Raw genomic sequence first — 57,671 nt, 5'->3', positions numbered from 1 at the left:
GCGAAGGCGTGTTCGACCCGGTTGGCCGCGAACAGGACGCCGAGCACCTCGTCCTCGGCCAGCAGGGGAACCCCGAGCAGCGACACGAGCCCCTCGGCCTCGACAGCGGCGTCGATGCCCGAATCGTGCGGCGCCTCGGTCATGACCGTGTACCGGGAGGTCCAGCTGGGCCGCCGTCCTTCCACGACCTGGCTCGCCAGCCCCATTCCCGGCGGCACCCGCAGCCCGAGGAAGGACGGCGCGGTGGTGCCCAGGGTCGTGCGGACGCGCAGCTCCTGGGTCCGGACGTCGAATTCGGACAGGTAGGTCACGTCGGTGCCCATGAGGTCGTGCGCCCGTTCCACCAGCCGCCCGAGCAGCTCGTCCACATCCCGCAGCTGCGCGAGTTCCCGCGCCGAGGAGAACAGCGCCGCCAGCTCCTGCCCGCGCCGGCGCCACCGGCCGGACGTGGCGTGCAGGCGCCGGATCTCGTAGCCGATCCGGGCGGCGTCCTCTTCGGACAACGCGGAGTCCGCCAGCACCGCGGCCGGATCGGCGTCGGGGCCCGCGGGCACCGCGCGCAGGAGCTGGACGACGACGTCGACCGGAATCGTCTCGGACACAGCGGACTCCTCGTGATCGATGTGCCGATCGTCCAGATTGCACAGTGAATGATGGATCGACGATACATAGTCTGCCGGGGGCTCGCGCTCGTAGCGTCCAGGCCACGGCGAGACGGAACCCGCGAGCGGGACCCCGCCGGCCGACCGGCACCGACGCAGTCAAGGGAGACAGCGAGCATGACGCTTCACGTGGGCATCGACGTCGGCGGCACGTTCACCGACGCCGTGGCGATCGCGGATGGGCGCGCCATCCGCGGGAAGGCGTTCTCCACCAGGGACGTGACCACCGGGATCCTCGGCGCGCTCGGGGTGCTGCGGGAGCGCGCGGGCCTGACCGAGGCCGAGTTCTTCGCCGGGGTGGACCGGTTCGTCCTGGGCAACACCATCGTCACGAACGCCGTGGACGAGCAGAAGTACGCCGCCGTGGGCCTGCTGACCACCCAGGGGTTCCGCGACACTCTGCGCATCGCGCGGTCCGCGCGCACCGACGAACGCGATCCCCACCGGATGTCGCCGCCCCCGGACATCGTGGACCGCGGGCGCATCGTCGAGGTCGCCGAGCGGGTCGACGCGCACGGCGAGGTCCTGGTGCCGCTCACCGAGGACGCGATCGCCGCCGCGGTGAACGCGGCGGTGGACGCCGGCGCGGAGACCCTCGCGGTCTGCCTGCTCTGGTCCTTCCGCAATCCCGCGCACGAGAACGCCATCGGCGACTACCTCGGCAAGCACCATCCGGACCTGCCCTACACGCTCTCCAGCGCGCTCACCCCGGTCTACCGCGAGTACGAGCGCATGGTGACCACGGCACTGGACGCCGCGGTCAAGCCGATCGTCGCCTCCCACTTCGAGCAGCTCGCCGAGGAACTGCGGGCGCGGGGCCTGCGGACCAGGGTGCAGATCATGCAGGTGCACGGCGGGTTCCTGTCGGTGGAGGAAACCGGCAAAGCCCCGATCTCGATGTTCAACTCCGGTCCGGTCGGCGGCGTCACCGGCGCCCGGCTGCTCGGGCGGCAGCTGGGCCGCGACCGCGTGCTGACCGCGGACATGGGCGGCACGAGCCTCGACGCGGCGGCGATCATCGACGACGAGTTCCGGTTGCTGCCCCGCGCCGAGATCGGCGGCCTGCCGACCAGCCTCACCGCGGTGGACATCGAGACCATCGGCGCGGGCGGCGGCAGCCTCGCCTGGGTCGACGGGCGCAACCTGCTGCGCGTCGGCCCGCACAGCGCGGGTTCCGTCCCGGGACCGGCCTGCTATGGCAAGGGCGGCACCCGGCCCGCGGTCACCGACGCGGCGCTGGTGCTCGGCCTGATCAACCCGGACTACTACCTCGGCGGCACCGTCCCGCTCTACGAGGACCAGGCGCGGGCGGCACTGCGCACGTGCGTGGCCGAGCCGCTGGGCATCACCGAGGACGCCGCGGCGCAGGGCGTCTACCGGCTCGCGGCCTCGCAGATGTCCAACGCCCTGCGCAAGATCACCGTCAATCGCGGCCATGACCCGCGCGAGTTCACCCTCGTCGGCTTCGGCGGCGCGTGCGGGCTGTTCGCCGCCGCGATCGCCGCCGAGGCAGGCGTGCGGGAGGTCGTGATCCCGAACAACGCGGCCGTGTTCTCCGCGCACGGGCTGATGCACGCCGACTCGGTGTTCTCGGCCGTGCAGACCAGCCCGTGGACGATGGACCAGCCCGCGGCCGCGCTGGACAAGGAATTCGCCGCGCTCGAACGGCGCGCCCGCGCGTGGTTCGAGTCCGAGGGCATCCCCGAGGACCGCCGGGAACTGCACCGCGAGGCGGACATGAAGTTCGTCGGCCAGATCTTCGAGGTCACCACGCATCTGCCCGCCGGGACCTTCGGGGAGGCGGACAAGGAGGCGCTGCGCGCCCGGTTCGTCGCCGACTACGAGGAGGAGTTCGGCGCGGGCACCGCCTGGACCGAGGCCGGCATCCTGCTCGTCAACTCCCGGGTGCGCGCCGTCGGGCGCAGCGACGTCCAGAAGGTCCGCCACCTCGGCGGCGCGGCGGGGGAGCGGCACGAACGCACCGTCCGCGGGGTGCTCGAACCGCTGACCGGCGAACGCACCGAGGTCGAGGTGCACCGCGGTTTCGCCGCGCTCGGCAAGGCGAGCGGGCCGTGCCTGCTGGAGGAGCCGGACACGACCGTGTACGTCCCGACCGGAGCCACCGTCGAGCTGACCGGCGCCGGCGACTTCCTGATGCGCCTCGCCTGAATTCCCGTCCGTCAAAGGAGACGCCCATGACCCCGCAGCCCGCACAACCCCTGCCGCCCGGCTTCGACCCCGTCACGCTCGAAGTGATCCGGATGCGCCTGGACTCCATCGTGGAGGAGATGGGCATCGCGATGATCCGCTCGTCCGGCTCGCCGGTGATCACCGAGGCCGGCGACTTCAACACCGCGCTGTTCGACCCGGCCGGCCGCATCTACGCCTACTCCGACTACGTCCAGTTCCACATCGGCTCCGGCAGCGTGGCCGTGCAGAACCTGGTGAAGGCGATCGAGGGCGAGCCGCTGGCCCCGGGCGACGCGTTCATCTGCAACGACCCGCACACCGCGGGCGCGAGCCACCCGCCGGACACCAACGTGATCTCCCCGATCTTCCACGGCGACGAGCTGATCGGCTGGGCGCAGTCGCAGGCGCACCTCGTCGACGTGGGCGGCATGACGCCCGGCGGGTTCGCTCCCGGCGCGCTCGACTGCTATGCCGAGGCGCTGCGGCTGCCGCCGGGGGTCAAGATCTTCGAGCGCGGCGAACCCGTGGAGTGGGTCCGGCGGATCCTGCTCAACAACGTCCGGGTCCCCGCGTTGTTCTGGAACGACGTCCGCAGCCTGGTGGCCAGCAACAACACCGGCATCCGCAGGCTGCTCGGCACGATCGGGGAGTTCGGGCTCGACCGGTTCCGCGACTACACGAGGCTGTCGTTCGAACTCGCCGAACAAGTGGTGCGCGAGCGCATCGCGCAGATCCCCGACGGGACCTACACCGCCGAGGAATGGACCGAGCACAACGGGCACGTCGACGGGCTGTACCGCGTCGCGTGCACCATGACCAAGCGCGAAAACCAGATCACCTTCGATTTCAGCGGTTCCAGTGAGCAGACCGGCGGTTTCGTCAACTGCAGCTACGGTGCGCTCGTCGGCAGCGTCGCGACCGCCGTGGTGCCGATCCTCGCGTGGGACGTGCCGTTCAACGAGGGCGTGATGACCGCGTTCGACATCGTCGCCGAACCGGGCTCCATCGTGAACCCGCGGCCGCCGGCACCGATCAGCAACGGGCATCTCACCACCGGAGCCCGGGTCAGCCGCCTGGTCACCAAGCTGATGAACGACGCCTGCCGCGCCAGCGCGGACGAGGTCGTCCGCGCCCGCACCCAGGGCGGCTGGGGCGATTCGTGGACCGGCGGGATCTCGGCGGGGACCGCCGAGGACGGCGAATACTTCGTGCTGTTCAACATGGACGGCGGCGGGATGGGCGCCGGCGCGCAGCCGGACAGCGACGGCCTCGACTGCGCCGGGATGATGACCCAGGTCAACAACATGCTCCCGGACGTCGAGATGAACGAGATGCTCTACCCGGTGCTGTACCTGTGGAAGCAGCTCAACATCGAGAGCGCGGGCCATGGCGCGCACCGCGGCGGCCTCGGGCTGCGGTTCGCCTGGACGCTGCACGGCGCCCGCGAAGTCACGCAGACGGTCTTCGCCCCGAGCGCGCAGGTCACCGCCGACGGGTTCGGCGGCGGGCTGCCCGGCGGCGGCAGCGGCCACGAAGTGTGGCGCGGCACCGACGTCGCCCAGTTGCTCCGGGACGGCCGGGTGCCCACTCGCGAGGCGCTGAGCGCCGCGGAACGCGAGCTGCTGGCGATCAACCAGCAGTCGGTGACCATCCGGTCCGGAGACGTGTTCGTCGAATGGATCGCGGGCGGAGGCGGTTACGGCGACCCGCTCCTGCGGGACCCGCAGCTCGTGGCGGCCGACGTCCGCAACGGGTACGTCACCGCCGAGGTCGCGGCCGGAACCTACGGTGTGCTCGTACAGGACGGCGTCGCGGACGAAACCGCGACGGAACGCGCCAGGGCCGCGCTCCGCGAGCAACGGCTCGGCGAGGCGCCTGGCGAACAGGTGTCGTCGGCCGCGGCCGCGGGTTCCTCGGCACCGCGCCGCGACCCCGACGGCTGGTATGTGCCCGCTTCGGGCGCGCGGCTGGGCTCCGGGGACGATTGGCGGGACAGCGCAAGGAAAGTCACCCACGTCGCAGCGGAACGGCTCGCCGCGCACGGGGTGCGGGTGCGGCCCCGCGAGCACGGCCACCGCGTGCTGATCGACGAGTTCTACAGTCCCTCGTGCGGGACGCTCCTGGACGCGCGAATCCGGGTCGAGGCCGTCGCGCGATGACGAGGTTTCCGATGATCAGGAGTTTCAATGAGCACGAGTGACCGCAGGTCCGGCAGCCCGCTGGACGAGGCCCTCGCGGGGATGCTGCCGGGCGGGCAGTCACACGGCGCGCTGCGCGGGGTCGTGGTGCTGGACATCACGCGGGTCGTCGCCGGGCCGTTCTGCTCGATGCTGCTCGCCGACCTCGGCGCGACCGTGATCAAGATCGAGAACCCGAAGGACCCGGACTACGCCCGCGACTTCCCGCCCGTGCTGGAGTCCGCGGCCGGGGAGAAGTTCAGCGGGTTCTTCGCGCAGTTCAACCGGAACAAGTTCGGCCTCACCCTCGATCTGTCCACCGAGGAGGGAAAAGCGACCCTGCGGAAGCTGGCGCGCAGCGCCGACGTCCTCGTCGAGAACTTCCGGCCCGGCACGATGGACAAGCTCGGCGTCGGCTATCCCGTGCTGCGGAAGGAAAACCCGCGGCTGGTGTACACGGCGATCTCCGGCTACGGGCAGACCGGCCCCTACCGCCGCCGTCCCGCCTACGACAACAGCGCGCAGGCGACCGGCGGGCTGTGGTCGATGAACGGCTTCGCCGACCGGCCTCCGGTGCGCGTCGGCACCATCATCGGCGACCTGTCGGCGACGATGTACGCCGTCATCGGAACCCTCGCCGCGCTGCGGCACGCGGAGCGGACCGGCCACGGCCAGCTCGTCGACGTGTCGCAGCAGGATTCGGTGCTCAGCCTGACCGAGAACGCCGTCGTCTCCTACACAGTGGACGGGAAGGTGCCGTCGCCGCTGGGCAACGAGCATCCGTTCGTCAAACCCTACGAGCTCTACCCGTGCAAGGACGGGTTCGTGTTCTTCGGCGGCTACACCGACAAGTTCTGGCGGCTTTCCTGCCATCTGTTCGGCAGGTCCGAACTCGTCGAGGACCCGGAGATCGACACCATGGCCAAGCGGTTCGACCCCGCGGTCTACGAGCGGCGCATCCGGCCGTTGCTGCACGAGTGGTTCGCGGACAAGACGAAAACCGAACTGGAGGAGATCGTCGGCGACGCCGTTCCGCTCAGCGCGGTCAAGGACATCGGCGAGGTGGTGGAGGACCCGCAGATCGCCGCGCGCGACATGGTCGTCGACGTCGAGTACCCGGAGTTCGGCGAGCTGCGCATGTTCGGCTCGCCCATCAAACTCGGCGGAACGCCCGCCCAGCCTCGCGGCCTGGCCCCGAAAACCGGCGAGCACTCCGACACCGTGCTCCGCGCGCTCGCCGGCCTCGACGAAGCGGAGATCGCGGACCTGCGCGAGAAGGGCGCGATCTGATGGGCGGCATCACCCTGGACCGCGACGGGGCCGTCGCGGTCATCCGGTTCGACCGGCCGGACAAGCTCAACGCGCTGACCCTGGCGATGTACGAGGAGCTGGGCGCGGCGTTCGACGAGGTGCGCGACGACGACGCGATCGCGGTCGCCGTGCTCACCGGCAGCGGCGACCGGGCGTTCTGCGTCGGCGCCGACCTCGCCGAGTCGATCCCGGCGCTCGCCGAAGGACGCTTCGACATCTCGGAGTGGGACGGCGCGCACCAGAAGCACACCACGCTGTTCAAGCCGGTGATCGCCGCGGTCAACGGGCTCTGCCTCGGCGGCGGGTTCGAGATCATGCTCTCGACCGAGATCCGGATCGCGGCGGAGACCGCCGAGTTCGGCCTGCCCGAGACCGGCGTCGGGGTCGTGCCCGCAGGCGGCACCCTCACCCGGCTCGCTCGCCAGATCCCGTACGTGTGGGCGATGGAACTCATGCTGGAAGGCGACCGGATCACGGCTGAGCGCGCGTTGCGGTACGGATTGCTCAACGAGGTCGTTCCGGCCGCGCAGCTGATGGACACAGCGCTCCGCCGGGCACACCGGCTGACCGAGAAGAGCGGCACCGCGCTGGCGACGGTGAAGGAGGCCGTGCTCCGTCTCGGCGACCTCCCGCAGGATCAGGCCTTCCACAGTGAAGCTCTCTACGGTCAGAAGGCCTTCACCTCGGCCGATGCTCGTGCGGGGCTGGACGCTTTCGCCGCCCGTCGACGCCCGGACTTTCCGTCCCGGCGCGGCTCCACGCCTTCGGGCTGAACGGGACGCCGGTTCAGCGCGGCGGTGGGAAGGGAGAGTTTCGATCCGGCGACCCTGGCGGGTCGTCGAAGCCCAATAGTTCCCACTGGGCGAGGACGACGCGGCGCCGGGTCGAGGCTCGGACCCGCAGCCGGTAGTGCCGGCACGCGGCGGGATCGGCGAGCACGAACGGCCGGGTCTGGCGCCGCCACCGGAACACCTCACCGGAGCGTTCGTCCAGGATCCGCCACTGCTGGCCGTCTTCGGAGCCTTCGAGCACCCAGTCCTTCGGATCGCCCGCGCGGCTGCCGGAGGTGAGCGTGTAGAGCACAACCTCGCGCGGCTCGCCTTCGGCGGTGAAGGCGATGGTCGGCCTTGGCGTGCGGAAGACGGCTTGGGTGCGGCTGGTGTCGTCCGACAGAACGCCGTGCATGGTGAGGTCGCGCAGCGGCGCGGGGGAGACCGGGGCGACCGGTTCCGTGCCCCAGTCGCCGGGCTCGGCGCGGACGTCGAACTCCAGCACCGCGCCGCGGGCGAGGACCGCGTGCGCGAGGGTGGCCGAAGGGTGCGGTTCGCCGTCGACCGTCAGGCCGTGCACGTAAGGCGTGTCGGTCGCGGCCCGGGGCGCTCGGATCACCAGGTCCTTTCCGTTGTCGAGGTGCACGGTGGCGGAGCGGAACAGCGGCGCGCACACCACGTACCGCGGGCTGCCGACCGCCAGCGGGTAGAGACCGAGGGCGGTGAAGACATACCAGGCCGACATTTCCCCGTTGTCCTCGTCCCCGGGATAGCCCTGGCCGAGTTCGCTGCCGAGGTACAGCCGCCGCAGCACCTCGCGGACGGTCCGCTGCAGCTTCGCCTGCGCCCCGGTGAAGGCGTAGACGAACGGGATGTGGTGCGAGGGCTGGTTGGAATGCGCGTATTGGCCCATCCGCACGTCCCGGGCCTCGGTCATCTCGTGGATCCGGCCGCCATGGCCGGTCTCCGGGAGCCGGAAGAACTCGTCGAGTTTCGCTTCCAGCGCTTCGGGTCCGCCGTGGAGCGCGGCGAGACCGGGACCGTCGTGCGGCACGGAGAACGCGGTGTTCCAGGCGTTGGTCTCCACATAATCCGGACCCCACACCGTCGGATCGAACCCGTCAGCCGGGTGCCGCCAGCCGCCGTCGAGGCCGCGGCCCTGGAAGAAGCCGATCCGTGTGTCGAAGTGGTTGGCGTAATGCTGGGCGCGCTGGCGGAAGTAGACGGCGTTGTCGGCGAACCGGCGGGCTCGCGCGCCGCTGCTTTCCCGGGCGAGCGCGTCGGACAGGTTGGCGAGGCCGAAGTCGTTGAGACAGCCTTCGAGCGCCCAGGACAGGCCACCGCGCGTCGAGGTCGGCGTGTAGCCGAGGAACACGGAGCGGTCGAGCCCCTTGCGGCCGACACCTTTGCGTGGCGGGCTGACAGTGGCGTTCTTGAGCGCGGCGTCGTAGGCGGCTTCGACGTCGAAGTTCGTGACGCCCTTCAAGTAGGCGTCGGCGAACGCGACATCGGAGCTGGTGCCGGTCATCAAGTCGGCGTAGCCAGGGGAGGACCAACGGGCGATCCAGCCGCCTTCGCGGTACTGCTGCACGAAACCGTCGATCATCCGGCCGCACTGGCGCGGCGCGAGCAGCGCGTACGCGGGCCAGGCGGTGCGGTAGGTGTCCCAGAAGCCGTTGTTGACGTACAACTCGCCGTCCACGACCTTCGCGCCGGTGCGCCGCCGCGTGCTCGGCCGGAAACTCCGCACGACCGGGCTCGCGTGCCGGATGCCGCGCGGCGTGTTCTCGTGCGCGACGTTCGGGTACAGGAACAGCCGGTAGAGGCAGGAGTAGAAAGTGGTCAGCTCGTCCTCGGACGCGCCTTCCACTTCGACGCGGCCGAGCACCTCCTGCCAGCGTTCCCGTGCCTGGTCCCGGACCCGGTCGAACGTCGTGCCCGCCGGGATTTCCAGCGCCAGGTTGCGTTTCGCCTGCGCGAGACTGATCAGCGACGTCGCGATCCGCAGCGTCATCTCGGACGCGGCGAACTCCAAGCTCCCGGTCACCGTTCGCCAGAACGGCCGCCGGATCCGCCCGCCGCCGGAGGGCCGCTGATCAGCTTCGGCGTAGACGAACATCCGCCGCGCGCCGGTCGACAGCCCGCTTCGCACCCACGTGTGCCCGGTGACGATCCCGCGCTCGGCGTCGATGCGAAGACCGCCGCGGTTGCGGGCGTTGTCGAACAGCACCCAGCCGCGTCCGGACGGGAACGCGAACCGGAACATCGCCGCGTGCTCGGCCGGTGCGACCTCGGCGGTGATGCCGCCGCGGAACCGCACGCGGTAATGGTGCGGCCGGTCGGTCTCGGCGTCGTGGCCGAACGCCAGCGAACGCCGCACGCGGTCCGGCTCGACCGGGCCGGTGCCGGGCATGAGGTGAAAGGTGTGCCGGTCGCCCATCCACGGACTCGGCTGATGGCTGAGCCCGAACGCCTGCAGCCGCGGCTCGTTCCGCGCGTCGTTGTGCCGGTGGTAGGAGTAGAACCAGTTCAGCGCCCGCGCGTCGGTGACCGGGGTCCAGAAGTTGAACCCGTGCGGGACAGCGGTGGCCGGGAAGGTGTTGCCGCGGGAGAACTCGCCGCTGGAATGCGTGCCGCGGGTCGTGCGGACCCAGTCGACCGGGTCCTTGCGCTCCGGCGGACGCCCGGCGATCCGGACGTCGTCCAGCCAGCCCGTCCCGTCTCCGTCGAACGCGGTCGTCAGCAGGATCCGCCGCACCCGCCGTCCCGCGAACGCTTTGAGCGGACGACGCACCAGGTTCCACTGATCGACGCAGAGCGTTTTCGCGTCCGGCGCGAACCCGGCGCGGCTGCCGTCGTCGAACTCGACATCGAGCGCGACGTGCGTGCTGCGGTAGCTCGGCACCGGACCGTCGGAGGCCGGGAAGACCACATACGACAGTGCACTGTGGTCAGTGACCGGAATGTCCACCTCGAACAGTGTCACGGTGGGCCCGGCCTGATAGCGCAAGGCTTTCAACCCGGTGAACCCGACGCCGGTCTTCGCGGTCGGCGACCGGCGCGGCCCGCTGTCCACCCGCGCCCCCGCGAGCGGCTGCGGATCGCCCGCTTCGAACGAGGAGAAGAACGCAGCCGTGGTCACGGTCCCCACGGTAATCGCTCCCGCACCGGATCAGCTCGCGGTGAACCGGATCAACCCCGCATCGGTGGAAGCGAAGCCGCAAGCGTCGAAGTAGAACGGGCGCAAATGCGGTTCGAAGTCCACGTGCAGCCACTCGCAGCCCGCGTCTCTCGCGGCGTCCCTCGCCCGGCGGACGAGTTCGGTGCCGATGCCGCGGTGCTGCCAGTCTCCGTGGACCTTCGGGTCGAGCAGGAACGCGTGATCCGCGCCGTCCCACGCCACGTTCGCGAAGCCGACCAACGTGTCGCCGTCGTGCGCGCTGACCCAGCCGAGACTGTGCCGCTTCGCCCGGTCCCACCAGCCGGGTTCCGCACGGCCGCCGTGCGCTTCGGTGAGAGTGACGAGTTGGGCGTCGGTGAGGGTGGCGCGCACGGCGCTGGATGCACCAGCCACCCAATAAGCTGCAGCTCGGCGGATCCCGCACCGTCGTCAGCCGCGACCCGGACCGAAGCCGGCTGCCCGGACAAGGAGCCGATCTGCCGCGGGCCAGGAACCCGGAACGGATCCGAGCCCCTGGCCAGCGGCGATCTTCCTGGAATCAGCCGGTCAGAACTTCGCGCACTGCCCGGCGGACGGACCGCGGACGGTGTTGGCGAGGTCGTGATCCGTCGGCGCGGGGGAGTTGCCCGTGCAGGCCAGCGGCCCGCCCACGGTGCTGCTCGCGATCAACGGCCCCTGGTTCCCGGTCAGGTTCACCGGGCCGGAGACGTCGGTCAGCTCGATCGACACCGGACCGGTGCTGCCAGTGATCGACACCGGACCGGCCACCTTCGTCCGGTTCAGCACCACCTGCGCCGCACCGGCCGCCGCGATCGGGCCCTTGATCTGCCCGCCGCGCACGATCAGCGAAGCGCCGCGCGCCACACTCACCGGACCCGACACCGTCGCGCCGTTCAGGCACACCACGCCGCTCGACACGGTCAGCGGGCCGTTCTGCACGCCGGTCAGCGTCTTGCCGCACGACGCGTCCGGACGGCCCAGCAGCTCGAACTCCGCCAGTGTCGCCGGACCGCCGGTGGCCGCGGTGACCTCCAGCCGGTAGTAGGCGTAATGCGCCGGGTTCTTCACCGCGAACGCCCGGGTCTGCTGCCGCCACTGGAACGACTGGTCGGTCTGCTGATCGGCGACCGTCCAGGTCTTCCCGTCATAAGACCCCTTCAGCGTCCAGCTCTTCGCGTCGCCCGCTCCGGTGCCGGAGGTGAGCGTGTAGTGGGTGACCGCCTCGTCGGTCGACTTCAGCTGGTACTGCACCGCACCGGTCACCTTCGCCTGCGTGCGCGAGGTGTTGTCCAGCAACGCCGACGCGTCCGAACCGTCCGAAGTGGACAGCGTGCCCAGCCCCGGTCCGGTTTCGTCGTGCAGCGGCGTCGGAACCGCGTCGCCCGTGGTGATCGACTTCGGCGCGTCGCCCGCGCCGGTGCCCCACGTCGACGGGTTCGGGCCCATGTCGAAGTCGAGCGTGGCGCCGTGGGCGAGCACGTCGTGCGGCAGCGACGTCGACGTCCAGTTCTTCCCGTTGACCTTCAGGCCCTGGACATAGACGTTCTTCGCCGAGTTCTTCGGCGCGTTGATCACCAGGTCCCCGCCGGGCAGGTGCACAGTCGCCTTGGTGAACAGCGGCGACCCGATCGCGTAGTCCGGGCTGCCCATCTGCAGCGGGTAGAAGCCCAGCGCGCTGAACACGTACCACGCGGACATCTCGCCGTTGTCCTCGTCGCCCGCGTAGCCCTGGCCCAACTCACTGCCGGTGTACAGCCGCGACACCGCTTCGCGCACCTTCGCCTGCGTCTTCGCCGGCTGGCCCGCGTAGTCGTACATGTAAAGGATGTGGTGCGAGGGCTGGTTGGAGTGGCCGTACTGGCCCATCCGCACGTCCCGCGCCTCCCGCATCTCGTGGATCACGCCGCCGTAGCTGCCCGGGAAGTTCGCGGTCTCCTGGTCGGCGAAGAACTGGTCGAGCTTGGCACCCAGCTTGTCCTTGCCGCCGTAGAGATTCGCCAGCCCCTGCCCGTCCTGCGGCACGGTGAAGGCCATGTTCCAGCCGTCGGTCTCGGTGTAGTCCCCGCCCCACTGGCGAGGGTCGTAGCCGGCCTTGGCCTTCGTGAACTTCCCGCTCGCGTCCTTGCCCTGGAAGAACCCGGTGCTCGGGTCGAACAGGTTCACGTACTGCTGCGCCCGGCTGGTGAAGTACTGGTAGTTCTCCAGGTACTCCGCCTTGCGCGGATCGTCCGCCTTGGCCTGGTCGTACAGCTTCTTCGACAGGTTCGCGATGCCGAAGTCGTTGACGTAGCCCTCGATCGCCCACGAGAAGCCCTCGCCGGTCGAATTCGGCGTGTAGCCCAGGAACTCCGACTGGTCCAGACCCTTGCGGCCGACCGCCGAGTTCGGCGGCGTCACCGTCGCGTTCTTCAACGCCGCGTCGTAGGCCGACTCGACATCGAAGTTCGTCACGCCCTTCTGGTAGGCGTCGGCGAACGCGACATCCGAGCTGGTACCGGTCATCAGGTCCGCGTAACCGGGGGAGGACCAGCGCGCGATCCAGCCGCCGTCGCGGTACTGCTGCACGAAACCGTCCACCATCTTGCCCGCCATGTCCGGCGTGAGCAGCGAGTAGGCGGGCCAGGTGGTCCGGTAGGTGTCCCAGAAGCCGTTGTTCACATACGTCTGCCCGTCGACGACCTTCGACCCGGTCTGCGTCGCGGTGTCCGTGCCGGTCTTCGGCGACACCGGGCTCGCGTACCGGTACTTCGGCGCCTCCTTCGTGCCGGCGTTCTCGAAGCCCTCGTTCGGGTACAGGAACAGCCGGTACAGGTTGGAGTACAGCGTCTCCAGCTGGTCCTTCGACGCGCCCTCGACCTCGATCACGCCGAGCTGCTTGTCCCACGCCTGCTGCGCCGCGTCCCGCACCGAGTCGAACCCGGCGTTCGGGGCGATCTCCTGCTCCAGGTTCTTCTTCGCCTGGTCCACGCTGATCAGCGACGTCGCGATCCGCATCGTCACCGTCTTGTCCGCGCCCGCGTCGAACCGCAGATAGCCGGTCACGTTGTCGCGGTTCTGCCCGGTCAGCTTGCCGCCGGTCGTGACGGGCTTGTCGAACGTCGCGTAGACGAACATCCGCCCGGCGCCCGCGGACAGCCCGCTCTTCGCGTCGGAGTACCCGCTGAGCGTGCCGTGCGCCGGGTCGAGCGTGAGCCCGCCGGAGTTGTTGACGTTGTCGAAGACCAGGCTGGAATCAGCGCCCGGGAAGGAGAACCGGAGCAGCGCCGCGTGATCCGCCGGCGCGATCTCGGTCTTGATCCCGTTCTGGAACGTGACGCCGTAGTAATGCGCCCGCGCCACCTCGTTGTCGTGCGTGAACGGCAGCGCCCGCTTGTCGCGGTTCGCCTCCGGCACCCCGCTCGCGGCCGACGGCATCACCTGGAAGCTCTGCCGGTCGCCCATCCACGGGCTCGGCTCGTGGCTCACGCTGAACGCCTGCAACTGCGGGAGATTGTCCGCGTTGTTCTGCGAATGGTAGTTGTACAGCCAGCTCGCCGAACCCGCGTCGGTCACCGGAGTCCAGAAGTTGAAGCCGTGCGGCACCGCGGTCGCCGGGAAGTTGTTGCCGCGCGAGAACGTGCCGTTCGCGAGCGTGCCGCGCGTGGTGAGCACGTTGTCGCTGGGCCGGGTGCTGGCAGGCGGCGTCGGCGTCGCGGAGATCTTCAGATCGTCCAGCCAGCCCGCGAACTGCGCCGGCCCGTTCGGGTTGTCGTAGCCGATCGCGATCCGGTCGATCGTCTTGCCCGCGGCGACCCGCCCGATCGCCGACCGCACCAGGTTCCACTGGTTCGCGTAGAGGACCTTGCTCGCGCCCTGGCCCTCCGGCGTCAGCGGGAACCCGTACTGGTCGGTCGCGCCGAGGTCGCGCAGCCGCGTGCCGTCGGTGAAGTCCAGGTCGACCGCGACGTTCGTGCTCGGGTACTTCAGATCGCCCTCGACGAACTGCGGCTGCACCTTGTACGACAGCTCGGTCGTCGCGGTCACCGGGAGGTCGACGTCGTAGACCTTGTTGTAGGAGTAGCCGTGCCCGGCCTTGGGCTGGCTGCCGGAGTACCGGAACGCCTTCTTGCCGGTGAACCCGACCCGGTTCTTGTTGGTGTAGCCCTGGCTCGGGCCGGAATCCACGACGCTGCGCATGTTCGGCAACGGCGGCGGGGCCGGATCGTCGTTGGCCAGCAGCAGCTCCGAGAACTGCATGATGTCGTCGCCGTGGTTGCGCGTGACTTCCAGCTGGTAGTACCGGTACGGCGCGCTCGGGGCGGACAGCTTGTAGTCGTTCTGCTGGAACCGCTTGCCGAACGACTGGCCCGACTGCTTGTCCAGATCGGTCCACGTCTTGCCGTCGTCCGAACCGCGCAGCGTCCAGTCCTGCGGGTCGCGGCCGGGCGAGTCGTTGGCCGAGGAGACCGCGTAGTGCGTGATCTTCGTCGGCTCCGACAGCGTGAACGTCACCGACGCGGCCGGCTCCCACGACAGCCACTTCGTGCCGGTGCTGCCGTCGATCAGATTCGCCGCGGCCTCGCCGCCGCCGGTGTTCTCGCTGGTCGCGCTGACGTCGGTGACTTTGCCCCGGATGTCGCCGGGGATCGCGGTCCCGTTCGCGCCGTCCACCCCCGAAGCCCGCGGCTTCCCGGCGGCATCGGTGTCGACAGCATCCTGGATCGGTTGCGGGTCGTTCGGTTCGAACGAAGAAACGAAGTCCGGCGGGGCGGCCTCGCCCGGCGCGGCACCGGCCGCGGCGGGCAGGACGACCAGGCCCGCAGCCGCCACCGCCGCGGCGAGCACGGCGTGCAACGGTCTGGCGCTTCGGGGCATCATTGCTCCCAGTTCGTCAGGGGATCGGGGCCCGGGACTCGGTCATCCCGGGGCCCCGGAAGCTCAACGCGCGGGTGACATCGATGTCAAGGCCGCCCCGCAAACCTGACCGGAAACGGACAACCCTGCCCGGTCCCCGCTACGGCAACCGGGTGCCCGCCCGGCGGATGGCCCCCATGCGGCATCGGGTGCATCTCGCGTGCGGTGCGGGACTCTCCTCAGCGGGTCGCCCCGGCAGGCACTGCGCACAGCTCGCGTGCAGTCGGTGGGCGGGCGCAGCGTCGACGGCGCGCGGGCAGATGGGGTGCGGTCGGCGAGGCGGCCCAGCCCGGTGCTGGGCATCGCCGCGCGAGGGCGCCGGGAAACTGCACGGGGGAGGCTCGGGCCGGTCGGGGAAGCAGTCGACGCTCGGCCAGTCGAGCGCACCCGCGCCCAGACCCGGCGGGTATAACAGAGTCCATGCCAGACGACGCCATCGATCCCGACGAGGACGCCCGCCGCCGGGCCGGACTCGCCCTCGCCAACGGCGACCCCACCGGGTGGTTCGAGCCCCTCTACGCCGCGGCGGAAGCGGGCGAGGCCGTCCTGCCGTGGTACCGCGGCGAGCCCTCGCCGGAACTCGCCGCCTGGATCGCCGGGCGGCCCGGCCACGGGCGTCGCGCGCTCGTCGTCGGCTGCGGGATGGCCGACGACGCCGAACTTCTCGCCGCCGCCGGATACGAGACGTCCGCCTTCGACGTGTCGCCCAGCGCGATCAAAGCCGTGCTCAACCGCTTCCCGGACACCGTCGTCTCCTACCGCACCGCGGACCTGCTCACCCCGCCCGCGGAATTCCACTACGCCTTCGACCTGGTCGTGGAGATCATGACCGTCCAGTCGATGCCCAAGGACGTCCACGACCCGGCCATCGCCTCGGTGTCCGGTTTCGTCGCGCCGGGCGGAACGCTCGTCGTCGGCGCGGTCGCCGAGGAAAGCATCGACCTCGACACCTGGTCCGGGCCGCCGTGGCCGCTCAGCAAAGCCGAAGTCGAGTCCTTCGCCCGAGACGGCGTCACCGCGACCTCGCTGCGGCGCGTCCGCGACGACAGCCGCTGGTGGGCGGAGTTCACCCGCTGATGCCCGAGGACCGTCCCGCGACCAGCCACGAACGCCGCGCCGGGCGTCCGTGGGACGCGTCCTATCAGGACGGTCCGGCGCCGTGGGACCTCGCCCGCCCGCAGCCGGCGATCGTCGAGCTCGCCGCCGAAGGGGCATTCCGCGGCACGGTCCTCGACGTCGGCTGCGGCACCGGCGAGAACGCGCTGCACCTGGCCGCCGCCGGACTGTCCATTGTGGGCGTCGACATAGCGGAAACCGCAGTGGCGCAAGCGAAAGAGAAAGCGCGTGACCGGGGGATCCCGGCCGAATTCGCCGTCGGCGACGCGTTCTGGCTGTCCGCTTTGGACCGGACCTTCGGCACCGTCCTCGACTGCGGCCTGTTCCACACCTTCGACACCGAGGAACGGCTGGCCTACGTCGACAGTCTCGCGTCCGTCACCGAACCGGGCGCGAGGCTGCACGTCCTGTGCTTTCGGGAAACGGACGGGGACGCCGGACCGCATCCGGTCGCCCGAGCTGAACTCGAAGCGGCGTTCCGGAGCGAGGCCGGGTGGCGGATCGAAACTTTGCGGGACAGCCGGATCGTCGCCAGGTTCGCGCTGGACGGGCTTCCCGCGTGGCTGGCGACGGTCGAGCGGGGCGGGGCGTCGTGAGTGTTGAGCACGGTCGGAACCGTGATCAACACTCACGAGCGGCTCAGCAGTCCTGGAGGAAGCGCGTCAGCACCCGCGTCCCGAACCGCAGCCCGTCCACCGGCACCCGCTCGTCCACGCCGTGCGCCATCGCCCGGTACGGGAAGCCTTCCGGCAGCGCCAGGGGAGCGAAGCCGTAGCACGCCATCCCCAGCTGGGTGAAGGCTTTCGCGTCGGTCCCGCCGCCCATGCAGTACGGCACCACCACCGCCTCCGGGTCCTCCGCCCGCAGCGCTTGCGTCATCGAGTCGAACCACGGCGAATCGACCGGAGCCTGCACCGGCGGCTGATGCGCCACGAATTCCCGCGTGACGCCCTCGCCCAGCAACGAATCCACCACCGCGAACAGGTCGTCCTCGGTCCCCGGCAAGACCCGGACGTCGACCTGCGCGGTCGCCGTCGACGGGATCACGTTCACCTTGTACCCGGCGTCGAGCATCGTCGGCGTGGTGCTGTTGCGCACCGTCGGCACCACTAGCGACCCGGCCGTCCCCAGCCGCGCCACGGTTTCGTCGACCGCGTCGCCCGAAGAAAGATCCACCGGCACGCCCAAAGCGGCGCCAGTCCGTTCCAGGAACGCGCGCACGGTCGGCGTCAACTGCACCGGCCAGCGATGGTCCGCGATCCGCTGCAACGCCCCGACCAGCCGCACGACCGCGTTCTCCGCATTCGGCCGCGACCCGTGCCCGGCCCGCCCGCGCGCGGTCAGCCGCAGGTGCGCGGTGCCGCGCTCGGCCGTGCCGACCGGGTACAGCCGCACTTTCCGGCCGTCCGCGGCGGGCACGTGATAGCTGTACCCGCCGGACTCGCTGATCGCCGCCGCGCAGCCCTCGAACAGGTCCGCGTGCTCCTTGACCAGCCAGTGCGCTCCGTAGTCGCCGCGGTCCTCCTCGTCGGCCACGAACGCCAGCACGAGATCCCGCCGCGGCCGCAGCCCGGAAGCGACAGCGGCCAGCACCATCGCGCAGAAATCCTTCATGTCGACCGCGCCCCGGCCCCACAGGAACCCGTCCCGCACCTCGCCGGAAAACGGCGGTACAGACCAATCGGCGGCGCGAGCGGGCACCACGTCCAGATGCCCCTGCACGAGCAGCGCGGGCAGCGTCGGATCGGTGCCCGGAATCCGCGCGACGACGTTCGACCGCTGGAGCTCGGGCTCCAGGATCCGCGCCGGAACCCCGTGCCGGTCAAGGAATTCGGCGACGTACTCGGCAGCGAGCCGTTCGCCCGCCGCCTCCCCGCCGCCGTAGTTGGTGGTGTCGAACCGGATCAGGTCCGCGCACAGCGAAACAACGTCGAGCTCAGCCATAAATGCCCTGCACCGCCCCTGCCGCGATGGCCGTGACCACCTTGAACGCCTTCATCGCCTCGGTCATGCTCGGCGCCTCGAACGCGACCCGGCGCGTCCCGGTCTGCTCCACGGTCGGGATCACCGCGGTCGCCTGCGCCAGATGGCTCGCGTCGAACTCGACCTCGATCCGGTGCCGTCCCGGCGTCCGCTCGGTCCGCCCGGCCAGCGCCATCGACTCCCGCGCGCCCGTCTCCAGCAGCTTCGCCGTGCGCGCCGGCGGCAGGCAGATCGCCGCGTACCGGCTCACGCATTCCTTGACCTGCACCAGTTCCGCGTCCGGCGCGTAGTCGCGCGCGTCCTCGCAGGTCTGGTCGTCGCCGCTGACCAGCAGCACCGGCACGCCGTACTCGCCCGCCATCGCCGCGTTCAGCCTGCCCTCGCTCGCGGGCACGTCGTCCAGCCACACGCCGGTGATCTGGTTTTCCAGGTACGTGTGCGACAGGACGCCGTCGAACCCGGCCCCGGCGTGGTAGCCGAGGAACACCACACCGTCCACACCGGAATCGATGCCTTGCATCATCGACAGCGGCTTGTGCCGCCCGGTCAGCATCCGCGCGCGTTCGTCGAGGTCTTCCAGCAGCAGGTTGCGCTGCGACGAGTGCGCTTCGTTGACGAGCACGTCCGTCGCCCCCGCCGCGTACAGGCCGGCCAGGACCGCGTTGACGTCGCCGGTGAACATGCCCCGGAACCGCTGCCACTGCGGGCTCCCGGGCACGACGTCGTCGGTCCAGGTGACCCCCGTGGCGCCTTCCATGTCGGCCGAGATCAGGATCCGCATGCCGGGCACTCTAGTGATCCGCGTCGCGCGCATAACGATCGGACACGCAGCGGCACCGTCACATATTGCGCGCTTCCCGCCGTATGTGGTTACTTTTCGTCTCTGGGGTCGGGGATTGACGATGGGGTGGTTCTGAAGTGCGAAATAAGCACAGGCGGCACGGGTTGCGCCGCGTTTTCGGTGTCGTGATGGCGGGAACGCTGGCGATTCTGCCGCTGGCGGGCACTGCGACAGCGCAGCAGCAGGCGCAGCCGAAGGTGCTGCGGGTCGCGTTGACCACTGGTATCGACCACTTGAACCCGTTCACCGCCGGGCTCGCCGCGTCGACCCAGGTCGGCCGGTTCATCTACGAGTTCCTGACGATCCCGTCGCAGGACAAGGCCGAGGCCGCCCCGGCGCTCGCCGAATCGTGGACCACGTCGCCGGACAAGCTGACCTGGACGTTCAAGATCCGCCAGGGCGCGAAGTGGTCCGACGGGCAGCCGGTCACCGCGAAGGACGCCGCGTTCACGTTCAACCGGATGCTCACCGACGCCACCGCGCGCACCGCGAACGGCAACTACGTCGCGAGCTTCGAGTCGGTGAAGGCACCCGACGACACCACGCTGGTGATCAAGACCAAGACCGTCCAGTCGTCGATGACCCTGCTCGACGTCCCGATCGTGCCCGAGCACGTGTGGTCGCAGATCAAGGACCTGAGCGACCCGAAGACCGACACCATCCCGGTCGTCGGCGTCGACGACGGGCCGTACCAGATCACCGAGTACAAGCAGAACGAATACGTCAAGTTCAAGGCCAACAAGAACTACTGGCGCGGCGCGCCCAAGGTCGACGAGCTGCAGCTGCTGGTGTTCAAGGACGTCGAGGCCGCGGTGAACGCCCTCAAGCAGGGCGAGGTCGACGTGATCAACCGGCTCACCCCGACCCAGTTCGACGCGCTCAAGGGCCAGCCGAACATCGAGCTGAACAAGGCGCCGGGCCGCCGCTACAACGCGCTCAACATCAACTTCGGCGTCGAGAACGCGGAGAACAAGCCGATCGGCAACGGCAACCCGGTGCTCAAGGACCTCCGGGTGCGCCAGGCGATCGCGCAGTCGATCGACATCAAGACGATCGTGGACAAGGTCGCCGGCGGCTACGCCCAGCCCGGCGGCGGCGTGATCCCGCCGATCTACTCGGCCTACCACTGGGATCCCGCGCCGGGGGAGGCGCGCAAGTTCGACCTCGCCGCCGCGAACGCCGCGCTCGACGCGGCCGGCTACCCGAAGGGCCAGGACGGCATCCGCACCGCGCCCGGCGGCGCGCGCCTCGAACTGCGCCTCACCGGACACGCGAACCGCGCGCCCGACCAGCGTCTCGCCCAGTACATCACCGGGTGGCTGCACGACATCGGCATCTCGGTGAAGCAGGAACTCGTCTCCGACGACGAGCTGAACGACCGCACCAACGCGGGCAATTACGACCTCGCGATCTCCGGCTACGCGAACAACCCGGACCCGGACTACTCGCTGGCCCTGCACACCTGCGCCGCGCGGCCGAACGCCGAAGGCAAGGGCGGCACCACCGACACGTTCTTCTGCGACCCGCAGTACGACGCGCTCTACGCCAAGCAGCTCGCCGAAACCGACCCGGGCGTCCGCGCAGGCTACGTCAAGCAGGCCCAGGCGCGGCTCTACAGCCAGGCGGTGAACGTCGTCTACGACTACGACGACGCGCTTGAGGCCTACCGATCCGACAAGTTCTCCTCCTTCGGCAAGCAGCCGCAGCCCGAGGGCTCGATCCTCGAGCAGACCGCCTACTGGGGCGTGTACGGCGCGGTCCCCGCCGACGCGTCGGCCGCTTCCTCGGACAGCGGTTCCGGAACGACGGTGTGGATCGTCGTCGGCGCAGTCGTGCTCGTCGTGCTCGTGGGCGGCGGCATCGCGCTGTCCCGCCGCGGCAAGTCCGCCGAAGACCGGGAGTGAACCCGATGCCACGCCCAGCTCAGCAGTCCGTGAGGGGAACCCTGAGGGACTCTGAGTCCCTCAGGGTTCCCCTCACGGGCCGGACTGCCGTGAAGGTGGCCCTCACGGACAGCCGGACCGTCCAGCGGAGGGGGAACCGCGGGTGAGCCAAGCGCTAGCGCCGGACCAGGCCTCGGTGCTCGCCGATCCCGACGAGCGCCGAGGCGGGACCGGGACCCTCCGGTTCGTCCTCACGAAGATCGCCGAAGCGGTCGCCAGCGTGTTTCTCGTGATCGTCCTCGGGTTCTTCCTGTTCCGGCTGCTCCCCGGCGACCCGGTCGCGTTCATGGCCCGCGAGCGGCCCACCGATCCCGGCCAGATCGCCGAGCTGCGCGAACGGCTCGGCATCGACAAGCCCGTCCTCGCGCAGTTCGGGAACTACTTCGCCGGCCTGTTCCAAGGCGACTTCGGCGAGTCCTACATCGAACGCCGCCCGGTGCTGGACATGATCGGCGAACGGCTGTGGCCGACCGTGCTGCTCGTCGGCAGCGCGACCGTCCTGGCTGTCGCGCTCGGGATGTGGCTCGGCATCCGCGCGGCGTGGAAGCGCGACAGCTTCTTCGACCGCGCGCAGACCGGGATCGCGTTGACGTTGTGGTCGGTGCCGCAGTTCTGGCTCGGCCTGCTGCTGCTCGTCGCCACCAACGGCGTGTTCCCCAGCCGCGGCATGCACTCGCCCGACGCGGGGCCCGGCTTCTTCGCCCAGAGCGTCGACGTGCTGCACCACCTGATCCTGCCGTGCCTGACGCTGCTCGCGGTCTTCTACGCGCAGTACATGCTGGTGATGCGCTCGTCGCTGCTCGGCGAGATGAACGCCGACTACCTGACCACCGCCCGCGCGAAAGGCCTGCGCGACGACCTCGTCCGGCGACGGCACGCGGTCCCGAACGCGCTGCTGCCCACCGTGACGCTGATCTTCATGCAGTTCGGCATGGTGGTCGCCGGCGCGGTCACCGTGGAAGCGGTGTTCAGCTGGCCCGGACTCGGCCAGCTCACCTACGACGCGCTGCACGGCCCGGACCTTCCGGTGCTGCAAGGGGTCTTCATCGTCCTCGCCAGCGCNCCAGCGCCGTCGTCCTGATGAACCTGTTCGCGGAGCTGCTCTACCGCGTGCTCGACCCGAGGGTGCGTACCGCATGACCGCCGGAACGACCGCCGAGAGCGCCCGTGCGATCGCGTGGCGCCGCCGACGCGCCGGAATCGCGCGCACCTGGCACGAGTTCGCGACGCAGAAAGCCGCGCTCGCCGGGCTTCTCCTGCTCGTGCTCACCGTGCTGCTCGCTCTGGCGCTGCCGCTGATCAGCGACCAGAGCGGCCTCGACGTCACCCGCGTCACCGGAAAACCGCTCAGCCCGCCGGATGGCCGATTCTGGCTCGGCACCGACATCGACGGCCGCTCGGTGCTGCTGATGACCTTGTGGGGCACCAGGATCTCGCTGCTCGTCGGGTTCTGCGCGACCGTGCTCAGCGTGTTCATCGGCACCCTGATCGGCATCACCGCCGCGCACTTCGGCGGCTGGGCGTCGGCGATCCTGTTGCGGTTCACCGACTTCTTCCTCGTCCTGCCGTCGCTGGTGCTGGCGATCGCGCTCGCGGCCGTGCTGCCGCAAGGGATCTGGACGATCGTGCTCGCGATCGGCGTCACCGCCTGGCCGAGCACCGCGCGGCTGGTCCGGGCGCAGACGCTCACCATCGAAAGCCGCCCCTACATCGAACGCGCCCGCGCGCTCGGCGGCGGCCACCTGCACGTGATCACCAAACACGTGCTGCCCGGCGTCGCCCCGCTCGTGCTCGCCAACACCACCCTCGTGGTCGGCAACGCGGTCATCGCCGACGCCACCCTCTCGTTCCTCGGCGTCGGCGACCCCACCTCGATCTCCTGGGGCGCGATGCTGGAAACCGCCCTCAACAACGGCGCGGTCACCCGCGGCGCCTGGTGGAACCTGCTCCCGCCGGGCATCGCGATCGTGCTCGTCGTGCTGATGTTCACCCTCGTCGGCCGCGGGCTGGAAACCGTGCTGANGCTGAACCCGCGGCTCAAAGGACGGCACTCGTGACCGCGCTGCTCGAACTGAAAAACCTCGGCGTCACCTACCGCACCGGCGGCGGCGACGTCCCCGCGGTCCGCGGCGTCGACCTGCGCCTCGACGCGGGCGGCACGCTCGGCGTCGCGGGGGAGTCCGGATCCGGCAAATCCACCGTCGCGATGAGCGTGCTCCGGCTCCTGCCGCGCAGCGCGAAGATCACCGGCGAGATCCTGCTCGACGGCGAGGACGTCAACGACATGCGCTGGGGACGGCTGCGCGCGGTCCGCTGGGCCGAGGCGTCGGTCGTGTTCCAGGGCGCGATGCACGCGCTCAACCCGGTCCGCCGCGTCGGCGAGCAGATCGCCGAACCGATCCGGCTGCACGCGCCCGAGGGCAGAGCGCAGTCCGAAGCACAGGTGCAGGCACGCGTCACCGAACTGCTCGAACAGGTCGACCTGCCGCGCTCGCGGGCGGGCGCCTACCCGCACGAACTGTCCGGCGGGCAGAAACAGCGCGTGATGATCGCGATGGCGCTGGCGTGCGAACCGCGGCTGGTCATCGCCGACGAACCCACCACCGCGCTCGACGTCATCGTGCAGGCCCAGGTGCTGTCGGTGCTGTCGAAACTCGTCGCCGAACGCGGCATCGGGCTGATCATGATCAGCCACGACCTGTCCGTGCTCGCCGCCACCTGCGAACGCATCGCGGTGATGTACGACGGCGAACTCGTCGAGGAGCGGCCCAGCGCCGAGCTGATGTCGTCGCCGCGGCACGAACACAGCAAAGCGCTCGCGGCGGCGTTCCCGACGGTCGGCGACCCGGTCTCGCGCTACGCCCCGGCCACCGCCACGCCGCTGCCGCCGGAACCGGAGGAACGCACCGGCTCCGACGACGCGCCGCTGCTCGCCGCCGAGAACCTGCACGTCACGTTCCGCGACCGCAAGGGCAAGCGGATCCACGCGGTCAACGGGGTGAATCTGGAGGTCCGGCGGGACGAGATCGTCGCGCTGGTCGGCCAGTCCGGCTCCGGCAAGACCACCCTCGCCCGCACGCTGCTCGGACTGCAGAAAGCCGAGTCCGGCACGGTCGGCTACGCGGGCAAACCGGTGCCCTCGTCCGGGGCCGGGCTGCGGGCGTACCGGCGGGAAGTCCAGCTCGTGCTCCAGGACCCGACGAGCGCGCTGAACCCGGCCCACACGGTGTACGAGGCGGTCGCCGAAGGCCCGCGCATCCACGGGCTGCCCCACGAACGCGACATCGTGCTGGGCGCCCTCGAATCCGCCGAACTGCGCCCGCCGGAGAAATACCTCGACCGGCTCCCGCACGAGCTGTCCGGCGGCCAGCGCCAGCGCGTCGTCATCGCCGGAGCCCTCGCGCTCGCACCGTCGCTGCTGCTCGCCGACGAGCCGGTGGCCTCGCTGGACGCGTCCGTGCGCGGCGAAATCCTCGCGCTGCTGCTCCGGCTGCGCCGCAGGCTCGGCCTCTCCGCCCTCGTCATCACCCACGACCTCGGCCTTGCCTGGAACATCGCCGACCGGGTCGCGGTGATGTACCGCGGCGAACTCGTCGAAACAGGTACCGTCGAACAGGTCCTGCTCGACCCGCAGCACGAGTACACGAAGTCGCTGCTCGCGGCGCTCCCCGGGGGCACCGCGCAGCGGACCGCGGCCGACCGCTGACCGCGGCCCGCTCCGGGCGCGCGCCCGGAGCCCGTGCGGGCCCAGCCGACTGCACCCGGTAATCTCCTGGATCGAAATGGCCACTACTATCGACGACGCGCAGCCGAACGCCGGCAGTCTCGACCGGCGGTTCCTGACGCCCGCGCGCTTCCCCTACCGCACCATCGCCATGGGCACGGTCGGAAGCGCCCTCCTCATGCTCGCCGCGCTCGGCGCGGGCGGCATCCTCATCCGCGACCCCGTCCTCGGCCACGGCCCGCTGTCCTGGGTCCGCTACGGCCACGGCCGGGCGCTCGCCAACGCGCTGCTCTACAGCGGCTTCGGCCTCGTCGTGTGGGCGTGGGTCCGGCTCGGCCGCTACGCGCTCGCCGGGCGCATCGGCAGCAAGCCGATCCTGATCGCCGCGCTGTGCTGGATGGCGCCGCTGATCGTGTCGCCGCCGCTGTTCACCCGCGACGTCTTCTCCTATCTCGGCCAGGGCGCGCAGCTGCTCTACGGGCTCGACCCGTACGCCAACGGCCCCGCCGAGCTGCCCGTGCTGCCGAACGTCGTGCAGAACGTGCACCCGCTGTGGCAGACCACGCCCGCGCCGTACGGGCCGCTGTTCCTGCTGATCTCCAAGGGCATCGTCGCGATCACCCAGGACCACATGATCGCCGGCGTCATCCTCACCCGGCTCGTCCTGCTCGTCGGGCTCGGCATGACGCTGTGGGCGCTGCCGCGGCTCGTCAAGCACCTCGGCGGGAAGCTCCCGGTCGCGCTGTGGGTCGCGGTGGCCAGCCCGATGATGGTCATCCACCTCTTCGGCGGCCCGCACAACGACCTGATGATGCTCGGCTTCCTCACCATCGGGATGCTCGCCGCGCTCGAACGCAAGCACGTCGTCGCGGTCGTGCTCGTCACCGTCGGCATGCTGATCAAGCCGACCGCCGCCGTCGCGCTGCCGTTCATGGTCTGGATGTGGGCCGCGGACATGGCCGGCCCGTCGAAGACGAAGAACTTCTTCAAGGCCGGGGCCGCGGCGGTCGGGCTGTTCCTGCCGGTGTTCGTCGTCGGCACCTGGGTCTCGCTCGGCTCGCTCAACCTCGGCTGGTGGTCCGGTCTCAAGGCCCCGCAACTCATCACCAACTGGCTGAACTTCCCCAGCGGCATCGGCGAGGCGGTCTACAACCTCGTCCACCTCATCGCCAACGTCCAGCCCTCGCCGTTCGTCACCGTCGCCCGCGCCATCGCGATGGTCGGCCTCGTCGCGTTCGGCGTCCGCCAGTGGTGGCTCGCCCGCGGCGGCGGCAAGGAAGCCGTCTACCGCGCCGCGATCACGCTGCTGGCCGTCGCGATCCTCATGCCGCCGACCCTGCCCTGGTACCTCACCTGGGGCTTCGTGCTGATCTCGGCGTTCCCGTGGGAACGGCGGAACCTGTCGGCGATCGTGGCCATCTCGGTGTTCGTGACGCTCGTGTACTACCCGACGGGGGAGCAGGCGCTCTACGACTGGTGGTTCATCGCGATCGTCGTCGTGGTCAGCCTCTACGCCGCCGCGTCGCTGCTGCGCCCCGACCCGCTCGGCCTCGTCGCGGCCTGGCGGAAGAAGCCGAAGGACGAGGAATTCCTCCCGAAGTCGTCGTGAGTGGTGGTGCCGNGTGGTGCCGTTTCTACCCGGCGCCACCACTCACGACCGCTACCTGCGGTCCGAGCGGTAGATGCCCCACTTCGGCCGCACGTAGTCGCCCCGGTCCGGCAGCTTCATCCCGGTCTTGCGCCCCTGCGCGGCGGCGTGCCTGACCCGCGCCCGCGTCGCCCGGGGTGAGCGTCGTCTACGTTTCCCGCAACGGAGCCAGCTTCGCCGCCGCGATCGACGGCGACCCCGGATTCGCGTACGCGCGAGCGGAAATCATCTCCACACCGCCGTCCCGGACCAGACCGAGCGTCACCCACGGACCGTCGTTCGCCGGATGTGCGTGTCCCGTGCGGGCTCGCCGGGACGAACATCTCGTAGGACCGCTTCCACGTCTCGCCGTCGTGCATCTTCAGCGCGGAATCGTTCTGCACCATGCCCTTCGTCTCGGTCCGCTGCCGATCCCCGCCGCCCGTGGGGTCACGGTCGTCGCGCCAGATGCTGAACCGGTAGTGACTTTCCTCCACCGCCACGTACTTCCCGGCCCGGATGCGGACCTCCGCGATCCGCCTCGAACGCCTTCAACCCGTCCTTCAGCGGAAAACCCGGGGATTCCGGCATCGCGGAGTGTCCTTTCCGAACAGGAACGAAAGGGGCACATCGACCGGCGGCGCAGTACATCCGATGTCTGGCCGGTCAAAGGCAAGCGTCTCGCCGAACCCGGTCAAGCGTAGGCCCGGACGACCGTCCCGGTGACGTCGCTTTCGACGCAGTTCAGGTAGTGCCGCACCAGTTCGTCCATCGGGACCGGGCGCATCCCCGGGAAATGCTCGCCGAACTCCTCCGCCGAATCGCCGATCATCGTCGGGCTGACCGCGTTGACCCGCATCCCGCGCGGCAGCTCGATCGCCGCCGACAGCACGAAGCTGTGCAGCGCCCCGCTGATCACCCCGCCGCCGGTGACGTGCGGCCACGCCTCGTCGGCGAAAATCCCGGACGTCAGCGTGAACGACGCGCCGTCCGCCGCATGATGCTGCCCTTGAAGGACCAGCTCGACCTGCCCGTAGAACTTGGCCCGCATGTTCTCGTGCAGCTCCGCCGACGTCAGCTTCGCGAACTCGTCCAACGCACCGTGCGCGGCGATGCTGACGACCGCGTCCACCGCACCGGCCTCGCGGTACATCGCCGCGATCGTCTCCGGCTCGGCCAGATCGACGCGCACCTCGCCCGAGGACCGCCCGGCCACGATGACTTCGTGCCCGCGCGACCGCAGTTCCGGCACCAGCCGTCGCCCGATCGTCCCGGCTCCGCCGACCACAAGAATCCTCACCGCACGTTCTCCTTCGTCACAGGTTCGGCAAAGCTCCGGGTCAGCAACGCGAGCGCGTCCGCGTCCGGAGTGCCCGGGAGGGCATAGAACAGGCCGAGCTGCTGATCGTCTTCGGGCAGCGTGACCGTTTCGTTCGCGAGAGTCAGACGTCCGACCACTGGGTGGTCGAGTTCGCGCACGTAGTACGAGCAGGTCCGGACCGGGCGCTTGGCCCACATGCGGGCGAACTCCGGGCTCTCCACAGCCAGCCGCCCGACAAGCTGTTCGAGCACCGGATCGTCCCGGTGCCGCGCGACCGCCTGATGCAGTGCCGCGACGGTGACCGACGCCTTGTCCGCCCAATCCCGGTACAGCGCACGATGATGCGGGTCGAGGAACAGCATCCGCGCGATGTTCGGCCGGGTCCGCTCGTCCGGGGCCTCGAACGCGACGTGCCCGGCCAGCAGCGCGTGCCCGAGCCGGTTCCACGCCAGCACCTCGGCCCGGTGGTCGATCACCACCGCCGGGACCGCGGACATCGCCGCGAGCAGATCCCGCACGGCGGGCCGCAGCTTGGTCCGCCGGGACCGCGGCCGGGCCGCCCGCCGGGGCGCGGCCAGGTTCCGCAGGTGCTCGTGCTCGACCGGATCCAGCCGCAACGCCGCGGCCAGCGCGTCGATCACCGCGTCCGAGGCGCTGCTGCTGGCCCCCTGCTCAAGCCGCGTGTAGTAGCTGGCGCTGACCCCGGCCAGCTCGGCCAGTTCCTCCCGGCGCAGCCCGGGAACCGCCCGCCGGGTCCCGCCGGGCGCGATGCCCGCGACCTCCGGCGTCAACCGCTCGCGGCGGCTGCGCAGGAAACCGCCCAGTTCCTTGCTTCCGTTGCTCACCAGACCATCTTGGCGCGCGACCGGATCCGCCGCCTGCCCCTGACGGGGATACCCCTGGGCGTCAGAACATCTTGCTCAGCACGTCGTGCCAGGCGGTGACGGCCTGCGCGAGCTGCGCGCCGGTTTTGGCGGCTTCGGTCACCGCGCTCAGCGCCAGCTTCGCCCGGCCGCGCTTCTGCTTCTCCCCGGGCTCGGCGGCCGCCTCCGCGATGTCCTTGACGTGGTACAGGAGTTCCTCTCGCTCGTCGTCGGGCAGCCCGGGATCCTCGCGCACCGCGGCCGAAAGCGCCTCGATCGCCTCGGCGAGCCGGTCGTCCCGCCCGGCGACCGGAGCCAGCACGGTCGTGATGTCCCGGACCCTGCTGTCGAGGATGAAGTTGCTGTGCGTCACGTCGCCGCCGATTTCGATGCGGTGGCCGGACCGCGGCGCGGAATCCCGTTTGTAGTCGGCCATGTTGCCGAGCACCTCCGTCAGATAGTCGAGCGCGATGGTGAGGTAAGCCAGGTAGCCGCGGGCGAGGCTTTCGGCGTCGATCCGGTCGGTGCTCCACTGGGCCACGGCCTCGAAACCCTCAGTGCCCTTGGCCAGCCGCCTGCGGATCTCCTCGGTGAGGAACCCGTCGAGCACCCCGCCGTCGAGCTTCCGGCCGGAACCGAACTGGTCTGGCCACGGCCCGGTGAGCGCCGCCTCCCGCAGCTTCGCCGTGTCCTCGATGAAGCCGCGGAGATCTTGCTCCATCGCCTCGCCCGACACGTGCTCCTTGAACCGGGCTTCGTGGGGCCGGTGCATGAGCGGAAGCAGCTTGGGCCGGGGGAGCGCGGCGAGCCCGTCCGCGACCGCGACGAGCGCGGCGTGCAGGTCGCCGAGAAGGGCCTCCCATTCGCCGGGCGGGAGCACCGCGATCCCGGAGCCGTCGTCGGCCCGCCCGTAGCGGGTCTGGAGGCTGTCGCGGAATCGCTGGGCCAGCGCGCCGGTGAGCGTCGCCAGCAGGCGCTCGGCTTCCGGATGGATGTCCGACACCAGGTTCCGCCGGGCGGCGGCCCATCCGAACATGTCCTTGACCTGACCGACGACTTCGCGGGTCGGGCGGGTACCGGTGCGCTCCGGTCCCCACCAGACGTTGTAACGGCCCTCGTCCTCCTCTTCCTGGAAGTACCGCCCCGCTTCGCACAGCCGCTCGACCGGCGGTCGCAGCACCTTCGCGTGGGCGCGCGCTTCCTCGGAGACGCGGACCGGGAGCGCCGCGATCACCTCGCGGACCGTCCGCCGGGCGCGGTCGGCCCCGGTCACGGCTTCGCGCACCGAGCCGCCCAGCGACAGCTGCACCGGACCAGGGTGCCGGGCGTCGGGCAGCTTGGCCTCCCGGGTCGCCCGCTGCCATTCGGTCGCCCGCGAGTATCGCTCGCTGAGCGTCTTGTCCTTCGCGGACTTGGCATTCGCCGCGACCGTCGTCTTGTTCTTCTCATACGCTTTCGACGCCAGCCAGAGCCCGCCGCCGATCAGCGCGATCCAGACGACGACGTTGAATCCGCCGGTCACCGCGTGGTCAACGTCGCTGTCGACGGCCGCGGCGATCAGCACCACGACGATCACGACCGCGATCGCGCATCCCAAAACGCCCCCCGCCCGGCCCGCACCGGGAGTGCGACCGCCGTCACAGCATGATGCCACGACCGCCCGGCGCGCGACGACGGCAGCGCGACCCCGAGGGAGAAGCCGGTGCAGGGACACGAACTCGACGCCTTGCTCGCCACGTCCCGGATCATCCGCACCTTCAACTGCCACTACCGCGCCGTCGACGAGCAGCAGTTCGACGCCCCGCGATTCCGCCGCGTCCTCGCGTCGGACGGGAAGATCGTGCGCCCCAACGGCGCGGAGATCTCCGGACCGGCCGACATCGCGGACAGCCACGCCCACAGCTTCGCCCGCTTCGAGGCGAGCCAGCACCTGCTCACCGGCCACGACGTCGAGCTCGACGGCGCCCCGGCCGAGGTGCGGGCGAATCTGGTCGCGATCCACCTGGGGAAGGATCGCCCGGTCACCGTGCGGATGGAGGACCGCGCGTTCCCCGCGGACCTGAGCCAGACCGGGCACGGCTGGCGGATCACCGAAGTCCGGACCCGGATCCTGTGGCGGACCGGGTACTTCGGGGAGTTGGCGCAGACTCGCTGACCTGTCGGACGCGTCAGCGCTTCAGCGCCCGGTACCGATTGATCAGCGCGGCGACCAGATCATCCGGCCGGAGCTGGAACGGCTCGCCCCGCCAGCGGCGGGAACGGTTGCCCCGGATCTGGCACGCCCCGGCCGCGTAGCGCCGTTTCGCCATCGTCAATCCCGGTCGAACGCGGCGGTGAAGGTCGGGGCCAGCCGCTTCAGTTCGGCTTGCTGTTCCTCGGCGGTCGCGAGCCAGCCCGCGGCGGTGAGCGCGAGCACGCGGTCGCCGTGCGCGAGCACCAGGACGCACCCGGCCACTCGCGCGTTGAACTGACCGCAGAAACCAAGGTGCGGGTCGGTGACCCCGGGGAGCGAAAACCGCGACTTCACCGCGAGTCGCCGCTCCTCGACCACCGCCACCCCGCAGTTCAGCGCGGCACGGAGGCCGGAGACGACCTGTTCGCCGGAGAAACCCCGGTACTCGGCGAGCAGTTGCCCGATCTCCATCTGGTCGGTCACGGACACCGCCTGCGCCCCGTTCCGCGCGGCGGAATCCCACGGCTGGTCCGCGCCGCACGCCCGCACGATGCGCGGCGGAGCGCCGGGGCCGACGACCAAGGGTGCCCGTTTCCGCTGGCTGCGGACCCGCGCCGCGGATAATTGCGCTTCGCTCGGCAGATACTTCGTGAGGTCTTTCGCGACCGGGGCGGCCGAAGCCGGCACCGGCGCCGAACTGACCGCGGAACTGGATGGCGGGCCCGCAGTCGGAGCCGCTTCCGGCGGCTCCGCGGCGCACCCCGCGAGAAGCAGGACAAGACCGGTCACCGCGAGCGATACACGCATAATCCTCCCCATTACGGGAGAAAAATCGCCGGACTCCGGTCCAGCGTTACGCACCCGCCCAACCCCGCCAGGTCCGCACCTCCGTGACCACCACCGCGTGCTCCGGCGGCCGCTCGGCGTACTGCGGATATTTCGAGGCCAACCACCCGGCATACGAGTCCCGCGACGCCTCGGCGACCACTCGCGCCACCCCGTCCGCGCGGGCCCACCACAACCGCGACCAGTCCTCGTCGTACTGGTCGACCAGGAACGACACCGCCGGGTTCTCCGCGATATTCGCCAGCCGCCGCAACGACGTCNGACGTCGTGGTCTTCGGCTTGTGGTCGACCGCGAAGACGACCGTGTCCTCGCGCACCGCGAAGGTCACCGGCACCAGGTGCGGGACCCCGCGAGCGTCCGCTGTGGCCAGCCGGGCCACCCGCGCCACCGCGAACCGGGCCCGGGTTTCCGCAGCGGACAGTCGCATACGGGCTCAGTCCAGCGCGGGGGAGTCGAGGGTCAGCGTGCCCAGTTCGGTGTCGAGCGAGGCCGAAACCCCGAGCGGCAGCGTCGGCGACCCCGCCACGTGCCCGAAACCGAACCCGCTCAGCACCGGGACCCCGAGCGGCGACAACCGTTCCGCCAGCAGTTCACGGACCTCCGCCGGGTCGCCGCACGCCGCCCACGAACCCAGCACCACCCCGCGCACGCCGTCGAACCAGCCGGAGCGCAGCAGCTGCGTCACCATCCGGTCGATCCGGTACGGGCTCTCGGTGACGTCCTCCAGCAACACGATCCCGCCGCGCGCGGACCCCTGCTCAGCCGTGCCGACACCGGACGCGAGCAGCGACAGGTTGCCGCCCACCAGCACGCCCAGCGCACGGCCGGGCACCACCACGTCCGGCTCCCGCGCCCGCAGGACCCGAGCGTGGTCCGGCTCGAACAACGTCCGCCGCAGGTGTTCCGCCGCGGGTTCGTCGAACAGCACGCTCGCGGGCATCGGCGAAAGCAGCGTCGCGAGGTCCAGATGCGTGTGCACGGCCCGGTGCAGCGCGGTCGCATCGCTCGACCCGGCCAGCGCCTTCGGACCGGCGGCCCGCAACGCCGCCCAATCCACCAGGTCGATCATCCGCTGCGTCCCGTAGCCGCCGCGCGCCGCCAGCACGCACCGGACCTCCGGGTCCAGCCAGGCCTCGGCGAACTCCGCCGCCCGCGCCTGGTCCGGCGCCGACAGGTAGGACTGCCCCGAAGCCCGCACTCCCGCGCCGACCCGCACCTTCACGCCCCAGCCGCTCAGCACCGGCAACGCGGCGTCCAGCAGGTCCTGCGGCACCGGCCCGGACGGCGCGACGAGCGCGACGGTGTCCCCGGCGGAGAGCCTGGCGGGCCTCACCGGGACAGCTCCAGCCGCGGCACGTCCGGCGTCTCGAAGCCGAACACCTGGCCGTAGAAGGAAAGTTCCGCCTCCAGCGCGGCGACGATCGTCTCCGCCTTCCGGAACCCGTGCTGCTCGCCCTCGAACCGCAGGTACGCGTGCGGGATCCCGCTGCCGTCGATTTCGGAGACGAACCGGTCCGCCTGCTCCGGCGGGCAGATCTCGTCCTCCAGGCCCTGGAGGAACAGCACCGGCCCGGCCAGCGCGCCCACGTGCGTCATCGGCGAGCGCTCCCGGTACCGGTCAGCGGCCTCCGGATCCGGGCCGACCATGCTGACCAGGTACTGCGACTCGAAGTCGTGCGTCTCGCCGCCCTCGCCGGTCCAGCCCGCGAAGTCGAGGATCGGGAACTTCACCGTCGCCGCCGCGTAGGTGCGGGTCGTCGTGATCGACGCGGCCGAGGTGAACCCGCCCGCGCTGCCGCCCCGGATGCCCAGCCGCGCCCGGTCGGCGATCCCTTCCGCGACCAGCGCTTCGGCGACCGCCGCGCAGTCGCGCACGTCCACCACGCCCCACTGCTCCCGCAGCCGCTCGCGGAACGCCCGCCCGTATCCGGTGGAGCCGCCGTAGTTCACCGCGACGACGCCGATGCCGCGGCTGGTGAAGTACGCGAAGTCCAGGTCGAGCGATTCGTCGCTGTGCCCGGTCGGCCCGCCGTGCACATGCACCAGGTACGGCGGCAGTTCGCCTTCCGGCGCGGCGAAGTCCGGGTTCGCCGGAGGGAACACGTACGCCGGGATCTCCGCACCGTCCGGTCCGGTGAACACGCGCTCGTGCGGCACCGGCAGGTACTGCGCGGGCGGCAGCGAGGCCGGCTGCGGAGTGCGGGCGCGCCACTTCCCGGTGTCCGGGTCCAGCACCACGACCGCGCTCTCGTGCCGGGGCCCGCCCGCGATCCCGGCGATCCCGTCCGGCGTCGCGGCCAGCCCGCTCGACGACCACACGGTCAGCTCGGTGTCGACGCGCGTCACCGAACCGTCGCGCTCGTCGAGAATCGCCAGCTTCCCGGAGTCGAGGACCGCGTGCTTCCCGCCGCCCAGCGGAGCGAACCAGCTGGTGCCGAGCTTCCACATCGGCCCGCCCAGTTCGCGTTCCGCCGGCGCGAGATTGACGGCCGAACCGTCGAGCCCGACCCGGTGCAGGTTCCACCAGCCGTCCGGGTCGGCGAGCACGAGCAGCTGATCGGCGGACTCCCACGCCACCTGGCACACCGCGACCTTCGGCCCGCCCGCCAGCACGCGCGCGTTCCCGAACGACCCGTCGGCCGCCACCGGCGCGACGAACAGCTCGGTCCCGTCCCACGGCATCGCCGGGTGGTCCCAGGCGATCCACGCGGCGTGCGCGCCGTCCGGCGACAGCTGCGGCGCGGTGAAGAAGCGGTGCCCTTCCGCGAGCACTCGTTCGGGGGAGCCGTCCAGCGGGATCGCGACCAGCTCGCGGGAGATGTCGGTGCGCCGAGGCCCGGTGCTGCGCTCGCGGACCGCCCACACCTCGCCCTCGCGGCCGGGCCGGAGGTCGCCGTACCGGACGCCCTGCGGCGTGGCCGGTTCCGGGGTCAGCGGGGTGACTTCGCCGCCTGTGCCGGTCTTGAGGGCATACACCCGCTGATCGGCCCAATGCGTGAACACCACGACGCCGCCGACCGCGAGCCACGGCCGTCCGCCGTACTCGTGCACCCGGTTCCGGACGTTCCACGGCGCGGGCAGCACGTCCTCGACACCGCCGTCGGGAAGCGCGCGCACGAGCGCGACCCGACCGCCCTCGGCAGGTCGCGCCTCCGCCCACCAGAGCGCGCCGTCGACCGCGGCGAGCCATTGCGCGCCGCCGCCTGCGGCCGCGGCGTCCGCGGCGGTGACGGGAGAGGTCCAGGTTCCATGAGGAGAGATGCGAGGCACCCGGAAAGCGTAACGAGGATCCGCTGCGTGTCCGGATCCGCACGCACCGCGCAGGAATCGCGCGCGAAGGTCCCTCAACCCGGGGCGGCGGATGCCGATCATGCGTGCGTGGCCTAGGGTCGAAGACGCTATGTCACGCGTAATCCACGTCTTCCGCAAGCCCGACCGGTTCGTGGCCGGCACGGTCGGCGAGCCCGGCGACCGCACCTTCTACCTCCAGGCGACGGAGGACGTGCGGACGATCAGCGTCACGATCGAAAAACAGCAGGTCGTCGTCCTCGCGGAGCGGCTCGGGTCGCTCCTGGAGGAGGTCGCCAGCCGGTTCGGGGCCGACGTGCCCAGCCACGCCCCCGACGACGAGGTCGACACGGACCCGCTCACGGTGCCGGTCGAGGAGGAGTTCCGGGTCGGCACGATGGGGCTCGGCTGGGACGCCGACTCCGGAGCGGTCGTCGTGGAGCTGCTCGCGATCACCGAGGGCGAAATCGACGAGACCGTCGNAGACCGTCGTGCTCGACGACACCGAGGAAGGCCCGGACGCGGTCCGCGTGTTCCTCACCCCGGTCGCCGCCCGCGCCTTCGCCGAGCGCGCCGACCGCGTCGTGAACGCCGGCCGCAAGCCGTGCCCGCTGTGCGGCGAACCGCTCGACCCGGCCGGGCACATCTGCCCGCGGCAGAACGGGTACCGGCGCGACGTCGACGTGACCGAGGACTGAGGGCGGCCGTGGCGACCACCGCGCCAGGGCCCGCCGACCCCGCCGCCCGCGATTTCGTCTCCCGCGGCCGCATCGACGTCGAGGGCAGGCTGGTCGACGCCTCCAACGTGACGCTGTTCTGCGCGATCGAACTCGACGGCGTCACCGGCCGCGTCGTGTACAAGCCGGTGTCGGGGGAGCGGCCGCTGTGGGACTTCCCGGACGGCACCCTCGCCGGGCGCGAGGTCGCCACCGCGATGATCTCCGACGCCTGCGGCCTCGGCGCGATCCCGCCGACCGTGCTGCGCGACGGCCCGTTCGGGCCCGGCATGGTGCAGCTGTGGGTCGAGACCGACGAGGAAACCGAAGTGGTCGACGTCTGCGCGCCGGAAGAAGTGCCCGAGGGCTGGCGCACCGTACTGCACGCGCACGACCGGCTCGGCGAACCGGCGGTGCTCGTCCACGCCGACCACCCGGACCTGCGCGAACTGGCGGTCCTCGACATCGTCGTCAACAACACCGACCGCAAGGGCGGGCACCTGCTGGCCGGGACCGACGGCCGCGTCTACGGCGTGGACCACGGCATCTGCCTGCACACCGACCCGAAGCTGCGCACCGTGCTGTGGGGCTGGATCGGCGAGGACCTGCCCTCCGACGCCGTCGAGAAACTGCGGAAGCTCCGCGCGGACCTCGACGGCCGCCTCGGCGCGGAACTCGGCGAGCACCTGACCGCCTTCGAGATCCGGGCGCTCTCGCAGCGCACCGACTACCTGCTCGCCGAGGCGGTGTTCCCCGAGCCCGGCGACGACTGGCGCGCGATCCCCTGGCCGCTGTTCTGATGGCGGCCCTGATGGACGCCGCCGCCCGCGCCCGCCTCGTCAACCGGTTCGGTCCGGCCGCCGAAGCCTGGTGCGACGCGCTGCCCGCGCTCGTCGACCGGCTCTGCGGTCATTGGGGCCTCACCGTGTCCGAGGCCCGGCCCGGCAACACCGGCCGCACCCTGCTCTGCCGCGACGGCGAGGGCGCGCTGAAGGTGCTCAAGCTCTGCCCGGACCGCGCGATCGCGACCGCCGAGGCGACTGCTTTGGGCTCCTGGGCCGGGCTGTCGCGGGTCGTGCAGATCCTCGACGCCGACCTCGACCACGGCGCCGTGCTGCTCGAAGGACTCGAACCCGGAGACACGTTCACCGAACGCGGCGCCGACGTTCCCTGGGACCAGATCGGCGAACTGCTCGCCGACGTCCACGGTGTTCCCGCCGCCGGGCCGTTCCCGACCCAGCTCGAACGCGTCCGGTTCATGTTCGGCCTCGCCGAGCAACGCCTCGCCGGGTCCCCGGCCGAAGCGCACCTGCCGCGGCAAACGCTGCGCATCGGCCTCGCCCGCGCCGAGAAACTGGCCGCCAGCGGCCCGATCGCGCTCGTGCACGGCGATCTGCATCCCGGCAACGTCCTGGACGCCGGACCGGAACGCGGAGCGGTCGCGATCGACCCGCGGCCGTGCGTCGGCGACCCGGCCTTCGACGCGGTCGACTGGGCGGTGCTGCCGATGGCCGACGGCGCCGCGGTCGAGGACGGGATCGCCAACCTTCCGCACCTCGACGGCGACCGGGTCCGCGCGTGGTGCGTCGCGCTCGCCCCGCTGGTCGCGATGGGCCCGCTCCGCCGCGGCGGACCGACGCCGTTCACGGACGCGGTGCTGCGGATGGCAGGCTGAGCCGGAACGGGCCGTCGAGGAACAGAGCCCGAAGACCAGGGGATGGGCGTGTCGAGCCCACCGGCTAACCCCGAGCGACCTCGGCGGTGTGCGCGGGGGTGTAGCGCTCGCCCCGCACCTGGTCGCTCAGCGGCTCCAGCGCGGCCAGTGCCTCGGCGTCCAGGGCGAGTTCCAGCGCGGCCGCGTTCTGCTCCAGCCGGACCGGGCTGCGGGTGCCCGGAATCGCCGCCACCGCCACGCCGAGCCGCTCGGCCTGGGCGTACACCCAGGCCAGCGCCACCTGAGCGGGGGTGGCGCCCAGCCGGTCGGCCACCTCGCGCACGGTCCGCGCGATCTTCTCGTTGGCTTCGCCCGCGTCGCCGGCGAAGCGGGGATTGGTGCGCCGGAAGTCCTTCTCGCCCAGCGCGGAGCGGTCCAGGGCACCGGTCAGGAACCCCCGCCCCAGCGGCGAGTAGGGCACCAGCCCGACCCCCAGCTCGGCCATCACCGGGGTGAGCGCCTCGACGTCGCGCGTCCACAGCGAGTACTCGCTCTGCACTGCGGCGATCGGGTGCACCGCGTGCGCCCGGCGCAGCAGGTCGCCGTCGACCTCGGAAAGGCCCAGATGCCGGACCTTGCCCGCCTCGACCAGTTCGGCCATCGCCCCGACGGTCTCCTCGATCTCCACGTCCTGGGGCGGACGGTGGGCGTAGTACAGGTCGATCACGTCGACGCCCAGCCGCAGCAGCGAGGCGTCGCAGGAGCGCAGCACGTAGTCGCGGGCACCGCGGATGCGCCGCGCCCGGTCGCCGGCGCTGCGGTCGATGCCGAACTTCGTGGCCAGCTGCACCTGGTCCCGGCGGCCGTGGACGGCCCGGCCCACCAGCACCTCGTTGTGCCCGGCGCCGTAGGCGTCGGCGGTGTCCAGGAACGTGACGCCCAGCTCCAGGGCCCGGTCGATGGTGGCCATGCCGCCGTCCCAGTCGGCGGCGCCGTAGCTCTCGCTCATCCCCATGCACCCCAAGCCCATCGCGCTGACGGGAAGGCCGGACGAGCCGAGCGTGGTTCGGGTGATCATGCGCGGACACTCCTCCTGCCCGGCGGACCGGGCGGCACCTCGACGGCTGACGAACGCCGACGCTAGGACCTGGAGCGCGCTCCACGTCAAGCCGGAGGATCAGCCCCGGCGTGGCGGCGGGACGCCCCGGCGCTGCGCCGATAACGTGCCCGACCGTGCGCTATCACGACGTGCTGTCCGGCCCCCGCAAGCGGAAGGTGCCGGAGGTCCCGGCCGAACCAGGGCTCGTGGTCGAAGACCCGGCCAGCGGTTACTGCGGCGCGGTGGTGAAGATCGAATACGGCAACGTCGTCCTCGAAGACGCCAAGGGCCGCCACCGGGTGTTCCCGCTCGCGCCCGCCGCGTTCCTGCTGGAAGGCAAACCGGTCACGCTCGTGCCGGTCAGGAAGGCCGCCGCCCCCGCTCGGCAGGTGTCGGCGTCCGGCTCGGTCCGGGTGCGGGGCCTGCAGGCCAGGGTCGCGCGCGACTCCCGGATCTGGGTCGAGGGCAAGCACGACGCGGAACTGGTCGAACGCGTCTGGGGACACGACCTGCGCGTCGAGGGCGTCGTCGTGGAACCGCTCGACGGCGTCGACGTGCTCGCCGACCGGATCGCCGAATTCGGCACCGGACCCGGCCGCAGGCTCGGCGTCCTCGTCGACCACCTCGTCGCGGGCAGCAAGGAGTCCCGGCTGGTCGGGCAGATCCGCGACGAGCAGGTGCTCGTCACCGGCCACCCCTACATCGACGTCTGGCAGGCGGTGAAACCCGCGTCGGTCGGCATCCGCGCCTGGCCGGAGATCCCGCGCGGCGTCGAGTGGAAGACCGGCATCTGCGACGCGCTCGGCTGGGGCGAACCGTACGAGGGGTGGCAGCGCGTCCTCGCCGGGGTGCGCAGCTTCCGCGATCTCGAAACGCCGCTGATCGGGGCGGTGGAACGGCTCATCGACTTCGTGACCGAACCGGGCACCGCCCCCAGTGACGCTCCGTAGTGTCCGGTATGCCGGAAAGATCCAAGGTCACGCGTCGGTCACGTCAGGTAGCTTGCCCGGTGCGAAGCGATGCGATCTGAGAGCATGAGGGCATGGCAGCGGCTCTGATCTGGCTGATTCTCGGCATCGTCCTGATGATCGCGGAGGTGATCTCCGGGGACTTCGTGCTGATCATGCTCGGCATCGGAGCGTTGCTCGGAGCCGGCTCGGAAGCGCTGACCGGCAACGTCTACATCGACCTCGCCGTGTTCGCGGTCAGCTCGGTCGGGCTGATCGCACTGGCCCGCCCGGCGCTCAAACGCCGCTTCCTCGCCGGGTCGGGTGTTCCCACGGGCATCGACGCGCTGGTCGGATCCCGGGCCGTCGTGGTGTCCACTGTGGACTACGATGCCGGCCAGGTGAAAATCGGCGGCGAGGTGTGGTCGGCGCGCGCCGTGCACGAATCCCAGCCGCCGATCGCCCCGGGCACCAGCGTCACGGTCGTCGAGATCTCCGGCGCCACGGCGGTGGTGGACATCGTGTCGTGAGGCGCCGTCCGAGGAAAAACGGTACTAGGTAAGGGGAAACGCTCTTGTCGACAATAGCGATCGTCGTGGTCGCGCTGCTGGCTCTGTTCGTCATCATCACCGTGGTCAAGGCGATCATGGTGGTGCCACAGGCCCAGTCGGCGGTGATCGAGCGGCTCGGCCGGTTCCGCACGGTCGCTTCGCCCGGCCTGACCTTCCTCGTGCCGTTCCTGGACAAGGTGCGCGCGCGGATCGACCTGCGCGAGCAGGTCGTCTCGTTCCCGCCGCAGCCGGTGATCACCGAGGACAACCTGACGGTGAACATCGACACCGTCGTGTACTTCCAGGTCACCGACTCGCGCGCCGCGGTCTACGAGATCTCGAACTACATCATCGGCGTCGAGCAGCTCACCACCACCACGCTCCGCAACGTGGTCGGCGGCATGAGCCTGGAAGAAACGCTGACCTCCCGCGACGCGATCAACAGCCAGCTGCGCGGCGTGCTCGACGAGGCCACCGGCCGCTGGGGCATCCGCGTCGCCCGCGTCGAGCTGAAGGCGATCGAGCCGCCGCCCTCCATCCAGGACTCGATGGAGAAGCAGATGCGCGCCGACCGGGAGAAGCGCGCGATGATCCTCACCGCCGAAGGCCAGCGGGAATCGTCGATCAAGACGGCCGAAGGCCAGAAGCAGAGCCAGATCCTCGCCGCGGAAGGCCAGAAACAGGCCGCGATCCTCGCCGCCGAAGCGGAACGGCAGTCGCGGATCCTGCGCGCGCAGGGTGAACGGGCCGCCCGCTACCTCCAGGCACAGGGCCAGGCGAAGGCGATCGAGAAGGTGTTCGCCGCGATCAAGGCCGGCCGGCCGACGCCGGAGGTCCTCGCCTACCAGTACCTGCAGACGCTGCCGCAGATGGCGCAGGGCGACGCCAACAAGGTCTGGATGATTCCCAGCGACTACGGCAAGGCCCTCGAAGGGTTCGCCCGGGCGCTGGGTGCTCCCGGAGACGACGGCGTGTTCCGGTACGAGCCGCCGCAGGACGACAGCCCGGCCAAGCCGGATCTCGAGGACGAGGAGGTCGCCAGCTGGTTCGACACCAGCAGCGACCCGAAGGTCGCCGAGGCGGTCGCGGCCGCGGAAGCGGTGGCGCGCAAGGAAGTCGAGGGCCCGTTGGGGGCTTCCTCCGGCGAGTCCCGGCGGGCGATCGGCGGGGCTCCGGCGAAACCCGAGGCTCCCGCGCCCGAGCGGGAAGAGGAACCGCCCGCACCGCCGGAGCGGCCGCAGCCCAGTGCACCGCCGCCCGCTCAGCAGCAGCAACAGCAACAGCAGTCGCTCCCGCAGCCGCCGGCCGGGCCGCCGCCGGGCGGGCCTTACCAGGGGCCGCCGCCGCAGCAGTTCGGCGGCCCGCAGGGGCCTGGGCCGGGAAGCGGGCCGTTCCCGCAGCAAGGGCCGTTCGGCGGGCCGCAGGGCGGGCCGCCGCCGCAGCGCTGATTGCGTGACACAAAGGGGCTGCCACTCCGATTTTCGGGGTGGCAGCCCCTTTTTCGTGCGGTTCAGCGGGTGTACACGCCGACGTCGTCGATGTCGGCCTTCGAGCGATCAGGCAATGCGATCACGCACGCCACAGTCACCACGACCGACGCGACGATGTAAATCGAGATCGAGTACGGCGTGCCGGTGGTGTGCAGCAACCAGGTCGCCAGCAACGGTGCGGGACCGCCCGCGAACACCGATGCCAGCTGATATCCCAATCCCGCGCCGCCATAGCGCAGATGCGTCGGGAAACTTTCGCCGATCAGCGCCGCCTGCGGGCCGTACTGCATCGAGTGCGCCACAAGGGACACGATGATGGCCACGAAGATCATCGCGTGGCCGCTGTGGGTCAGGACGGTGAAGTACGGGAACGCGATCACTCCGGTCAGCACCGCGCCGGTCAGGTACACCTGTTTGCGGCCGATCCGGTCGGAGAACTGGGAGAACAGCGGGATCAGCACCAGTTCTGCCGCGGCGCCGACCAGGACCGCGTTGAGCACGAACGTTTTGCCGAATTCCGGTCGTTGCACGACATAGACCAGGACATAGCTGGTGAACAGGTAGAAGGGCATCTGCTCGCTGAAGCGCAAGCCGGCCGACAGCAGGATTTCCCGCCAGTGGTGCCGCACTACGTCCTTCACCGGGGCTTTCGAGGTGCGCTTGGCCGCGACTGCCGCGGCGAACATCGGCGTCTCCAGGATGCGCAGCCGGATGACCAGGCCGATCGCCACCAGGACCAGGCTCAGCAGGAACGGGATTCGCCAGCCCCACGAGGAAAAGGCGTCCGGCGACAGGGTTGCCGACAGCAGGGTCATCCCGCCGGTGCCCAGCACGAGTCCGACCGGGACGCCGACTTGCGCGAAACTCGCCAGCAGGCCGCGTCGTCGCTGATCGCCCCATTCCATGGCCAGCAGCACCGATCCGCTCCACTCGCCGCCGATCGCGATGCCTTGCACCAGGCGCAGCAGCACGAGGATCAGCGGGGCGGCGATGCCGATGGTCGCCGCCCCGGGGAGCAGGCCGACGACAGCCGAGGACAGGCCCATCAGCAGGAGCGTCACGATCAGCGTCGCCTTACGGCCGAGGCGGTCGCCCCAATGGCCGAAGATCGCCGCGCCGACCGGGCGGGCCGCGAAACCGACCGCGTAGGTCGCGAACGACTGCATGACCCCGGCGTAGGACGAGGACGCGGGGAAGAACAGATGGGGAAAGACCAACGCCGCGGCGGTGTTGTAGAGGAAAAAGTCGTACCACTCGATGGTGGTTCCGATCGAACCGGCCAAAGCCGCCCGGCGTACCTGCACCCGGCGGTCGCCGGTCGAAGCTTGGACTGACTGGGTGACCTCGTTGTCGCCTAGAGTCATGGTCGTGCACCTCTCGTGACGGTCGTCACACTACAGTGTGAACGACTGGCAGAGGTTTGACGATTCCTGACGTCTGCTCCGGACGGGTTGTTTCCGTCCGTCCGGTACACCGGACGGACCTGGATCGGGCGCCGCGCGGCCAGGACGCGCCACTACCATCACAGCTGTGACGGAGGACAAACCGCTGCGGGCCGACGCGCGGCGAAACCGCGCGAAGGTGCTCGAAGCCGCCGAGACGGTCTTCGCGGCCAAGGGCACCGGTGCGCCGACCGAGGAGGTCGCGCGCGAGGCCGGCGTCGGCATCGGCACGGTGTTCCGGCACTTCCCCACGAAAGAAGCGCTGCTGGAGGCCGTGCTCTACGCGCGGCTGCACCGGTTCGTCGACGAAGCCGACGCGGTCGTCGCGCAGAACGCCGAGGACGCCGGGTCCGCGTTCTTCACCTTCCTCACCAGCTGGATCGAGATGTCCAGCGCCAAAAACGCTTACTTCGAGGCACTCACCTCGGCCGGAGTGTGCGTCCCCAGCACCGGTTCGGTGATCGGGGAGCGGCTGCGCGAGTCCCTCGGCGTGCTCCTGCGCCGTGCCCAGGACAGCGGCGCGGTCCGGCGCGACGTCACCACCACCGAGCTGATCCCGGTGATCATCGGCACCGCGAAGGCAGCCGAGCACGTCGGGTCCGACCGCGAACTGCGGGACCGCACCATCGCGATTCTGTTCGACGGTCTCCGCACCTGAGGCAGCGCAGCACAGCGGCCAGCAGATCGGTGCCGAGCGAGTAGCGGACGTGCTGGCCTTGTCTCTTCGCGGTGAGCAGGCCCGCCCGGCGCAGCTCCGCGAGATCCCAGTTGTGCGCCAGTTCGCTGGTTGCGCGCCAGCGTGCGGACCAGCCGCACTGGATGCGCGAGCGCGTCGAGCCGCAGTGGCGCTGCACGCGTCCCCGTGTGGTCGGCTGCGATCTTCGTGGTCGCGTTGCAAGTGCCGGTCACCGTCCTGCTGTCGCGGATCTCCCGGCGGAGCGCGCTCGGGGCTGGGGGAGTCGTGCTGACGGTGTCGTACCTCGGTTTCCTCGCGGCTGCCCTGCTCGGCTCCGGCGGGGCAGCACCCGCGATCGCGGCGGTTTCGGTGGTCTGCACCATCGGCGAGATCATCCACGCGCGGGCAGCGCCACCCGGCCCGCGCTTGCTCGGCCGGGTATCGGACTGGCCGCGTCTCCGGCCGTGCTCATCGCGCTCGCTCCGCTCGGCCGGATGCGCTCTGGGGCAGGCTCGCCGGGGCGACGCTGCTGTCCGCGGGCGCCGTGACCAGGGCAGGGGAGCCGGGCCTAAACTAAGCTGATGACCAACCGCTTAGTCTGTATTGGCGATTCGTTCACCGAAGGCGTCGGGGACGACGATCCGTCCGCGCGCAACGGGGTGCGCGGCTGGGCCGACCGGGTCGCCGAGGTGCTGGCCGCCGGCGAGCCGGGCTTCCGCTACGCCAATCTGGCGGTGCGCGGGAAGCTCCTGCCGCAGGTGCTGAACGAGCAGGTCGAACCGGCTTTGGCGATGAAGCCGGACCTCGTCACCGCCTACGCGGGCGGCAACGACCTGATGCGGCCGCGGGTCGACATCGACAGCGTCGCCGACTCCTACGAGCGCGCCGTGGCCCGGTTCCGCGCGGCCGGCGCCCAGGTGCTGCTGTTCACCGGGGTCGACGGCGTGGAAGACGCGTTGTTCCGGCAGATCCGCGGCCGGGTCGCGATCTACAACGAACACGTGCGCGGCATCGCGGCGCGGCACGAGACGCTGCTGGTGGACATGTGGTCGATGCGCCAGCTGCGCGACCGTCGCATGTGGTCTCCGGACCGGCTGCACCTGAATGCCGCCGGGCACACCGAAATCGCCATCGCCGTCCTCGACGCGCTGGGCGTGCAGCACGGTCTCACGCACGCCGCGCTGGAACCGCGCCCTCGTCTGTCCACACGGGAACAGCGGGCGGCGAACCTCCGCTGGGGACGGGAGCATGCGCTGCCGTGGATCGGTCGACGCCTGCGCGGCGAATCCTCCGGTGACACGATCGCCCCGAAGTACCCGGAACTGCGGTCGTTCGACGAGACCGTCTAGCCCGCGAGCTGCCGCGCGCGATGGCCGGCGACGTTGACCCGTGTGCCGCAGCGAGTGGAACAGAACCGCCGACGCCCGTTGCGCGACGTGTCCACGAACGCAACACCGCACCCCTCGCGCGCGCACACGCCGAGACGGTGCGGCTCCTCGCACACCAGATGCGCGAGCCCGCCCGCCGTGTAGGCGTAGAACCGCTCGACCACGCCCGCACCCTCGCTGGAGTAATGCAGATGCGGCGCTTTCCCGTCGTGGCTGGCGATGTTCGGCCGGCAAGCAGCGACGGCGAGCAGCTCGTTGAGCAGATCGATCCGCTCGGCTGTCGTTTCCGCGACGAACACCTGATGCAGCCGCCGCCCCCACGCGAGAATCCGCTCCGCCTCGTCCGCGGTGATGCGGGGCAGCACCATGTCGCGCGCCTGCCCCGCAGCGCGCACCTCGGCGGCCGTGCTGTCGTCGCGCTGGGCAAGAGTCGCCAGGTCGGCGGCTACCTGCGCGCCCGCGCCGCCGTAAGGGTTGAAGTGCACTCGTCCATTACAGCACAAGTCTTCTTCCCCGGAAAATAAGATTGACGCATAGCTTCGCCGTAGGTGAAGATGATTTCAGCACAGCGGATGAAGGAGCGGTCATGACGAACATGCGGGAGAGGCGAGGCCAGTATCCGGCCGCCCTCCGCGCTGTCCGGTGTTCGCCGCTTCAGCAGCGCCCAACCGGCCGAAAAGACGGCCGCTTGGGCGGTATCGCTCCCTGACCTGACGCAGCAGCCGCCGCGCACCGGGAGCCGTCCGTCGGGAAACCGATCCGGACGGCTTCTCTCGTCAGGGCCTCCGAACGCATTCAATTCTCGTCGCATTTCGCGACGGCATTTCCCTGCTGCCCATTTCACGGCGGCGGTTCTTTGACAACTGCACAGCGGAGCAAGACATTTCCGAGACTCGTCCCCGTCGCCTCACCCGCGGCCAGGACGAGCGCCGCCGGACCCGCACGGTGAAGACGGGGCGGCGGCCGCCCCACCCGGCTGTAACCCGGGCGCCCTTTCGGGGCAGTGAGGGTTCGACTCCCTCCTTCACCACTGCGCCCGGTCCAGGGCGCGTCCTGCGGCCGTGGCGAACTCGGCGGACACGTCGGTCTTCCCCACCGAAGAGGACGGTTCGATGCCCTCCGGCCGCTCGCGGTCCGGCACTGTCGCGGTGCCGGACGCACACCCCTGTAGCTCAGTTGGACAGAGCGCCGCACTACGAATGCGGAGGTCCCAGGTTCGAATCCTGGCCGGGGTACGGGCCCGGCGCCGAGGGGGCGCCGGGGCTTTCCGCCGCGGACCGCATCCGGATGCGAGGGGCACCGGCGACCCCGCCTGGTTCGGGACCAGGAGCCACCGCGTTCGACCCGCGGGCATCCGACTTCGTCAGCCCTCGCTCCCGGTTGGTGTAACCGGCAGCATCGTGGACTTTGGATCCGCGAGCCCAGGTTCGAATCCTGGACCGGGAGCCGATGCCCGTTCGTCCAACGGGCAGGACGCGGAAGCCGAGGTTCGAACCCTCGACGGGCAGCAACCCCGCCTCCTCTCGGGCCGTTGGCTCAATCGCGCGTTACCCGGCGGGTTCGGGGTTCGCATCCCTGGCGGCCCACTCCGCCCCCGTGGTCCAACGGATACGACGCCGGCGTCCGAAGCCGGGAACGCAGGTTCGACTCCTGCCGGGGGCACGATTGCCGCGCGACCTGATGATGGCCGATCTCGACGAGGCCGTTCGCTGGCCTGCGCGCGCTGGTCGAACAGCCGGAGGCCGAGCAGGCAGCGGCGGCCCGGGAGAGCGGGTGGTCGTGGCCGGGACATCGCCGTCCGGCTCGGCGTCGCCAAACAGACCGTGCACCGCCGCACCGAGAGGGCCTGATGGTCCGCGGAGATCACCCTCAACTGAGCCAAGTCATGGGCCGGGCGATCGCCTTGGCGCATGGCCTCGAACATCCGCGTACCGGCAGGCCACGGAGCGGCCGAAGAAGCGTCCGCGGGGCCGTTCTTGCATCCCGCAGGCACCGGCGCGGCCGCCGACCGGGCAGCCCTGGGGATCGATCTCCGAGGCCTGACCGGGACAGCGCTGGACCGACCGCCCGCACGCGAACCGTCGCTGCCGGAAGCCGCCGCTCGGGCTGGACACACAGGCGGCCTGCGAAGCATCCCTGCGGCTCGCGCGCGCTTGCGGGGAGCGGGAGCACCGGACCGAGCATCTCGCCTTCGTGCTGGTCACGCTGGATCCCGGCGCGTCCTGGGGCTTCGGCGTCGCAGGCGTGGATCAGCGGGCCGTGCTCGCCGATCCCACCGCGCAATCCGGTGCTCCGAGTCGAACGACGGCTCGGCCAGCGGGTCCGCCATCGCGACCTCGTGCGGCGTTACCAGCACACAACAGGACGGACCGTCTCCGCCGGGGACGCCGTCGCCGCACTCATCGCCACCTGATTTCCGTCCCCTCGGACGGCTCCCGCGCGCGGTTCGGCAACCAGCGGAGCCTCATCAGCCCTGCCAACGTGGATCGGCACCACGGCGCGCGACTGGCCTGCTTCACGACGGTCGTGGCACGGCCCGCAAAGCCGTGAGGCTCCCTCGCGGGTCTCCGACGCTCCGCTGCGCGGAGATCCGTAAGGGTTGAACTGCACTGAACCATTACCGCACGATGACGGCATGGAAGAGAACCGTTGCCCCCGCTGTGGCTGGCCCCTGGCCGAACTGCCCGCTTCCGCTGTCGTTCCCGCGTCGGCGGGCAGCCGGGCCGACTATGTGCGTTGTGTGTGCGGCAGCTGGATCGCGCGGCTCGGCGGGGTCGTCGTGGGGTCTACCCGGCCGCGCTGACTCACCAGTGTCCGGGCCGGGCCAGCCGCGGCGGGAGCTTGGTCGCAGCGTCGCCGCGGGTGGCGTTCACTTGGGACTGGGTAAGGAAAATGCTGTCGGTGAAGTCGGCTCCGCGGACGTCGGCGTCACGCAGATCCGCTCCGATCAGGTCAGCGCGGCGCAGGTCCGCGCCCCGGAGGTCGGCCGCGATCAGGCAGGCGCCGCGCAAGTTCGTGCTGCGGAGGTCCGCTCCGGCCAGTTTCGCGCCGATCAGGTCTGCGCCGCGGCGGTCCTTCTTGCGCCCGGCCCCGGTGCGCACCAGTTCGCTGGTGCGCACCAGCAGCGGGTTCACCTGAGCCCGCCGGGCGTCGACGTCGATGGCCAGCACCGCGTCCGCGTCCCCGGCGGTGATCTGTTCGAGCTCGGCGATCTCCGCGTCCAGGTCCGCGTGGATTTCGCGGGTCGCGGCCAGCGAACGCGCCTCGGCGAGGTACCAGAGCAGTTCGTGCAGATGCCGCATCACCGGGAGCGCGGCGAACATCCGCTCGCGGGTTTCCGGGGCCTCGCGCCAGCTCCGGCCGCCGAAGGTCACCTGCGAGACCTGCTGTCCGGCGCCAACGCAGTCGTACCCGGTGCAGCCCGCGAAACCCTTGGGGCGCAACCGGTCGTGGATGCCGCAGCGGAAGTCGGACAGCAGGTTCGGGCACGGGTCGCCCGCCCGCTTGTCGATGGCGAAATCAGCTGATGCGGTGAAGGTGAGCGCCACGCAGCAGAGGGCGAAACAGCTCGTGCAGTCGGTGGTCAGAGTGCGGCGGTCGGGCAAGGTCTCTCCAGCGAAGGCGGGCGAACCCGTGCAGCGTAGTCGCCGCTCAACTGCCCGCGACGACCACGACGCGTCGGCGGCGCGAACGCATCGCCAGCGCCGCGAGCACGAACACCTCCAGCTCGGGTTTGACGCCGGACAAGTCAGCGGTGCCCGCGGTGACGGTGCCGACTGTGTTTCCGGCCTCGTCGACCTGCGCGTGGTCACGACGGCCGGTCCGCCGGAAGCGCAGCGCCGAACCGCCGCTCTCGACGCTCCAGGTGCGCGTGCCCGGCCGGTGAGTGCTCGCGAGCACCGACCCGTCGGCCGCCAGCAACTGGTAGCTGCGGAACCGGCGGCGGATCCGGTAGCCGGCGCCGTCCAGCCGGAACTCGCCTCCGGACCGGCCCTCGATCACGGTGAGCGGGCGGCCGTCGCTGGTGATCTCGTACTTGGTCAAGCCGGACTTCTCGATGTGCAACATGGACAAACTCCAGCATCGCCCCGCCCGAACCGCCCGTGCCGTTTGTCATGGGTGATCATCGGCGAGGCGCCCGTACCATGATCGACATGCGCGAACCCGATCCGGACCGGTTCTCGGCCCGCCAGTGGCCGGACTGGAGCTTCTGGACGGACGCCCGCAGCGGAGGGCCCGGCCTGCGTCTCGGCCGCGTCCGGTCCGTGGTGGTCAACGGCCTGATGATGGGTTTCCTGGCCACCTGGGTCATCGCCATCGCGGACGGAAAGCACGGCCCGGTGCGCACCGGGCTCGTCTTCGGCTTCCTCGGCTGCTACGCCGTGGCGTACCTGCTGGTGCTGTGGTTCGGCCCGCTCGCGCTGCGGCGGCAGCGGATCGCGATGGTGGCGGCGATGTTCGCGCTCGGCGTCACGCCCGCGCTGATCCTCGGCTCCCCGGCGTACCTGACCGCCCTCACCTACGCGATCGCGACCGGTCTCATGCTGTTGCCGCTGCGGTTTTCCCTGCTGCTGGGCTCCGCGGCGGCCGTCGCCCAGATCGCGTGGATGCTGGCCAGGGACGGCGTCGTCGCCTGGGGCCAGGTCCTCACGCTGGTCGCCGTCACCGCGATCCTCGGCATCGTCTACGCGCTGACGTTCACCGTCGGCCATCTCCGGCTCGCTCGCGAGCAGATCCGGCGGATGGCTGTCGACCAGGAACGGCAGCGCGTCGCCCGCGACCTGCACGACGTCCTCGGCCACAGCCTTTCCACGATGACCCTGAAACTCGGCCTGACGCGGCGGATCCTGGAGACTTCGGACGACACCGACGCGGCGCTCGCCGAGATCCGGGATCTGGACGACCTGTGCCGGGAGGCCCTCTCCGACGTCCGCGCGACCGTGTCCGACTACCGCACGGTGTCGTTCGCGACCGAAGTCGCCGGTGCCCGGATGGCGTTGCGCGCCGCCGGAGTCCACGCCGAACTGCCTGCCGCCGCCGATGCCGTAGCTCCGGAACTGCAGGGCGTTTTCGGTTACGTGGTAAGGGAAGCCGTGACCAATGTGCTCCGCCATTCCGACGCGCAGCGCTGCGTCGTGCGCGTCGGCCGCGACTGGCTGGAAGTCGCCGACGACGGCACCGTCCCGGCGGAGGTCGTTCCCGGGCACGGGCTCACCGGTCTCACCGAGCGGATGGCCGAGGTGTCCGGCTCGCTCGAACACGGCCGCGGCCCGCACGGCGGCTTCCGGGTGCTGGCCCGCGGCCCGGCGACGGGAGGCGCCGCGTGATCCGGGTCCTGCTGGCCGACGACCAGGCGCTCGTGCGCGGCGCGTTGGCTTCGTTGCTGCGGATGGAATCCGACATCGAGGTGGTCGCCGAGGTCGGCTCCGGCCTCGAAGTCCTGCCCGCCGCGCAGCGGACCGCCCCGGACATCGCGCTCGTCGACGTCCAGATGCCCGGCCGCGACGGCCTCGCCGTGACCGCCGAACTGCGGCACGCGCTGCCGGACTGCCGGGTGCTGATCTGCACCACCTTCAGCCGCCCCGGCTACTTGTCGCGGGCGATGTCCGCGGGCGCGGCCGGGTTCGTGGTGAAGGATTCGCGCCCGGAGCAGCTGATCAACGCGATCCGGCGGGTCCACGCCGGCCTGCGGTTCGTGGACCCGGCGCTCGCCGCGGAATCGCTGGCCAGCGGGGCGAGCCCGCTCACCGACCGCGAGGCGGACGTGCTGCGCGCCGCGGCGGAAGGCGGAACAGTCGCGGACATGGCGCTGGCGCTGGGCCTGTCGGCGGGCACGGTGCGCAACCACCTGTCGTCGGCGATCGGGAAGACGCAGGCCCGCACGCGCGCGGAGGCGGTCCGGGTCGCCGAGACGAGCGGGTGGCTGTAGCGCGCACGCCGCGGAGAACCAGATCGAGCCAGGTCCCTGCGCGGCACCGCCGAGGTCAGGGGAGCGGCTGGTCGATCTGCTCGCGCAGGATGTCGCCGTGTCCCGCGTGCCGGGCGAACTCCTGGATCATCGCGAGCATCGTCCAGCGCATGCTGACGGTGCCCTCGCCGGGGAACTCCTTGGTTGCGTCGAGGTCGAAGCGCGCGGCGATCTCCCGCGACCGCTGGCTGGCGCGTTCGTACTCGGCGATCACGTCGGCCACGGTCTCGTCGTCGGTGACGGTGAAGGTGCCGACGTCGCGCTTCGAGTATCCGTCGCATTCGGACTCGTCGAGCCCCGCCCAGAACCGCTGAAACCAGATCCGTTCCGCCGCGGCGGCGTGCTTGACCACGGAAATCGGCGTCGACAGCGACGCGACGAGCCGTCGTCGCGCGTCGGCCTCGGACAGGCCGCGGAGGGTCTCGACCAGCGCTTCGCGGTTGCGGTCGAGCGTGTTCTCGAGCAGTGCTCGTTCGGTGCCGTCGGTGATGCGTTCAGTGGGCATGGTTCTGCTCCGTTCTCGGGCATGACTGGGGACGGCCTGACGAGGCCGGGATCGCTGAAGTGCTCGCAAGGCGAGCGCGCCTGCGCGGGCCGGAAAAGCACCGCGGGCGATGACTGTCAGCCAGTCAAACCTGGCGACGGAAGATATTCAACCACAACTCCGGCTACTCGATCTCGTCCGGCTGCTCCGCCTCCTCGGCCTCGCGAAGCCGCCGCATCTCGTCGAGTTCCGCCTGCCGCGCACTCAAGCGAGCCCGCAGTTCCGCCAGCTCAGCGTGCAGCGGAGCCAGCGTTTCGGCGTACGCCTTGGTCGCCTGGCTCACCTGCGCAGCGGACTCCGCGACCCGCTGATCGGCCGCCAGCTGCACGCCGCGCACCCGTTTGTCCGCCTCCGCGGCCTGCTCGCGCAGCCGCTGCTCCTGCTCCCGCATCCGGCTCTCGTGCTCGACGGTCAGCGATGCCCGAAGCTCCTGCTGCGCTTCCGCCGCCGTGCGGCGCGCCTGTTCCAGATCCTCGACCGCCGTCGCGCGCAACGCCGAGATCTCGCGCTGCAACGCCGTGACCCGGTCATGCGCGGCCGCCGCCTGTTCGAGCGCCCGCTGCCGGTTGTTCTCGGCTTCATCGCGGACCGCGAGCGCGGTTTCCTGTGCTTTCCTTGCCGCGACAGCGCTGGCGAGCGCAGCGTCACGCTCCTCACGGTCCACTTCGGACTGTTTCCTGGCCGCTGCCTCAGCCGCGCGCGCCTCCTCCGCATCGGTTACCGCGTGCGCGCGCTCCGCGTTCGCCACCCGGACCTGCTCCAACGCCTCGTCGCGAGCGGCTTCGGCCTCCTCCCGCGCTTTGAGGGCCGCCGCGGTCTGGTCGGTGACGTGCGTGCGCAGCGCCGACAGCTCCGCGTGCAGCGGATCCAACGCCGAGAGCGCCGACCCGAGCTGCTCGTCGAGCGCCCGGGTGTCGAGCTGGGTCATCGGCTGGTCGGGTCCGTAGACGGTCACCCAGATTTCGCGCTGCTCGTCGAGCATCGCGCACGTGACGACCTTCGCGCCCCACCTCCCGTACCGCTCCGGGTCGGCCGGACAGTACGGCGTCGGCCGCCCGCCTTGCCGGGGGATAGGCGGCAGCGGCCGGCCGCAGTACGCGCATCCCGCCTCGTCTCCGGCGGCCAGTGCCCGCACGGTCGCCTCCCGGCGTTCCTCCCGGCTTCCGCGCCGGATCGGCGGCCCCATCGCCTCCATCAGTGCCCCTTTCCGCAGGTGAGACCCACTCTACCGTTAGGGTATTAAAACCGAAACATAAGGTATCGGTAATTAAACGAAAACTGGAAGACGACCACGGGAGTTCACTATCATATGGATAACTGAGATTATTCATATAGTCGTAGCGCAGACCGCTTCGAGAACCCCCAGAAGGGGTGTCCCGCCTGTTCTGAGCCAGGCAGGACACCCGGACCCGATGTCAGCCGCACTTGGTAGCGACGCCGGCGGTCGCTCCGTCCTGCAGGTAGTAGGCGGCCACATAGCCCTGCTTGTAGGTGTCGCCCAGCTCGCGGACCCCAGCTGCCGTTGCCTTCGATGTTCGCGCCGTGAGTGCAGCAGCAGGCGTCGTAGCGGTTGTCGGCGGTCATGCAGTCGATTTGCTGGCTGCGGGTGCCGGGCTGATCGTTGCACCGGCGGCCGCGAAGGTCGGTGCGACTGCGGTCAGCGTTTTCGAGATCCTCCGTGGTTCTCCCCGGTCGCCACCGGTGGTGGCCGATCGAGAACGGCACCGATGCCGGGAGTGCCGCCAGATCGCCGGGTGTCCTGCCGTGGCCTGTTCTGCGGCGGACACGCGGAGCTGGGGTTACCCGCCGAATTCCGGTTCGGTCCAGAAGCACACAAAGCCGGGCGCGCACTCGCCGACGGACGGTTGCGCAACCAGAACGTCACTGTTGCGGCAGCCAGCAGCATCGCGGCGGCCAGTGCGCCGATCGCGGCGAACTGCCACCGGCGTCTTGCCCGCCGGTTCCCTCGACGCCGGACCGGACCCACACAGCTGCTCGCGGACTGCGTCGAGTTCGTCGAACAGGTCTGCCGGTCGCACCCGCGACTGGGTCATCGGCCCACGCGGTTCGCGCAGGCGTTCACCGAGAGCGGGCTGCGGGGCTTTTCCCGCTACGCGCGCCCGGCAGCGTCGCGCCAACTCCGAACGGCGAACTCGGCTTCGACGCCCTGGTCATCGAGGCGTGCCGGGCCAGGTGCTCGCCGCGACGGATTGCGCGTTCACCGTCCGCGGCTTCGGCGCGCTGGCGGGTGGACGTCGCCTATAACCTGTCGACCCTGGTCGAGCAGCTTCTCTGCCCGCTGCGAGACTTGCGCGCCCGCCACGACAGCCAGATCGACTTCTGCGGCCAGGGCATCGAGAGGACCGTGCACTTCCGCCCGTGCGAAGGGCAAATACGGGTCACCTGCACGTCCAGGACTTCCTGGGGCCCGGATCCCGCTGTCGAGGTCGCCGACGGCACCCGTCTGGACGAGATGATCCTCCGGCCGATGTCCGCGTTCAGCAGTTCGGCTGGATACCGCGCGCTCGCCGCTGGCCCACGCGCCGCCGTTTCCCTCCTGGCGATGATGAATCCTCACAGCTCCCGGCTCACCACGCTGCCCGTCCGCACCGTCGCGAACCCGAGCCGGTGGTTCACCGCGATCATGTGCGTATTTCCCGTACCGGTGGCAGTCCAGATGTGCGCCACGCCCGGTCGATCCGCCGTGAACCACCGCAGCATCGCCGACTTCATCGCCAACCCCAGCCCGTGCCCGCGATGCGCGGGGAGCACCGCGGTGTCGCCCTGCTGCAGCCTCTCCGGCAGCAACGGCCGCGCCTCCATCTCTGTCAGGCCGACCACCTCGCCGCCAGAAGAGACCGCCACGACGGTCCGATGCTCGATGTCCCGCGAGCGATACGAAGCTTCAATCCGCCGGACCCGGTCCACCGACCAATCCGGCGCGCCGAACTCGGATTCGCCCAACGGTGCATCGCCGATCGCCTCGCGAGCCTTCGCATACGCGGAGACAAACGACTCCGGAGCAGCGCCGACCCACCGCATCAGCCGGTACCCGGGAGGCACCGCGACGCTCCACCGCCCGCGGTCGACCTCGCTCAGCTCCATGATCTGCAGGACCGCCGAATGCACGATCCGGAACCCGAGCCCCTGAGCCCAGCTCTCGCCGGGGCCGCCGAGGGTGAGGTTCCATCCCTCCACTCGCGTCCGGTCGCGGTCGCGCAGCATCGGTTCCAAGGCGTGCAGCAGCTCGGTGCCGATGCCCTGGCGTCGCACGTCCGGGTGGACGTGGATCCGCACGAGAGCGAGATGTTCGTTCCCGTCGGAGGGCAACATCACGATCGCCCTGGCGACGAGCCGGTCGTTCCGGTGGGCCGTCCACGTCAGCTGCTCGCCCGCCTGGACCTGCGGCGCGCGCAGTCCGGAGATCGTCTCCTGGCGCGTCATCGGCGGACGCTCCGGGTAATCTAGCCGATAGGCGGACGCCTGCAGCTCGTGCAGTGCGTCCCAGTCCGCGTCGCTCGCCCGGTCGGCGTCGAAAAGTCGCACGTCCAGCACTGTCGCCCCCCTGATCGAAACCAGCCCCTCCCCGGCAATCTACCGCCAGTGCAGCGAGGTTTTCCGCCGAATCGAGACCCGGACTGGCAGCGACGTCAGCCCGCACAGGGTCGCGATGTCCTCCCAGACCGGGCATCCGGCCAAAGTCAACGTGATTCCGTTGTCCCGCAGGCAATCGAAGAGCGTCCTCAGCTGGAGGCCGACCAGAGCCGCACCGAGGCAGGAGTGCGCGCCGCGGCCGAATCCGAGGTGCGGACCGCGGATCCACCTCGTCCGGGCAGGGAAATACTGCGGGATCGCGGTTCGCGGTGGCCAGCAGCACGATCACCACGTCGCCGCGCTGGCCGCCCAGTTCCCGTCGGCGACGCACATCCGGCCGTCGGCTTGGACAGAACCGTCGAGGCGGACCAGTTCGTCGGCGAGATCGTACGCTCCGTCCGAGCCGGACAGCAGATCCAGCAGTCCCGGTCGGTGCGCAGGCGCAGCAAAGCGGCTCCGAGCAGGCGGCTGGACGACTCGTATCCGGCGTGCGGGACCGCTCGGAGCGAGTTGGCCAGCAGGCCCGCGCGGAAATGCCGGGGCGGACGTACCGGGCGCGGTGGGCGGCGGCCACGAAACCGGTCTGGTTTTCCGGGGCCAGCCAGCCAGCGACGAGTTCGCTCAGCTTGGCCCTGGCCTCGTCTCCGGCTTCGGCGCGGGACAGGTCGAGACCGGCGTCCATGCTGCGCACGAGGGCGTTGGAGTAACGCTCGAACTCCTCGCCGCCGGGCGGTTGCACGCCGAGGTACCGGCAGACCGCATCGAGCGCCCCCTCCGGGAAGCAGTGGCCTGCCGGGGTCGAGTTCACCGACCTGCCCAGGAGACCTAGGTCCCGGCGACGAACTCGGCGAGCAGGCCGTGCGGTGCGTCGGGACCGAACATCTGCCGTTGCAGGTGCGCGCCCTCGGCGGCGGTTTCCGCGCCGCGCGGGAACATCGCCTGCTCGTACTCGGCGAGGGCGGCCTCCGCGTCGTCCGGGTGCGCGGCGAGGGCGAGCCCGAGTTCGGCGCCGTCGAGCATGGCCAGGTTCGCGCCTTCCCCGTTCGGCGGGGCGAGGTGCGCGGCGTCGCCGACCAGGGTCACGCCCGGCACCCGTTCCCACCGGTGCCCGATCGGCAAGCCGTAGTGCGGCCGGAGGACCGGCGGGGTGTCGCTTTCGGTGATCAGCGTGGTCAGCGCCGTCGACCAGCCCTCGTACTCCGCGGCGATCCGGGCGGCCGCGGCGGCCGGATCGGCGAAATCGATATTGTCGAACCATTCCGGCGACCGGGTCAGCCCGAGGTAGGCGTGCAGGATTCCGTCCCGCTCGCGGTGTGCGGTGATGCCCTGGCCCGGCGAGAGCACCAGCAGCATCCCGCCGCCGACCGCTTCGGCCGTGGCGGGGAACCGCCGATCGGAGTCGTGGACGAAGGTCTCGACGGTTGACGTGCCGGTGTACTCCGGCTTCGCCGGGGACAGCAGCGGCCGGACCTTCGACCAGGCACCGTCCGCCCCGACCAGCAGGTCCGTGGTGATCGTGCTGCCGTCGGCGAAGGCGATCTCGTAGCCCTGCGCCAAGGCGCGCACCCCGCTGACCTTGTGTCCCCAGTGGACGGTGCCCTCCGGCAGCGAGTCGATCAGCAGCTGCCGCAGCTCGCCGCGGTGGACCTCGGGGCGGCCGCCGGTGCCGTCGTCGGGTTGGTTGAACAGCACGGTCCCGTCCCGGGACAACAGCCGCAGCTCTTGTCTCCCTTCCAGGATCAGGCTGCGGAATTCGGCGGTCAGCCCGGCGGCTTCGACGGCGAGCTGACCGTTGTAGTCGTGGATGTCGAGCAGGCCGCCCTGGGCGCGCGAGGTCGGGGACGGCTCGGCCTCGTGGACGACGGCCGGGATTCCGTGGACGTGCAGGACGCGGGCGAGGGCGAGACCGCCGAGCCCGGCACCGACGATCGTGACGGAGGTGTTCATGGCACAGTTCCTTCCGGGGAGAGTTCTGGTACGCCATTCCATATTGGAACGTCGCTCCAGATGTGTCAAGATAGGCGCATGGGTACGGGGACTCGCCGGGCACAGCGGCGCACGGAGGCACTCTCCCGGGAGCGCATCGTCGAGGCGGCGGTGGAACTGCTGGACGCGGCCGGCGAGAGCGGCCTGACGTTCCGGGTGCTCACCGAACGGTTGGCGACCGGGCCCGGGGCGATCTACTGGCACGTCGCGAACAAGGGCGAACTGCTCGTCGCCGCGACCGACGCGGTGGTGGCCGGCGCGCTGGCGGCGGAGCCGGCCGGATCGCCGCGGGAGGAAGTGCACGCGGTCGCGCTCGGGCTGTTCTCCGCGATCGACGCGCATCCTTGGCTCGCCGCGCAACTGCTGCTCCAGCTGTCCCGCAGCCCGGGCGGGCCGGTGACGCCGCGGATCCTCGAAAGCCTCGGCCGCCGGGTCCGCGCGCTGGGCGTGCCCGAGGAGCACTGGTTCACCGCGACGTCGGTGCTGATGCACTACGTCCTGGGCGCGGCCGGGCAGAACGCGGCGAACAGCCAGGTCTCCGAGCCGGAGGCGGACCGAGCCGAATTCTTCGCCGCCACGGCGGAAGCGTGGGAGGACCTCGACCCGGAGGAGTTCGAGACGACGAGGTTGATGGCGAGCCAGATGCGCGAGCACGACGACCGCGAGCAGTTCCTGGCCGGGATCGATCTCGTGCTCGCCGGGGTCG

General features: G+C 70.7%; 43 protein-coding genes, 4 tRNA genes and 3 pseudogenes (1 of these 50 running past the window's edge). 27 read left to right on the top strand and 23 right to left on the bottom strand.

Annotated elements, in window-relative coordinates; all coding sequences use genetic code 11:
- Window positions 1–602, bottom strand: partial view of a helix-turn-helix domain-containing protein gene (locus A4R44_RS31575; RefSeq protein WP_067588802.1) — the 5' portion only. Its footprint begins 1,234 nt before the window's first position; 602 of the gene's 1,836 nt are visible here — the first part of the coding sequence; it begins with the start codon at window positions 600–602; the stop codon falls past the left edge of the window.
- Between the two features lie 177 nt (window positions 603–779).
- On the opposite strand from A4R44_RS31575, the gene A4R44_RS31570 reads away from it, so the two are divergent.
- From A4R44_RS31570 to A4R44_RS31555, 4 genes are read left to right on the top strand one after another with little or no spacing between them, the layout of a single operon-like run.
- Entirely contained in the window at window positions 780–2,831 is a 2,052-nt protein-coding gene (locus tag A4R44_RS31570) for a hydantoinase/oxoprolinase family protein (protein ID WP_067588800.1), read from the top strand.
- A 26-nt stretch (window positions 2,832–2,857) separates the two neighbouring features.
- On the top strand, window positions 2,858–5,011 hold the full coding sequence (locus A4R44_RS31565; RefSeq protein ID WP_067588798.1) for a hydantoinase B/oxoprolinase family protein: 2,154 nt from the start codon (window positions 2,858–2,860) through the stop codon (window positions 5,009–5,011).
- A gap of 27 nt (window positions 5,012–5,038) precedes the next feature.
- Complete coding sequence (locus tag A4R44_RS31560; protein ID WP_232791871.1) at window positions 5,039–6,319, top strand: CaiB/BaiF CoA-transferase family protein; 1,281 nt, start codon at window positions 5,039–5,041, stop codon at window positions 6,317–6,319.
- The gene (locus tag A4R44_RS31555; protein ID WP_067588793.1) at window positions 6,319–7,113 is read left to right on the top strand and encodes an enoyl-CoA hydratase/isomerase family protein; all 795 of its coding nucleotides are present in this window, start codon (window positions 6,319–6,321) and stop codon (window positions 7,111–7,113) included. Before A4R44_RS31560 ends, A4R44_RS31555 begins: the two co-directional genes overlap by 1 nt.
- A 13-nt stretch (window positions 7,114–7,126) precedes the next feature.
- Here the strand turns inward: A4R44_RS31555 and A4R44_RS31550 are convergent, their stop codons facing one another.
- The 3 genes from A4R44_RS31550 to A4R44_RS31540 all read right to left on the bottom strand — a co-directional run bounded on the left by A4R44_RS31550 (window position 7,127) and on the right by A4R44_RS31540 (window position 15,145).
- Complete coding sequence (locus A4R44_RS31550) at window positions 7,127–10,252, bottom strand: GH92 family glycosyl hydrolase (protein WP_067588941.1); 3,126 nt, start codon at window positions 10,250–10,252, stop codon at window positions 7,127–7,129.
- A gap of 30 nt (window positions 10,253–10,282) precedes the next feature.
- Window positions 10,283–10,684 carry a GNAT family N-acetyltransferase gene (locus A4R44_RS31545; RefSeq protein WP_067588791.1) on the bottom strand — a complete coding sequence of 134 codons (402 nt, stop codon included), beginning with the start codon at window positions 10,682–10,684 and terminating at the stop codon, window positions 10,283–10,285.
- A gap of 153 nt (window positions 10,685–10,837) precedes the next feature.
- Window positions 10,838–15,145 carry a GH92 family glycosyl hydrolase gene (locus A4R44_RS31540; RefSeq protein WP_067588939.1) on the bottom strand — a complete coding sequence of 1,436 codons (4,308 nt, stop codon included), beginning with the start codon at window positions 15,143–15,145 and terminating at the stop codon, window positions 10,838–10,840.
- Window positions 15,146–15,604: 459 nt separating this feature from the next.
- Between A4R44_RS31540 and A4R44_RS31535 the strand changes: the two genes are divergently transcribed.
- The gene (locus A4R44_RS31535) at window positions 15,605–16,261 is read left to right on the top strand and encodes a bifunctional 2-polyprenyl-6-hydroxyphenol methylase/3-demethylubiquinol 3-O-methyltransferase UbiG (RefSeq protein WP_067588789.1); all 657 of its coding nucleotides are present in this window, start codon (window positions 15,605–15,607) and stop codon (window positions 16,259–16,261) included.
- Entirely contained in the window at window positions 16,261–16,896 is a 636-nt protein-coding gene (locus tag A4R44_RS31530) for a class I SAM-dependent methyltransferase (protein ID WP_067588787.1), read from the top strand. The genes A4R44_RS31535 and A4R44_RS31530 overlap by 1 nt, the downstream gene beginning before the upstream one ends.
- Window positions 16,897–16,939: 43 nt before the next feature.
- Here the strand turns inward: A4R44_RS31530 and A4R44_RS31525 are convergent, their stop codons facing one another.
- Both A4R44_RS31525 and A4R44_RS31520 read right to left on the bottom strand, forming a co-directional pair.
- Complete coding sequence (locus A4R44_RS31525) at window positions 16,940–18,244, bottom strand: M20/M25/M40 family metallo-hydrolase (protein ID WP_067588784.1); 1,305 nt, start codon at window positions 18,242–18,244, stop codon at window positions 16,940–16,942.
- Window positions 18,237–19,064 carry a M55 family metallopeptidase gene (locus A4R44_RS31520; protein WP_067588783.1) on the bottom strand — a complete coding sequence of 276 codons (828 nt, stop codon included), beginning with the start codon at window positions 19,062–19,064 and terminating at the stop codon, window positions 18,237–18,239. The genes A4R44_RS31525 and A4R44_RS31520 overlap by 8 nt, the downstream gene beginning before the upstream one ends.
- 188 nt (window positions 19,065–19,252) lie before the next feature.
- On the opposite strand from A4R44_RS31520, the gene A4R44_RS31515 reads away from it, so the two are divergent.
- The 5 genes and pseudogenes from A4R44_RS31515 (at window position 19,253) to mptB (ending at window position 26,400) form a co-directional block, all read left to right on the top strand.
- The gene (locus tag A4R44_RS31515; protein WP_232791870.1) at window positions 19,253–21,028 is read left to right on the top strand and encodes an ABC transporter substrate-binding protein; all 1,776 of its coding nucleotides are present in this window, start codon (window positions 19,253–19,255) and stop codon (window positions 21,026–21,028) included.
- Window positions 21,029–21,170: 142 nt separating this feature from the next.
- Window positions 21,171–22,207 (top strand): annotated as a pseudogene (locus A4R44_RS31510) (ABC transporter permease).
- Window positions 22,204–23,124 carry an ABC transporter permease gene (locus A4R44_RS31505; protein WP_067588779.1) on the top strand — a complete coding sequence of 307 codons (921 nt, stop codon included), beginning with the start codon at window positions 22,204–22,206 and terminating at the stop codon, window positions 23,122–23,124. Before A4R44_RS31510 ends, A4R44_RS31505 begins: the two are co-directional and overlap by 4 nt.
- Entirely contained in the window at window positions 23,121–24,773 is a 1,653-nt protein-coding gene (nikE, locus tag A4R44_RS31500) for an ABC transporter ATP-binding protein (RefSeq protein ID WP_067588777.1), read from the top strand. The genes A4R44_RS31505 and nikE overlap by 4 nt, the downstream gene beginning before the upstream one ends.
- A gap of 76 nt (window positions 24,774–24,849) precedes the next feature.
- Window positions 24,850–26,400 carry a polyprenol phosphomannose-dependent alpha 1,6 mannosyltransferase MptB gene (mptB, locus tag A4R44_RS31495; protein ID WP_067588775.1) on the top strand — a complete coding sequence of 517 codons (1,551 nt, stop codon included), beginning with the start codon at window positions 24,850–24,852 and terminating at the stop codon, window positions 26,398–26,400.
- 712 nt (window positions 26,401–27,112) lie between these two features.
- Here the strand turns inward: mptB and A4R44_RS31490 are convergent.
- The 3 genes from A4R44_RS31490 to A4R44_RS31480 all read right to left on the bottom strand — a co-directional run bounded on the left by A4R44_RS31490 (window position 27,113) and on the right by A4R44_RS31480 (window position 30,178).
- Window positions 27,113–27,718, bottom strand: coding sequence for a short chain dehydrogenase (locus A4R44_RS31490; RefSeq protein WP_067588773.1), 606 nt, complete (start codon window positions 27,716–27,718; stop codon window positions 27,113–27,115).
- The gene (locus tag A4R44_RS31485) at window positions 27,715–28,584 is read right to left on the bottom strand and encodes a helix-turn-helix transcriptional regulator (protein WP_067588771.1); all 870 of its coding nucleotides are present in this window, start codon (window positions 28,582–28,584) and stop codon (window positions 27,715–27,717) included. The genes A4R44_RS31490 and A4R44_RS31485 overlap by 4 nt, the downstream gene beginning before the upstream one ends.
- Window positions 28,585–28,645: 61 nt before the next feature.
- Entirely contained in the window at window positions 28,646–30,178 is a 1,533-nt protein-coding gene (locus tag A4R44_RS31480) for a hypothetical protein (RefSeq protein ID WP_157905056.1), read from the bottom strand.
- A gap of 126 nt (window positions 30,179–30,304) precedes the next feature.
- Here A4R44_RS31480 and A4R44_RS31475 point away from each other — a divergent pair, with 126 nt between their 5' ends.
- Window positions 30,305–30,757, top strand: a complete 453-nt coding sequence (locus A4R44_RS31475; RefSeq protein WP_067588767.1) for a nuclear transport factor 2 family protein — start codon at window positions 30,305–30,307, stop codon at window positions 30,755–30,757.
- A gap of 13 nt (window positions 30,758–30,770) precedes the next feature.
- On the opposite strand, the gene A4R44_RS48420 is transcribed toward A4R44_RS31475, so the two are convergent.
- From A4R44_RS48420 to A4R44_RS31455, 5 genes and pseudogenes are all read right to left on the bottom strand, one after another.
- On the bottom strand, window positions 30,771–30,911 hold the full coding sequence (locus tag A4R44_RS48420; protein WP_157905055.1) for a hypothetical protein: 141 nt from the start codon (window positions 30,909–30,911) through the stop codon (window positions 30,771–30,773).
- A 2-nt stretch (window positions 30,912–30,913) separates the two neighbouring features.
- Entirely contained in the window at window positions 30,914–31,582 is a 669-nt protein-coding gene (locus A4R44_RS31470; RefSeq protein ID WP_157905054.1) for a hypothetical protein, read from the bottom strand.
- Between the two features lie 46 nt (window positions 31,583–31,628).
- Window positions 31,629–32,049 (bottom strand): annotated as a pseudogene (locus A4R44_RS31465) (TIGR03668 family PPOX class F420-dependent oxidoreductase).
- Between the two features lie 6 nt (window positions 32,050–32,055).
- Window positions 32,056–32,955: an LD-carboxypeptidase gene (locus A4R44_RS31460; protein ID WP_067588757.1), complete on the bottom strand. Its 900-nt coding sequence runs from the start codon at window positions 32,953–32,955 to the stop codon at window positions 32,056–32,058.
- A complete protein-coding gene (locus A4R44_RS31455; protein ID WP_067588755.1) occupies window positions 32,952–34,892 on the bottom strand; it encodes a prolyl oligopeptidase family serine peptidase in 1,941 nt (646 codons plus the stop codon). The genes A4R44_RS31460 and A4R44_RS31455 overlap by 4 nt, the downstream gene beginning before the upstream one ends.
- A 130-nt stretch (window positions 34,893–35,022) precedes the next feature.
- On the opposite strand from A4R44_RS31455, the pseudogene A4R44_RS31450 reads away from it, so the two are divergent.
- From A4R44_RS31450 to A4R44_RS31440, 3 genes and pseudogenes are all read left to right on the top strand, one after another.
- Window positions 35,023–35,608, top strand: a pseudogene (locus A4R44_RS31450) (DUF3090 domain-containing protein).
- Window positions 35,609–35,616: 8 nt separating this feature from the next.
- Entirely contained in the window at window positions 35,617–36,426 is an 810-nt protein-coding gene (locus A4R44_RS31445) for an SCO1664 family protein (RefSeq protein ID WP_067588753.1), read from the top strand.
- Window positions 36,426–37,301, top strand: coding sequence for a phosphotransferase (locus A4R44_RS31440; protein ID WP_067588751.1), 876 nt, complete (start codon window positions 36,426–36,428; stop codon window positions 37,299–37,301). The genes A4R44_RS31445 and A4R44_RS31440 overlap by 1 nt, the downstream gene beginning before the upstream one ends.
- A 64-nt stretch (window positions 37,302–37,365) precedes the next feature.
- Here the strand turns inward: A4R44_RS31440 and A4R44_RS31435 are convergent, their stop codons facing one another.
- Complete coding sequence (locus A4R44_RS31435) at window positions 37,366–38,358, bottom strand: aldo/keto reductase (RefSeq protein ID WP_067588750.1); 993 nt, start codon at window positions 38,356–38,358, stop codon at window positions 37,366–37,368.
- A 155-nt stretch (window positions 38,359–38,513) separates the two neighbouring features.
- Between A4R44_RS31435 and A4R44_RS31430 the strand changes: the two genes are divergently transcribed.
- The 3 genes from A4R44_RS31430 (at window position 38,514) to A4R44_RS31420 (ending at window position 41,325) form a co-directional block, all read left to right on the top strand.
- Window positions 38,514–39,329: a DUF3097 domain-containing protein gene (locus tag A4R44_RS31430; protein WP_067588748.1), complete on the top strand. Its 816-nt coding sequence runs from the start codon at window positions 38,514–38,516 to the stop codon at window positions 39,327–39,329.
- A gap of 92 nt (window positions 39,330–39,421) precedes the next feature.
- Window positions 39,422–39,856 (top strand): NfeD family protein, encoded by a 435-nt coding sequence (locus A4R44_RS31425; RefSeq protein ID WP_067588746.1) that lies wholly within the window; start codon window positions 39,422–39,424, stop codon window positions 39,854–39,856.
- 53 nt (window positions 39,857–39,909) lie between these two features.
- A complete protein-coding gene (locus A4R44_RS31420) occupies window positions 39,910–41,325 on the top strand; it encodes an SPFH domain-containing protein (RefSeq protein WP_093575108.1) in 1,416 nt (471 codons plus the stop codon).
- Between the two features lie 62 nt (window positions 41,326–41,387).
- Here the strand turns inward: A4R44_RS31420 and A4R44_RS31415 are convergent, their stop codons facing one another.
- Window positions 41,388–42,731, bottom strand: a complete 1,344-nt coding sequence (locus A4R44_RS31415; RefSeq protein ID WP_067588743.1) for an MFS transporter — start codon at window positions 42,729–42,731, stop codon at window positions 41,388–41,390.
- Between the two features lie 166 nt (window positions 42,732–42,897).
- Between A4R44_RS31415 and A4R44_RS31410 the strand changes: the two genes are divergently transcribed.
- Together A4R44_RS31410 and A4R44_RS31405 are read left to right on the top strand one after the other, a co-directional pair.
- A complete protein-coding gene (locus A4R44_RS31410) occupies window positions 42,898–43,467 on the top strand; it encodes a TetR/AcrR family transcriptional regulator (RefSeq protein WP_067588741.1) in 570 nt (189 codons plus the stop codon).
- 599 nt (window positions 43,468–44,066) lie between these two features.
- Window positions 44,067–44,834 (top strand): SGNH/GDSL hydrolase family protein, encoded by a 768-nt coding sequence (locus tag A4R44_RS31405; RefSeq protein ID WP_067588739.1) that lies wholly within the window; start codon window positions 44,067–44,069, stop codon window positions 44,832–44,834.
- Here A4R44_RS31405 and A4R44_RS31400 read toward each other — a convergent pair.
- Entirely contained in the window at window positions 44,831–45,358 is a 528-nt protein-coding gene (locus A4R44_RS31400; protein WP_067588737.1) for a CGNR zinc finger domain-containing protein, read from the bottom strand. The genes A4R44_RS31405 and A4R44_RS31400 overlap by 4 nt on opposite strands.
- A gap of 459 nt (window positions 45,359–45,817) precedes the next feature.
- Here A4R44_RS31400 and A4R44_RS48415 point away from each other — a divergent pair.
- The 4 genes from A4R44_RS48415 (at window position 45,818) to A4R44_RS31380 (ending at window position 46,535) form a co-directional block, all read left to right on the top strand.
- A tRNA-Tyr gene (locus A4R44_RS48415) sits at window positions 45,818–45,903 on the top strand.
- Between the two features lie 131 nt (window positions 45,904–46,034).
- A tRNA-Arg gene (locus A4R44_RS31390) sits at window positions 46,035–46,108 on the top strand.
- Between the two features lie 139 nt (window positions 46,109–46,247).
- Window positions 46,248–46,319: transfer RNA gene (locus A4R44_RS31385), tRNA-Gln, on the top strand.
- A gap of 144 nt (window positions 46,320–46,463) precedes the next feature.
- Window positions 46,464–46,535: transfer RNA gene (locus A4R44_RS31380), tRNA-Arg, on the top strand.
- 1,142 nt (window positions 46,536–47,677) lie between these two features.
- Here A4R44_RS31380 and A4R44_RS31375 read toward each other — a convergent pair.
- The gene (locus A4R44_RS31375; RefSeq protein WP_067588735.1) at window positions 47,678–48,478 is read right to left on the bottom strand and encodes a pentapeptide repeat-containing protein; all 801 of its coding nucleotides are present in this window, start codon (window positions 48,476–48,478) and stop codon (window positions 47,678–47,680) included.
- Window positions 48,479–48,524: 46 nt separating this feature from the next.
- Window positions 48,525–48,941 carry a hypothetical protein gene (locus tag A4R44_RS31370; RefSeq protein ID WP_067588733.1) on the bottom strand — a complete coding sequence of 139 codons (417 nt, stop codon included), beginning with the start codon at window positions 48,939–48,941 and terminating at the stop codon, window positions 48,525–48,527.
- Between the two features lie 86 nt (window positions 48,942–49,027).
- On the opposite strand from A4R44_RS31370, the gene A4R44_RS31365 reads away from it, so the two are divergent.
- Together A4R44_RS31365 and A4R44_RS31360 are read left to right on the top strand one after the other, a co-directional pair.
- Window positions 49,028–50,200 (top strand): sensor histidine kinase, encoded by a 1,173-nt coding sequence (locus A4R44_RS31365; RefSeq protein ID WP_232791869.1) that lies wholly within the window; start codon window positions 49,028–49,030, stop codon window positions 50,198–50,200.
- Window positions 50,197–50,802 (top strand): response regulator transcription factor, encoded by a 606-nt coding sequence (locus tag A4R44_RS31360; RefSeq protein WP_067588728.1) that lies wholly within the window; start codon window positions 50,197–50,199, stop codon window positions 50,800–50,802. The genes A4R44_RS31365 and A4R44_RS31360 overlap by 4 nt, the downstream gene beginning before the upstream one ends.
- Window positions 50,803–50,857: 55 nt before the next feature.
- Here the strand turns inward: A4R44_RS31360 and A4R44_RS31355 are convergent, their stop codons facing one another.
- From A4R44_RS31355 to A4R44_RS31330, 4 genes are all read right to left on the bottom strand, one after another.
- Window positions 50,858–51,346 carry a DinB family protein gene (locus A4R44_RS31355; protein WP_067588726.1) on the bottom strand — a complete coding sequence of 163 codons (489 nt, stop codon included), beginning with the start codon at window positions 51,344–51,346 and terminating at the stop codon, window positions 50,858–50,860.
- 163 nt (window positions 51,347–51,509) lie between these two features.
- Complete coding sequence (locus A4R44_RS31350) at window positions 51,510–52,580, bottom strand: hypothetical protein (RefSeq protein ID WP_232791868.1); 1,071 nt, start codon at window positions 52,578–52,580, stop codon at window positions 51,510–51,512.
- A 1,379-nt stretch (window positions 52,581–53,959) separates the two neighbouring features.
- Window positions 53,960–54,931, bottom strand: a complete 972-nt coding sequence (locus tag A4R44_RS31340; RefSeq protein ID WP_157905053.1) for a GNAT family N-acetyltransferase — start codon at window positions 54,929–54,931, stop codon at window positions 53,960–53,962.
- Window positions 54,932–55,804: 873 nt separating this feature from the next.
- Window positions 55,805–56,926: an NAD(P)/FAD-dependent oxidoreductase gene (locus A4R44_RS31330; protein WP_067588718.1), complete on the bottom strand. Its 1,122-nt coding sequence runs from the start codon at window positions 56,924–56,926 to the stop codon at window positions 55,805–55,807.
- A gap of 78 nt (window positions 56,927–57,004) precedes the next feature.
- Here A4R44_RS31330 and A4R44_RS46440 point away from each other — a divergent pair.
- Window positions 57,005–57,671: TetR/AcrR family transcriptional regulator (locus A4R44_RS46440; protein WP_095213766.1), on the top strand; the 667-nt coding region annotated here is incomplete at its 3' end.

The sequence above is a fragment of the Amycolatopsis sp. M39 genome, assembly GCF_001651785.1.
GTDB classification, from domain to species: domain Bacteria; phylum Actinomycetota; class Actinomycetes; order Mycobacteriales; family Pseudonocardiaceae; genus Amycolatopsis; species Amycolatopsis rubida.
Note: the sequence above shows the minus strand (reverse complement) of the source record. Positions and strands in the feature narration are given on the sequence as shown.

What these genes read in the sequence shown, in the direction of transcription:
- A4R44_RS31435 (WP_067588750.1), bottom strand. Translation starts at nt 38,358, where the DNA reads ATGATCACCCGAACCACGCTCGGCTCGTCCGGCCTTCCCGTCAGCGCG.
- A4R44_RS31530 (WP_067588787.1), top strand. Translation starts at nt 16,261, where the DNA reads ATGCCCGAGGACCGTCCCGCGACCAGCCACGAACGCCGCGCCGGGCGT.
- A4R44_RS31370 (WP_067588733.1), bottom strand. Translation starts at nt 48,941, where the DNA reads ATGTTGCACATCGAGAAGTCCGGCTTGACCAAGTACGAGATCACCAGC.
- A4R44_RS31365 (WP_232791869.1), top strand. Translation starts at nt 49,028, where the DNA reads ATGCGCGAACCCGATCCGGACCGGTTCTCGGCCCGCCAGTGGCCGGAC.
- A4R44_RS31470 (WP_157905054.1), bottom strand. Translation starts at nt 31,582, where the DNA reads ATGCGTGTATCGCTCGCGGTGACCGGTCTTGTCCTGCTTCTCGCGGGG.
- A4R44_RS31425 (WP_067588746.1), top strand. Translation starts at nt 39,422, where the DNA reads ATGGCAGCGGCTCTGATCTGGCTGATTCTCGGCATCGTCCTGATGATC.
- A4R44_RS31350 (WP_232791868.1), bottom strand. Translation starts at nt 52,580, where the DNA reads ATGGAGGCGATGGGGCCGCCGATCCGGCGCGGAAGCCGGGAGGAACGC.
- A4R44_RS31560 (WP_232791871.1), top strand. Translation starts at nt 5,039, where the DNA reads ATGAGCACGAGTGACCGCAGGTCCGGCAGCCCGCTGGACGAGGCCCTC.
- A4R44_RS31525 (WP_067588784.1), bottom strand. Translation starts at nt 18,244, where the DNA reads ATGGCTGAGCTCGACGTTGTTTCGCTGTGCGCGGACCTGATCCGGTTC.
- A4R44_RS31515 (WP_232791870.1), top strand. Translation starts at nt 19,253, where the DNA reads ATGGCGGGAACGCTGGCGATTCTGCCGCTGGCGGGCACTGCGACAGCG.
- A4R44_RS31555 (WP_067588793.1), top strand. Translation starts at nt 6,319, where the DNA reads ATGGGCGGCATCACCCTGGACCGCGACGGGGCCGTCGCGGTCATCCGG.
- A4R44_RS31535 (WP_067588789.1), top strand. Translation starts at nt 15,605, where the DNA reads ATGCCAGACGACGCCATCGATCCCGACGAGGACGCCCGCCGCCGGGCC.
- A4R44_RS31565 (WP_067588798.1), top strand. Translation starts at nt 2,858, where the DNA reads ATGACCCCGCAGCCCGCACAACCCCTGCCGCCCGGCTTCGACCCCGTC.
- A4R44_RS31540 (WP_067588939.1), bottom strand. Translation starts at nt 15,145, where the DNA reads ATGCCCCGAAGCGCCAGACCGTTGCACGCCGTGCTCGCCGCGGCGGTG.
- A4R44_RS31330 (WP_067588718.1), bottom strand. Translation starts at nt 56,926, where the DNA reads ATGAACACCTCCGTCACGATCGTCGGTGCCGGGCTCGGCGGTCTCGCC.
- A4R44_RS31570 (WP_067588800.1), top strand. Translation starts at nt 780, where the DNA reads ATGACGCTTCACGTGGGCATCGACGTCGGCGGCACGTTCACCGACGCC.
- A4R44_RS31355 (WP_067588726.1), bottom strand. Translation starts at nt 51,346, where the DNA reads ATGCCCACTGAACGCATCACCGACGGCACCGAACGAGCACTGCTCGAG.
- A4R44_RS31415 (WP_067588743.1), bottom strand. Translation starts at nt 42,731, where the DNA reads ATGACTCTAGGCGACAACGAGGTCACCCAGTCAGTCCAAGCTTCGACC.
- A4R44_RS31405 (WP_067588739.1), top strand. Translation starts at nt 44,067, where the DNA reads ATGACCAACCGCTTAGTCTGTATTGGCGATTCGTTCACCGAAGGCGTC.
- A4R44_RS48420 (WP_157905055.1), bottom strand. Translation starts at nt 30,911, where the DNA reads ATGGCGAAACGGCGCTACGCGGCCGGGGCGTGCCAGATCCGGGGCAAC.
- mptB (WP_067588775.1), top strand. Translation starts at nt 24,850, where the DNA reads ATGGCCACTACTATCGACGACGCGCAGCCGAACGCCGGCAGTCTCGAC.
- A4R44_RS31440 (WP_067588751.1), top strand. Translation starts at nt 36,426, where the DNA reads ATGGCGGCCCTGATGGACGCCGCCGCCCGCGCCCGCCTCGTCAACCGG.
- A4R44_RS31520 (WP_067588783.1), bottom strand. Translation starts at nt 19,064, where the DNA reads ATGCGGATCCTGATCTCGGCCGACATGGAAGGCGCCACGGGGGTCACC.